Origin of the sequence: Sphingobacterium corticibacter, from assembly GCF_003076635.1 — a bacterium.
GTDB classification, from domain to species: domain Bacteria; phylum Bacteroidota; class Bacteroidia; order Sphingobacteriales; family Sphingobacteriaceae; genus Sphingobacterium; species Sphingobacterium corticibacter.
The window spans coordinates 57,672-115,342 of record NZ_QDKG01000006.1 but is presented as its reverse complement, the minus strand read 5'-3'; the positions used below and the strand labels follow the sequence as shown (position 1 = coordinate 115,342).

At 39.5% G+C, this 57,671-nt stretch carries 56 protein-coding genes (1 of these 56 only partly in view); 28 read left to right on the top strand and 28 right to left on the bottom strand.

Translation table 11 applies throughout. The annotated features are described in order from the left end of the window. The 6 genes from DC487_RS14660 to DC487_RS14635 form a co-directional block, all read left to right on the top strand. Nucleotides 1–201, top strand: partial view of an RNA polymerase sigma factor gene (locus DC487_RS14660; protein ID WP_116776718.1) — the 3' end only. It extends 444 nt beyond the left edge of the window; only the last 201 of its 645 coding nucleotides appear in the window; its start codon lies beyond the left edge, outside the window; its stop codon occupies nt 199–201. A 64-nt stretch (nt 202–265) separates the two neighbouring features. Beyond that, nucleotides 266–1,240: a FecR family protein gene (locus DC487_RS14655; protein ID WP_116776717.1), complete on the top strand. Its 975-nt coding sequence runs from the start codon at nt 266–268 to the stop codon at nt 1,238–1,240. A gap of 120 nt (nt 1,241–1,360) precedes the next feature. After that, complete coding sequence (locus DC487_RS14650; protein WP_116776716.1) at nt 1,361–5,023, top strand: SusC/RagA family TonB-linked outer membrane protein; 3,663 nt, start codon at nt 1,361–1,363, stop codon at nt 5,021–5,023. An 18-nt stretch (nt 5,024–5,041) separates the two neighbouring features. After that, nucleotides 5,042–6,694 carry a SusD/RagB family nutrient-binding outer membrane lipoprotein gene (locus DC487_RS14645; protein ID WP_116776715.1) on the top strand — a complete coding sequence of 551 codons (1,653 nt, stop codon included), beginning with the start codon at nt 5,042–5,044 and terminating at the stop codon, nt 6,692–6,694. A gap of 114 nt (nt 6,695–6,808) precedes the next feature. After that, nucleotides 6,809–8,005 (top strand): purple acid phosphatase family protein, encoded by a 1,197-nt coding sequence (locus tag DC487_RS14640; protein ID WP_116776714.1) that lies wholly within the window; start codon nt 6,809–6,811, stop codon nt 8,003–8,005. 5 nt (nt 8,006–8,010) lie between these two features. Further along, nucleotides 8,011–8,853 carry a glycerophosphodiester phosphodiesterase family protein gene (locus DC487_RS14635; protein WP_116776713.1) on the top strand — a complete coding sequence of 281 codons (843 nt, stop codon included), beginning with the start codon at nt 8,011–8,013 and terminating at the stop codon, nt 8,851–8,853. Between the two features lie 204 nt (nt 8,854–9,057). On the opposite strand, the gene DC487_RS14630 is transcribed toward DC487_RS14635, so the two are convergent. Continuing rightward, the gene (locus DC487_RS14630) at nt 9,058–10,167 is read right to left on the bottom strand and encodes a hypothetical protein (RefSeq protein WP_116776712.1); all 1,110 of its coding nucleotides are present in this window, start codon (nt 10,165–10,167) and stop codon (nt 9,058–9,060) included. Between the two features lie 225 nt (nt 10,168–10,392). Here DC487_RS14630 and DC487_RS14625 point away from each other — a divergent pair, with 225 nt between their 5' ends. Further along, on the top strand, nt 10,393–10,659 hold the full coding sequence (locus tag DC487_RS14625) for a hypothetical protein (protein WP_116776711.1): 267 nt from the start codon (nt 10,393–10,395) through the stop codon (nt 10,657–10,659). Nucleotides 10,660–10,920: 261 nt separating this feature from the next. On the opposite strand, the gene DC487_RS17375 is transcribed toward DC487_RS14625, so the two are convergent. The 8 genes from DC487_RS17375 to DC487_RS14590 all read right to left on the bottom strand — a co-directional run bounded on the left by DC487_RS17375 (nt 10,921) and on the right by DC487_RS14590 (nt 17,407). Continuing rightward, nucleotides 10,921–11,046 (bottom strand): hypothetical protein, encoded by a 126-nt coding sequence (locus DC487_RS17375; protein ID WP_262508162.1) that lies wholly within the window; start codon nt 11,044–11,046, stop codon nt 10,921–10,923. Between the two features lie 29 nt (nt 11,047–11,075). Next, nucleotides 11,076–11,228, bottom strand: coding sequence for a class IIb bacteriocin, lactobin A/cerein 7B family (locus DC487_RS14620; RefSeq protein WP_116776710.1), 153 nt, complete (start codon nt 11,226–11,228; stop codon nt 11,076–11,078). A 177-nt stretch (nt 11,229–11,405) separates the two neighbouring features. Beyond that, on the bottom strand, nt 11,406–11,768 hold the full coding sequence (locus DC487_RS17440; RefSeq protein WP_165799102.1) for a CPBP family glutamic-type intramembrane protease: 363 nt from the start codon (nt 11,766–11,768) through the stop codon (nt 11,406–11,408). A 176-nt stretch (nt 11,769–11,944) separates the two neighbouring features. Then, entirely contained in the window at nt 11,945–12,124 is a 180-nt protein-coding gene (locus DC487_RS14610; RefSeq protein ID WP_116776708.1) for a hypothetical protein, read from the bottom strand. A gap of 23 nt (nt 12,125–12,147) precedes the next feature. Then, complete coding sequence (locus DC487_RS17280) at nt 12,148–12,315, bottom strand: hypothetical protein (RefSeq protein ID WP_165799101.1); 168 nt, start codon at nt 12,313–12,315, stop codon at nt 12,148–12,150. 435 nt (nt 12,316–12,750) lie between these two features. Beyond that, nucleotides 12,751–14,100, bottom strand: coding sequence for a TolC family protein (locus DC487_RS14600; protein ID WP_165799100.1), 1,350 nt, complete (start codon nt 14,098–14,100; stop codon nt 12,751–12,753). Nucleotides 14,101–14,114: 14 nt separating this feature from the next. Beyond that, a complete protein-coding gene (locus DC487_RS14595; RefSeq protein WP_116776705.1) occupies nt 14,115–16,280 on the bottom strand; it encodes a peptidase domain-containing ABC transporter in 2,166 nt (721 codons plus the stop codon). Between the two features lie 32 nt (nt 16,281–16,312). Beyond that, nucleotides 16,313–17,407: an HlyD family secretion protein gene (locus DC487_RS14590; RefSeq protein ID WP_116776704.1), complete on the bottom strand. Its 1,095-nt coding sequence runs from the start codon at nt 17,405–17,407 to the stop codon at nt 16,313–16,315. A 211-nt stretch (nt 17,408–17,618) separates the two neighbouring features. On the opposite strand from DC487_RS14590, the gene DC487_RS14585 reads away from it, so the two are divergent. The 5 genes from DC487_RS14585 (at nt 17,619) to DC487_RS14565 (ending at nt 23,729) form a co-directional block, all read left to right on the top strand. Beyond that, nucleotides 17,619–18,401, top strand: coding sequence for an N-formylglutamate amidohydrolase (locus DC487_RS14585; protein ID WP_116776703.1), 783 nt, complete (start codon nt 17,619–17,621; stop codon nt 18,399–18,401). Then, nucleotides 18,385–20,214: a flavohemoglobin expression-modulating QEGLA motif protein gene (locus DC487_RS14580; RefSeq protein ID WP_116776702.1), complete on the top strand. Its 1,830-nt coding sequence runs from the start codon at nt 18,385–18,387 to the stop codon at nt 20,212–20,214. The genes DC487_RS14585 and DC487_RS14580 overlap by 17 nt, the downstream gene beginning before the upstream one ends. 79 nt (nt 20,215–20,293) lie before the next feature. Beyond that, nucleotides 20,294–21,298 carry an ATP-grasp domain-containing protein gene (locus DC487_RS14575; protein WP_116776824.1) on the top strand — a complete coding sequence of 335 codons (1,005 nt, stop codon included), beginning with the start codon at nt 20,294–20,296 and terminating at the stop codon, nt 21,296–21,298. 2 nt (nt 21,299–21,300) lie between these two features. Continuing rightward, a complete protein-coding gene (locus tag DC487_RS14570; protein ID WP_116776701.1) occupies nt 21,301–22,245 on the top strand; it encodes a hypothetical protein in 945 nt (314 codons plus the stop codon). Between the two features lie 38 nt (nt 22,246–22,283). Next, a complete protein-coding gene (locus DC487_RS14565; RefSeq protein WP_116776700.1) occupies nt 22,284–23,729 on the top strand; it encodes a serine hydrolase in 1,446 nt (481 codons plus the stop codon). Nucleotides 23,730–23,758: 29 nt separating this feature from the next. On the opposite strand, the gene DC487_RS14560 is transcribed toward DC487_RS14565, so the two are convergent. Next, nucleotides 23,759–24,412 carry a peroxiredoxin family protein gene (locus DC487_RS14560; RefSeq protein WP_116776699.1) on the bottom strand — a complete coding sequence of 218 codons (654 nt, stop codon included), beginning with the start codon at nt 24,410–24,412 and terminating at the stop codon, nt 23,759–23,761. Nucleotides 24,413–24,664: 252 nt separating this feature from the next. Here DC487_RS14560 and DC487_RS14555 point away from each other — a divergent pair, with 252 nt between their 5' ends. Continuing rightward, nucleotides 24,665–26,248 carry a hypothetical protein gene (locus DC487_RS14555; RefSeq protein ID WP_133228630.1) on the top strand — a complete coding sequence of 528 codons (1,584 nt, stop codon included), beginning with the start codon at nt 24,665–24,667 and terminating at the stop codon, nt 26,246–26,248. A gap of 93 nt (nt 26,249–26,341) precedes the next feature. On the opposite strand, the gene DC487_RS14550 is transcribed toward DC487_RS14555, so the two are convergent. Then, complete coding sequence (locus DC487_RS14550; RefSeq protein ID WP_239016397.1) at nt 26,342–27,370, bottom strand: YihY/virulence factor BrkB family protein; 1,029 nt, start codon at nt 27,368–27,370, stop codon at nt 26,342–26,344. A gap of 703 nt (nt 27,371–28,073) precedes the next feature. Between DC487_RS14550 and DC487_RS14545 the strand changes: the two genes are divergently transcribed. From DC487_RS14545 to DC487_RS14535, 3 genes are all read left to right on the top strand, one after another. Next, nucleotides 28,074–29,705, top strand: coding sequence for a hypothetical protein (locus DC487_RS14545; RefSeq protein ID WP_116776696.1), 1,632 nt, complete (start codon nt 28,074–28,076; stop codon nt 29,703–29,705). Nucleotides 29,706–30,078: 373 nt separating this feature from the next. Then, nucleotides 30,079–31,662: a hypothetical protein gene (locus tag DC487_RS14540; RefSeq protein ID WP_116776695.1), complete on the top strand. Its 1,584-nt coding sequence runs from the start codon at nt 30,079–30,081 to the stop codon at nt 31,660–31,662. 372 nt (nt 31,663–32,034) lie between these two features. Then, nucleotides 32,035–33,630, top strand: coding sequence for a fibrobacter succinogenes major paralogous domain-containing protein (locus DC487_RS14535; RefSeq protein ID WP_116776694.1), 1,596 nt, complete (start codon nt 32,035–32,037; stop codon nt 33,628–33,630). A gap of 125 nt (nt 33,631–33,755) precedes the next feature. On the opposite strand, the gene DC487_RS17165 is transcribed toward DC487_RS14535, so the two are convergent. After that, complete coding sequence (locus tag DC487_RS17165; RefSeq protein WP_165799099.1) at nt 33,756–33,920, bottom strand: hypothetical protein; 165 nt, start codon at nt 33,918–33,920, stop codon at nt 33,756–33,758. A 19-nt stretch (nt 33,921–33,939) separates the two neighbouring features. Between DC487_RS17165 and DC487_RS17275 the strand changes: the two genes are divergently transcribed. The 3 genes from DC487_RS17275 to DC487_RS14520 all read left to right on the top strand — a co-directional run bounded on the left by DC487_RS17275 (nt 33,940) and on the right by DC487_RS14520 (nt 35,192). Continuing rightward, nucleotides 33,940–34,122: a hypothetical protein gene (locus DC487_RS17275; RefSeq protein ID WP_116776693.1), complete on the top strand. Its 183-nt coding sequence runs from the start codon at nt 33,940–33,942 to the stop codon at nt 34,120–34,122. A gap of 396 nt (nt 34,123–34,518) precedes the next feature. Then, nucleotides 34,519–34,719 (top strand): hypothetical protein, encoded by a 201-nt coding sequence (locus DC487_RS14525; protein WP_116776692.1) that lies wholly within the window; start codon nt 34,519–34,521, stop codon nt 34,717–34,719. 107 nt (nt 34,720–34,826) lie between these two features. Next, nucleotides 34,827–35,192, top strand: coding sequence for a group III truncated hemoglobin (locus DC487_RS14520; RefSeq protein WP_116776823.1), 366 nt, complete (start codon nt 34,827–34,829; stop codon nt 35,190–35,192). A gap of 211 nt (nt 35,193–35,403) precedes the next feature. Here the strand turns inward: DC487_RS14520 and DC487_RS14515 are convergent, their stop codons facing one another. The 3 genes from DC487_RS14515 to DC487_RS14505 form a co-directional block, all read right to left on the bottom strand. Continuing rightward, nucleotides 35,404–36,048 carry a formylglycine-generating enzyme family protein gene (locus tag DC487_RS14515; RefSeq protein ID WP_116776822.1) on the bottom strand — a complete coding sequence of 215 codons (645 nt, stop codon included), beginning with the start codon at nt 36,046–36,048 and terminating at the stop codon, nt 35,404–35,406. A gap of 44 nt (nt 36,049–36,092) precedes the next feature. Continuing rightward, on the bottom strand, nt 36,093–36,449 hold the full coding sequence (locus DC487_RS14510; protein ID WP_116776691.1) for a DUF4180 domain-containing protein: 357 nt from the start codon (nt 36,447–36,449) through the stop codon (nt 36,093–36,095). 257 nt (nt 36,450–36,706) lie between these two features. After that, nucleotides 36,707–37,030, bottom strand: coding sequence for a winged helix-turn-helix transcriptional regulator (locus DC487_RS14505; RefSeq protein WP_116776690.1), 324 nt, complete (start codon nt 37,028–37,030; stop codon nt 36,707–36,709). A 117-nt stretch (nt 37,031–37,147) separates the two neighbouring features. Between DC487_RS14505 and DC487_RS14500 the strand changes: the two genes are divergently transcribed. Beyond that, nucleotides 37,148–37,924: an SDR family oxidoreductase gene (locus DC487_RS14500; protein ID WP_116776689.1), complete on the top strand. Its 777-nt coding sequence runs from the start codon at nt 37,148–37,150 to the stop codon at nt 37,922–37,924. A gap of 307 nt (nt 37,925–38,231) precedes the next feature. Here the strand turns inward: DC487_RS14500 and DC487_RS14495 are convergent, their stop codons facing one another. Then, nucleotides 38,232–38,642, bottom strand: coding sequence for a winged helix-turn-helix transcriptional regulator (locus DC487_RS14495; protein WP_116776688.1), 411 nt, complete (start codon nt 38,640–38,642; stop codon nt 38,232–38,234). A 96-nt stretch (nt 38,643–38,738) separates the two neighbouring features. On the opposite strand from DC487_RS14495, the gene DC487_RS14490 reads away from it, so the two are divergent. From DC487_RS14490 to DC487_RS14465, 6 genes are all read left to right on the top strand, one after another. After that, nucleotides 38,739–39,833, top strand: coding sequence for an alkene reductase (locus DC487_RS14490; RefSeq protein ID WP_116776687.1), 1,095 nt, complete (start codon nt 38,739–38,741; stop codon nt 39,831–39,833). Between the two features lie 64 nt (nt 39,834–39,897). Further along, nucleotides 39,898–40,626, top strand: coding sequence for an SDR family NAD(P)-dependent oxidoreductase (locus DC487_RS14485; RefSeq protein WP_116776686.1), 729 nt, complete (start codon nt 39,898–39,900; stop codon nt 40,624–40,626). Nucleotides 40,627–40,637: 11 nt separating this feature from the next. Further along, nucleotides 40,638–41,414: an SDR family oxidoreductase gene (locus tag DC487_RS14480; protein ID WP_116776685.1), complete on the top strand. Its 777-nt coding sequence runs from the start codon at nt 40,638–40,640 to the stop codon at nt 41,412–41,414. An 11-nt stretch (nt 41,415–41,425) separates the two neighbouring features. Further along, nucleotides 41,426–42,427: an NADP-dependent oxidoreductase gene (locus tag DC487_RS14475; protein WP_116776684.1), complete on the top strand. Its 1,002-nt coding sequence runs from the start codon at nt 41,426–41,428 to the stop codon at nt 42,425–42,427. 501 nt (nt 42,428–42,928) lie between these two features. Further along, nucleotides 42,929–44,047 (top strand): leucine-rich repeat domain-containing protein, encoded by a 1,119-nt coding sequence (locus DC487_RS14470; RefSeq protein WP_116776683.1) that lies wholly within the window; start codon nt 42,929–42,931, stop codon nt 44,045–44,047. Between the two features lie 199 nt (nt 44,048–44,246). Next, nucleotides 44,247–45,062, top strand: a complete 816-nt coding sequence (locus DC487_RS14465) for an abortive infection family protein (protein ID WP_116776682.1) — start codon at nt 44,247–44,249, stop codon at nt 45,060–45,062. A gap of 88 nt (nt 45,063–45,150) precedes the next feature. Here DC487_RS14465 and DC487_RS14460 read toward each other — a convergent pair whose 3' ends face one another. From DC487_RS14460 to DC487_RS14440, 5 genes are all read right to left on the bottom strand, one after another. Beyond that, nucleotides 45,151–45,708, bottom strand: coding sequence for a hypothetical protein (locus DC487_RS14460; RefSeq protein ID WP_116776681.1), 558 nt, complete (start codon nt 45,706–45,708; stop codon nt 45,151–45,153). Between the two features lie 4 nt (nt 45,709–45,712). Then, nucleotides 45,713–46,222: a Panacea domain-containing protein gene (locus tag DC487_RS14455; RefSeq protein ID WP_116776680.1), complete on the bottom strand. Its 510-nt coding sequence runs from the start codon at nt 46,220–46,222 to the stop codon at nt 45,713–45,715. A 278-nt stretch (nt 46,223–46,500) separates the two neighbouring features. Continuing rightward, nucleotides 46,501–47,409 (bottom strand): abortive infection family protein, encoded by a 909-nt coding sequence (locus tag DC487_RS14450; RefSeq protein WP_116776679.1) that lies wholly within the window; start codon nt 47,407–47,409, stop codon nt 46,501–46,503. 36 nt (nt 47,410–47,445) lie between these two features. Continuing rightward, on the bottom strand, nt 47,446–48,027 hold the full coding sequence (locus DC487_RS14445; protein WP_116776678.1) for a recombinase family protein: 582 nt from the start codon (nt 48,025–48,027) through the stop codon (nt 47,446–47,448). Between the two features lie 385 nt (nt 48,028–48,412). Continuing rightward, the gene (locus tag DC487_RS14440) at nt 48,413–48,790 is read right to left on the bottom strand and encodes a hypothetical protein (protein ID WP_133228623.1); all 378 of its coding nucleotides are present in this window, start codon (nt 48,788–48,790) and stop codon (nt 48,413–48,415) included. A 45-nt stretch (nt 48,791–48,835) separates the two neighbouring features. Here DC487_RS14440 and DC487_RS14435 point away from each other — a divergent pair, with 45 nt between their 5' ends. Then, nucleotides 48,836–49,231, top strand: a complete 396-nt coding sequence (locus DC487_RS14435) for a hypothetical protein (protein WP_116776676.1) — start codon at nt 48,836–48,838, stop codon at nt 49,229–49,231. Nucleotides 49,232–49,341: 110 nt separating this feature from the next. On the opposite strand, the gene DC487_RS14430 is transcribed toward DC487_RS14435, so the two are convergent. The 5 genes from DC487_RS14430 to DC487_RS14410 all read right to left on the bottom strand — a co-directional run bounded on the left by DC487_RS14430 (nt 49,342) and on the right by DC487_RS14410 (nt 54,871). Continuing rightward, the gene (locus DC487_RS14430; RefSeq protein ID WP_116776675.1) at nt 49,342–49,701 is read right to left on the bottom strand and encodes a hypothetical protein; all 360 of its coding nucleotides are present in this window, start codon (nt 49,699–49,701) and stop codon (nt 49,342–49,344) included. Between the two features lie 223 nt (nt 49,702–49,924). Beyond that, the gene (locus DC487_RS14425; protein WP_116776674.1) at nt 49,925–52,024 is read right to left on the bottom strand and encodes a PAS domain S-box protein; all 2,100 of its coding nucleotides are present in this window, start codon (nt 52,022–52,024) and stop codon (nt 49,925–49,927) included. 499 nt (nt 52,025–52,523) lie between these two features. After that, a complete protein-coding gene (locus tag DC487_RS14420; RefSeq protein WP_116776673.1) occupies nt 52,524–53,285 on the bottom strand; it encodes an SDR family NAD(P)-dependent oxidoreductase in 762 nt (253 codons plus the stop codon). Nucleotides 53,286–53,373: 88 nt separating this feature from the next. After that, nucleotides 53,374–54,303 carry a helix-turn-helix domain-containing protein gene (locus DC487_RS14415; protein ID WP_116776672.1) on the bottom strand — a complete coding sequence of 310 codons (930 nt, stop codon included), beginning with the start codon at nt 54,301–54,303 and terminating at the stop codon, nt 53,374–53,376. A 97-nt stretch (nt 54,304–54,400) separates the two neighbouring features. Continuing rightward, the gene (locus DC487_RS14410; RefSeq protein WP_116776671.1) at nt 54,401–54,871 is read right to left on the bottom strand and encodes a hypothetical protein; all 471 of its coding nucleotides are present in this window, start codon (nt 54,869–54,871) and stop codon (nt 54,401–54,403) included. Between the two features lie 288 nt (nt 54,872–55,159). Between DC487_RS14410 and DC487_RS14405 the strand changes: the two genes are divergently transcribed. Beyond that, nucleotides 55,160–55,717, top strand: coding sequence for a Crp/Fnr family transcriptional regulator (locus DC487_RS14405; RefSeq protein WP_116776670.1), 558 nt, complete (start codon nt 55,160–55,162; stop codon nt 55,715–55,717). Between the two features lie 56 nt (nt 55,718–55,773). Here DC487_RS14405 and DC487_RS14400 read toward each other — a convergent pair whose 3' ends face one another. Together DC487_RS14400 and DC487_RS14395 are read right to left on the bottom strand one after the other, a co-directional pair. Then, the gene (locus DC487_RS14400) at nt 55,774–56,088 is read right to left on the bottom strand and encodes a DMT family transporter (protein ID WP_116776669.1); all 315 of its coding nucleotides are present in this window, start codon (nt 56,086–56,088) and stop codon (nt 55,774–55,776) included. Between the two features lie 526 nt (nt 56,089–56,614). After that, nucleotides 56,615–57,400, bottom strand: coding sequence for a PhzF family phenazine biosynthesis protein (locus DC487_RS14395; RefSeq protein WP_116776668.1), 786 nt, complete (start codon nt 57,398–57,400; stop codon nt 56,615–56,617). Nucleotides 57,401–57,671 lie beyond the last annotated feature (271 nt).

Below are 57,671 nucleotides of genomic sequence, written 5' to 3'. Positions count from 1 at the left end.
GCAGTGTACCTCATGCGCCTAGACGATTGCTCCATCAGTCAGATCGCGCAAACCTTGAATATTGCCGAACAAACGGTCAAAAACTACCTTTCCGACGCAAAAAGAATTTTGGAGAAAGATATCACTAAGCGTTTTGCAGATCACGACGTCATTCTCTTCTTTCTTACCAACTCTTTCCTTCTTCATAATTACTTAACGTAAACAAAATGTTTTATTAAAGTACTTTCGGTCGTATCGCCTGTAATAGCAGTATAAAATAGCACAGGTGAATTTAGAACGATTTAAGCGTATACTGAAAAATTACCTCGACGGAAAATTATCCGAAGAGGAAGAGCAACATGTTGATGGTTGGTTCGACTCGATAAGCAATGACAATATTGCACCCTTCAGAGATACACATCACAAAGAACAGATAAAAGCAGATCTTCTTGCTCGCATGCCATATGGCACACCGCTGATAAAGCCAACACCTTTGATCAGACGTCCGGTTTTCATATCTATCGCCGCATCCATCGTACTGATTTGTACCATTAGCTTTTTGTTTTTAGACCGCAATTCTTTGTCTATAACTGCGCTAACTAGTCACTTGACCAACAATTTCGAAGAGGTATCTACACCGGCTGGAGAAATGCAAGAATACATACTACCCGATCATTCTTCGATCTGGCTAAGTGGCAACTCCAAAATACGTTTTGATAAAAAAAGCTATTCCGCGGAGCGCAAAATTTACCTGGATCAGGGCGAAGCTTTCTTTGATGTGCAGCGAGATACCTTACATCCTTTTGCGATAGAAACAGGGAACTTATCCATACAGGTTTTAGGCACATCCTTCAATGTGAAGCACTCGACACAACGGAAGCGGGTTACCATTGATGTGAAGACCGGAAAAGTGCTGGTCAAAGATCGACAAAGCCAGGAGCAGCAGCTCCTCACCAAAGGAAAAAGCCTACGCTACGACGCACAAAATGGCTTTCAGCTATTCAATAGCGATCCCACAAATGCCGATTTATGGACTAGAAATGGAATATTTCTACACAACACGACTTTTGGCGAATTGCAAGAAGTCATGCACAGCAGATATGGTTTGACATTGCGCAGCGATAGCTTGAATACCGAAACATTTAGGTACTCGATCTTGATGCCACAGGTACGATCGGTCGATGACCTACTCACCATGATCTGCACCATACACCAAATAAATTACAGGAGGAAAAATGATGAAATAATACTTTACCGATAAGAGATGAATCACTTTGAAAAGCTGGGGGGCTTTTCAAAGAAAAAGTGCTCAACTGTCAAACCGCAAAATCTATCAGTGAGCACCTTAATCAATCATGTTTAAAAACATTTTCACAAATATATGTATAATATAGGAAAGCTTACCAAACTAGCGACGAAGGCTCTTTTCTGCACAGCTGTGTTTTTTGCAGAATTGCCTGACGCTTCGGCAAGCGCACGCGTAAATCAGGAATTAAACGGCAATATCACCATCCAGCTCAAGTACAGCACTGCCGCACAAGCCCTAGTACAATTGTCACAACAGACGGGACTGGCCATAGGCTATGATCTACCGGCATTGAGACTGGACAAGATCCAGATCAAAGAGAAGAAGTTCCAAAATGTCACATTTGATGACGTATTGGATTATATCCTCTCCGATACGAATATCGGATACAAAAAAGTCGCAGGTGGTGTGGTATTAGTAACTAAGAAAGGTAAGCAAGCTAATTTTCCGTTGCGACTGCAAGTCAGCAACGACAGTCAGCAAGCTGTGGCAGGCGCTACGATAAAGATATTATCTATCGGACAAACGATACTTACCGATGCGAATGGGCGGGCAGAAGTACGACTTCCAGAAGGCAATTATACTATCCAGATCACGCATGTGGCGTATAGCAGCAAGGAAGTACAAAACCTAAGGCTGGATGCGCAAAACACCAATATCCGCCAAATCACCATACAAGAAGGTAGCAATGAAATCGGTGAAGTAGTGGTGACTGCGTTAGGTATCAAACGGCAAGATCGTTCACTGGGCTATGCAGTCGGTAGTATCAAAGGAGAAGATTTGAACCGTGTAAACAACGACAATTTTATGATCGGTATGGCTGGCAAAGTTCCCGGCGTATCCATCAGTTCTACTGGCCCTGCTGGTTCTTCTGTCAATATGGTGATCCGTGGCGCTTCATCACTAAGCACCGACAATCAACCTTTGTTTGTGGTAGACGGTGTTCCGTTGATGAATAGTGTGAATAATATTGGTCAGATTGGCGACGACAACAAAGTAGATTATGGCAATGCTATCTCCAACATCAATTCAGACGATATCGAAAACATCTCTATTCTGAAAGGTCCAAGTGCGGCAGCATTGTATGGATCACGCGCCGGAAATGGTGTCGTTTTGATTACGACAAAAAGTGGTAAAAATGCTCAGAAGATGACTATTTCTGTCACGAGCAATACGGTATTCGACATCCCGTATAAGTTTATCAATCTGCACAATAAATTTGCTAGCGGTACTACCCCACTAACACCGAGTGATGTGACCGGTGATCTTATAATTGAGGAAGGATCTAGCTATATGGTGGGGCCAGCATTGGATAAAGGCTACCACGCTATTCAATGGAATAGCCCGAGAGATGCGAATGGAAACCTGATTCCCACAGAGCTAAAATCGTACCCGAACAATATCAAGAACTTCGTGCAAACGGGCATTACCAGTACCAATGGAATCTCTATAGCGAATCGTAGTGAGCGAGTAGATTACCGATTCTCGTATTCTAACATGGTGAATAAAGGAACCATACCCAACTCCGATTTATTTCGCAATAGCCTGAACTTGAATTCGACGATGCATTTGCGGAAAAACCTTTCGTTAGGTCTGTCATTCGACGCCAGTCGCAATAATTCGAACAATCGACCGGCAGGTAATCGAGGCACCAACCCCATGCAAGCTGCGTACGAAGTATCTTCGCATATAAACATCTTGGATTTGGAGAATTATTGGGTTCCCGGTCAGGAAGGCATTCAGCAACTATCCCAATCTCCCGGAAATAAAAACAATCCATACTTCCTTGCTTATGGCGTGAACAATGCATTTGTGCGCGACCGTGTTTTTGGAAACTTGCGTTTGGATTGGAATATCAAAGACAATTGGAGCGCGATGGTACGCTATGCAGTAGATATCTATTGGGAAAACAGGGAAACCAAAATCCCATACAGCTATACCAACGAACCGCGCGGAGCTTATGGCGTCGTGAACTTGATGAATATGGAGCAGAACATCGACTTCTTGACCACTTACAAGGAGGAAATTGGTGACTTTCATGTATCCGGTTCATTGGGCGGAAATCTCCGTTATAACAAAGGAACAGCCGTGAGCAACTCCTCCAAACCGGGATCTGGACTTACTACTCCGGGCTTGTATAGTCTTTCCAATATCAGTCCGTTGGATCTAAACTTTAGCAGTTCGATGTCGGAAAGAGCGGTAAACTCGGTGTACGGATTGATCAACATGGGTTATCGTGATATGGTCTATCTAGATGTTACTGGTCGTAATGATTGGTCGAGTACCTTACCGGTCAACAACCGCTCTTATTTTTATCCATCCGCATCATTAAGCTTGTTGGCTGATCGTATCTTTTCTTTACCGAAACCAATCGGTCTGTTTAAACTTCGCGGTGGCTTGGCTCGTGTAGGTAACGATACGTATCCGTATAATTTAACCAACGTGTTGGGTAATCCGGGAAGTTGGGGCGAATTGCTGCGATTGACCCGTTCGGGCTCCTTATTGGTGCCAGATCTCAAACCAGAAATAGCCACTTCGTATGAAATTGGAGCCGACATCGGTTTTTGGAATAACCGATTGAAGCTGGAAGGAACATATTATAAATTAGACAACAAAAACCAAATTATCCCGACGACGCTACCGGGATCCAGCGGATTCAATGCGAAGAATATCAATGCTGGATTATTGAGCAGTAGAGGTATCGAATTAGCGGTTTCTGGTCGCCCAATTGCCAACGAAAACTGGACTTGGGATATCGGTGCCAACTGGCACCGCAACCGTACTCGTATCGAAGAGCTGTCGGAAGGAGTGAACTTCTACACATTGTGGACAGAAGGCCGAGGCGGAGCACGCACCTACGTTGGCGACGAGATCGGCGACTTATATGATTCGGAGCTCGTCACCGTCAATGATCCTTCATCTCCGTACCATGGTTATCCTATTTTAGATAGAAATGGTTCATGGCAAGCAATACGGATCAACAATACCAAAAATAAGATCGGCAATTTTAATCCTGATTTCAGCATGGGAATACAATCATCCCTACGCTATAAAAAATGGAGCATGAACATCGCTGCCGATATGCGCTTCGGAGGGAAATTCATGTCGCAGACCTATCGTTACTTCGAATCCAATCTTACCACACAACGTTTCTTGGATCAGTTGATTAATCCTAATGGATTGACTGGCGAAGCTTTACGCGATTATTTGGTAGCGAATGATTTGGTACGTGTACAAGGCAATCGCTATCCGATCGTGGGTGGGCCGGGTGAACAATATGGTGGCTATCCGATCAACTCCGGCGGCGTGGTCGGCAACTACGGCGTGTTCAATCCTGGCGTTATCGCGCAATATGATGCCAATAATAATATTATTGGATACACGGAAAACTTGGGCGGGGAAGGCACACAATACATCTCCTACTCCGACAATTATCCATGGGATTTCATGAATGCAGCCACGTTCGATGCATCTTTTATCAAATTACGTGAACTAGGCATCAGTTATGACCTGACCAGCAAATGGTTGCAAGATTTAGGTATCAGCGGTGGTAGCGTTAGTTTATATACGCGCAACTTGATCTTGTGGACCAAAGCGAAAGTGGGTGTCGATCCAGAATTGGCTTTCCAACCGGAAACCAGCTCGCATGGTGGTATCCAATTCAAGCAAGGAATAGAACGCTACAATGTAGCGCCTTGGTCCCTACCTATAGGTTTCAAAGTAAATGTGACATTTTAATCTGACATCGTACCAAACATGAATCATTTCAATAAAATAACAAAAGTAGCGCTAATCTTCTTAGTCGGCCTGGGACTATCGGGCTGTAAAGATTTGACAGAGCTCAATATCAATCCTAACGGCGTAAGTGAAGAAAATGCCAACCCTAACTTATTACTCACGACTATCCTAACCGGAATGGGGAGTAAATACAATGAGTTAAGCTTCGTGAACCTTGGCGGTGTCGTACAGCATACGCAATACGATGCGTGGTTCGATTCGCACAACGATTACGAATGGACAGGCGGAATCTTAAGCTGGGATCCGTACTATGGTTATCTGCGCGACAATGAGCTCTTGCGCCGGCATGCCGAAGAGCAAGGTTTGGAGTTTCATCATGGCGTTTCTTTGGTCGTACGCGCTTACCTGTTTGGCTTGATTACCGACTTGTGGGGCGATGCGCCCTATACCGATGCGGTCAAAGCAGAACTGGGCGATGTGAAATACAATTTCCCCAAATTTGATAGTCAAGAAGTTATCTACAAAGGAATAATTGAAGAGTTGGCACAAGCCAATGAGCTATTGTCTAAACCAGATGGCGCTTACACGTCCATCTTGCCAGCGGCAGATGTATTTTTCAATGGGCAAGCTTCTAAATGGCGCCGCTTCGCGAATGCATTAGCATTGCGGTATTACATGCGCTTATCCGAAAAAGAAACGGCCTTTGCGCGTCAAGGCATTGAGCAGATCATGGCCGATCCAAATAAATTCCCGATCATCTCTTCTGTGGAAGAGGAAGTGTTGATGAGCTTTGCTGGTAATAATGCGGCAGACTCTTGGCCATCCAATACCGTATATGACGCCAGCGGAAGTAGCTACAGACGGGTGAAAATGGCTTCAACTTTGGTCAATCGCTTGCAAGCGATCAACGATCCACGATTAGCCATTTGGGCGAAGAAAGTCGAAATCCCACTGCAAGTAAGTGCCACCGAACCACCTAAAACCAGTAAAATTGTGAATGGTGTGCGCATACTTTCTCCAGATATGGTGCAGGGAATAGCGATCGATACAGATCCAGAATATGTAGGCTTACCACCGAGTGGTTCGAAGAATCCATCAGCGTACAATCTTAATCCTACGCCTGGGCAGACGTCGATGAATCCGCATGTATCCTATATTAACGATATCTACAGAGAGGCTAAAGGCGATTTGCTCAAAGCGCGTTTACTTTCTGCTGCCGAAGTGGATTTTATATTAGCAGAAGCTGCTTGGAAAGGTTGGAATTTGCCAGCATCGGCCAAAACGTATTACGAACGGGGTATCCTGCATTCCTTAGAAAGCTGGGGTAGCGCCAACGCCTATGCTACATACATACAGCAGAATGGTGTTGCTTTTCAAAATACCCAAGCACAGATATTGGAGCAAAAATGGATCGCGAGCTGGACTACCGCAGCACAATCTTGGTTTGATTACCGTAGAACCGGATTGCCTGCGCTAAAAGCTGGACCATCAGCCATTCGTACGCAACTGCCGGTACGTATTCCTTACATGCCCAACGAAATGAGTGTAAACCAGAAAAATGCTGAAGAAGCACTAACGCGTATCGAGAAAACAACGTATTCTCAAGCGGATAACGAAAACAGCGCTTGGTCAAAACCTTGGTTGCTACAAGGCACCAATAAGCCTTGGTAATCCCGAGCGTGTAAACATTGATAAGGAAGCGATCGAGAGCAGTCTTAAACAGGACTGCACTCGATCGCTTTATTCACTTACTAAATCTAGTTCCTTAATATATAATAGATTCCTATGAAAATTAAAAACATACTGCTCAGCCTAAGCTTATCTGGTTGCCTATTGACCAGTCAAGCGCAGACATCCCCTCAAAGCCAACTTCCCGATCGCATCATGCTGACTTGGTCTGCTGATCCATCGACCACACAAACGGTATCTTGGCGTAGTTTTAATCCTTCGGATAAAATCATTGGTCAGATCGTAGAAGAGCAAAGTAATCCAGAATTAGAAACAGCTGCGCTAACAGTGACCGGCACGCAAGATCTTTTGAAACGCGAAACCGGTGCATCAGACGTTTACCGTCAGGTCACATTCACCGATCTAAAACCAGGTACGATCTATGCCTACCGTGTAGGAGATGGTGAAAACTGGAGTTCGTGGAATCAATTTCGCACGGCCGATCAAAAAGGTGACTTCTCCTTCATCTACCTAGGCGACGCGCAGAATGACCTTCGTTCCCGTTGGTCGCGTTCCATTCGCAAAGCATTTCAACAAGAGCCCAATGCACGTTTTATCGTACATGCAGGCGATCTCATCAATCGCACCAATACCGACAGCGAATGGGGCGAATGGTATGAAGGCGCAGGCTTTATCCACCAAATGATTCCGGCCGTACCCACACCCGGAAATCACGAATACAGAAGAGATTCTTTGCGAAATCTAGTGTTAGATCCGCATTGGAAAGTACAATTCCCCATGCCGAAGAATGGCCCAGAAGGTTTTCAAGATGCCGTTTATTACTTAGATTATCAGGATCTACGGGTGATTTCGCTCAACTCCCAACTCATCATGCTCGATTCATTGGCCGCTATCACACAAAGAGATTGGTTAGAGAAAACCTTGGCATCTTCTAAAAAGACATGGAACATCGTCGTGATGCACCATCCCGTATATTCTACCGCCAAAAACAGAGAAAACACCATTCTGATGGAACAGTTCAAGCCGATTTTTGACAAATATGGCGTTGATCTTGTATTACAAGGCCACGACCATACCTATGCACGCGGCGCTGTTGGCAGCCAACGTCCAGTTTATCTGCTTTCTGTAGCCGGTCCAAAAATGTACGATTCCGATTCAGAACGCTGGATGGAGAAATATACTTCTAACACACAACTGTATCAAGTTATTCGTATTACGAATGATAAAATACATTTTTCTAGTTATAAATTAACAGGCGAATTATTCGACTCCTTCGAACTTCCTAAGAAATAAAAGCGATGAACTTCTTTACATATATATTGTTACTTTTCACGCTTAGTTGTACGACACATTTTTCGGCCTTCGCACAATCCAAATTTATCGCAAAGAAGCTTGCGGCAAAAGATCTGCATATCGTTGCCCATCGGGGTGCACATCAACAGCATCCGGAGAATTCTATTGCTTCTATCAAAGCAGCGATCAAACTCGGCGTTACCGTCGTAGAGCTCGATGTACGCAGTACTAAGGACGGCGTATTGATCTTGATGCACGACAAAACCCTTGATCGCACCACGACGGGAACTGGAGAAGTGTACAACTACACCTATGCGGAAATTCAAACCTTGCGTTTACGAGAATCCCCACATGGAGCACCGACTTCGATTCGTATTCCGACGCTATCAGAAGCTTTGAAAGCGAGTAAAAACAAGATTATCGTAGACATTGATTTCAAAGAAGAACGTAAAGAATACATCCGTACCGCTGTGGCAGATATTCAGCAGCAAGGTATGGAAGAGCAAGTTCTATTTTTTCTCTACGATCATACCGATATGTCTTCCCTAAATCAGCTTGATCCTAAAATTACGCCGTTCCCACGTGCGCGCACTATCGCCGATGTATCACAAATTGTAGAAAGTGGGTTAACATCTATTATTCATATCGACGATACGTTCATGGATGTTGCTTACTTGAATTCGCTAAAAGATCAAGGCGTCTTTTTGTGGCAAAATACCTTAGGCGAAATCGATGATCTAGCAGAGTTAGAAGGAACTTCAATTTATAAGTCGTTTTTGAAATCCTACCCATATGTAAAGCTCATACAAACGGATCATCCTGATTTGTGGAGTAAGGTAGCTCATTAAAAAATAGTAAAGATGCGCACCGCACTTAATTGGTCAGTCGGTGTGTATTTTTCAAAGTAAGCAGGTTGAAAACTGCTTACTTGAGACATTGGTCGTGATGTGGACATGGCCAATGTCTCTCTAAAAGGTTTCTCAAAAACCTCATGTTTATATGGCATCTAACATTTATCGAGGCCGAATCCTATTAAAGATAAACATGATCTTTTATTGAAATAATAGTTCCATTTTGCTGTCCAATTGCAGCTGTTGAGGGACTTCTGGGATACCTTGCATTGCAAAATTTTCCCAATATTTATTTTTAAAATCGCTCGTCTCTGGTAGTCTTCGTATATTTTTAAATAACTTCTTCTGGAATGTTTTATATTCCTTTTGGGTTATCATCTTCCGGTTGAGCACATACAATTGAGTACTCACCTCATAGGGCATTAATTCCATTTTACCACGTTTTATTTTGCTAATAAGTGTCTCACTGATTCGTTCTAAATCGTATACATTTATTGCCTCGAGCTGTTGCTTTATCCCATAGACTTCATATACCTTTTCTTCGAATATTTGAAGTTCAAAACCAAAAAGTTTACTACGTAATACCGAATCAGGTTTTACCTTATCCAAGTACAGTTCAATGTTATCTGTTTGTTCTTTAAGATGCCCAACTATTGCATCTTCTTTCCTGATGTATCGATATGATGCCCCGTCATCGACATCTAGTTTACTTAATCTTGTCCCCAAATTTTCTATCGATATTTCTGGCAAAAAACTGAATGACAAAAAATTACCCGTCACCTTTTTGAAATCATGATGAACACTATCATTCAAGAAAATACGGTAATCTATCAGTTCGTATTTGGGAGCGGTGCCCGAAAGAGGGATATAACAATCAATGATTCCATCAAAATAGTATCGATTATTCTGATCATAGTTATCAAAACTCCTATAATAGCAGCTAAGTTTAATGACATCATCTTTGGATAAAGAAGGTCTTTGAATCACCACTTCCGATATATTTTTCGTCATCGGAATCACTTTGTACACTTGCGTATTCTCAAAGTCGTCTACAAAAATGCGAACAGGTTTATAGGCAATGTGATCAGTAACGACATAATTGCTAAAATTCTTCTCGAAAGAATTAGTAGTTAATAATCCAACATGTCCATTGACAGTAGTTGTTCCAATAAGCATTCCGTCTAGATTAAAGACATTCATTGCTGCAATAGGCTGACCACTTAAGCTATCGATAAATTGGATTTGAGCATATGAGTTATCTCCGAGAAAAAGAATATAAGTCAGCAATATGCTAAAAAGTCTAATCATCATGTCATCATAATAATCTGATCCTTACCGCAATAAATATAAATAAAATATCTTTTAAAGTAAAAATATTTACAAAACAACTTTCCGAGGCAAAGACCAGTAAAAAAGAGCCGGATATTTGTCACAAATACAAACCATCAATCCACCACCCAAAAAAAAACTTTTTACGGCTTTAAGAGTTAATAAAGCAAGTTAGCATCGGATGCTGCTTACTAAAAATATATACGGATGGAATACATACACCTGATCGAAAAAACAAACAGCCCATTCTGGGCTTTTGCCATACACGATGGGCATCAGATAGATGATGCGCTGCTACCCTATCTAGTAGCAGACGATGATACGCGATTGCGCGAAGAAGATCCGCAGACAGGCACATTAGCAGAATTACCTTTCAATCGATTTATATCTGCTACATCGCGGTTTCAGCTAGATCTTAATCGCATCCGCAAAGATGCCGTTTACCTGCGGCCTGAGCAAGCTTGGGGCATCTAATCGCCTGAATGGTTTTCGACTTATAAATATTTAAGTTATTATGTTATCACTGTGAAACGATATTTTGAGAGATGTTGTAATATATAGACCCTAATGATTTTCCAATGATATAAAAGAATATCGTTATAATAAGAGCTATTGCAATTACAATAATCAATTTATTTTCAGACCCATTTTTCCCCATACTATAAATATAAAAACTCTCCATAATTAAAAATAAGCAACATTTCAATATTAAAAATCAAAATGTTGCCCAAAATATTATTTATTTGCAAATTCAGTTTCTTTGTAACCGATATAGAAACCAAGCGCAAATGCAATAACTATTAATCCGCCTCCGTTAGTTTCGGAGTATTCTTCCATCGATAATTCATGAATATTTTCCATGCAAAATTTGTTTAATTAGTTAAATAATATTACGCTTTACCTGCAGCCTCGCCTGCTAAATAAGCTCCTCCTACTAGGCTAAGACCTAAGGCAATTAAGCCTATGTAACCGCCATCGATGCTGTTCATCTCATTTGAGTCCAACTCCTGAACACCAAATTTTGTTACATCTAAATTATTCATCTTATCAAATTTTAATAATTTCTACCTACTCTTTTCCAGCTTTTCGGATTCCGCTGTGTTGATCAACAACACTAAAAATGTATCAAAAAACTAGGAGAATAACGGTAACGACCTGAAAATTTGGCAGGGACGGTCTCCCTTAATTGCTCAAATATTACATCATAAGAATTATCATTCTCATGATGTAATATTTATTATAAAAGCAATAAAATTATTTAAAGCGTGAAGAAGCGATACAAACAAAAATGATGTAAAGTTACTTGACTTCTTTTCGATATAGAAGAAAGTGCAAGCATAATACGCTCCTGCAACAACTGTAACAAAAAAATAGATCAAATTATATTGATGTGCTAGAGCGAAAAATAGAGTGGATAAAAGAATAGTTGTGATTTTTTTCTGCCTAAACATTCTTCCGAAATAAAAAACTAGATATTGAAAAATAAATGTTTCAAAGAAAGGGGCTATAAGAAGGGTAATAAAAAAAATGACACATTTAGCATTGTCTTCAATTGGATTTCGCAACAAGCTCTCATCAAACATCGATACTAGAAAAGACAAAAAACCTGTCATTAGAAGCTTGATACTTGCAAATAACAGGAACAACTTTTTTAAATCGTGTTTTTTATTAATTATTTTCTTTATTGACAAATCCGTCAAATATTTGAATAAGATTATTAGTATATGGCAAAATGCCATATACTAATAACAAAACATGATTAATAACGAGCTGAGGGGCCACCGATATTACCATTCATACCACTACCCTGGGCATCCCAAAAAGTGCCAAAAGCATATCCTATAGCATACCCAATGTCTTCAAAAATTCCTCCACCATCAATATCCAAAATTTCAGATTCTGATAGTATTTCTAAATTTAGTTTACTAATATCTTCCATGTTATATAAAATTTATATACTTATTATCGCGTTGCATCGGCAAATCCTTGTTTAAAACCAGATCCAAAATCCATAACGGCATCATAAATTGCAGCAAATTCGAAAGCATATTTCCAAAAATTTCCTCCTGTTACATCACTCATTTCGGCAAAACTTAAGTCTTCAATATTATTGATTTCCAAATGATTCATATAAAATTACTAAAAATTACTTCCTACTCTCTTCCAGCTTTTCGGATTCCGCTGTGTTGATCAACAATACTAAATTAGCCGCACTCACTACACAAAAAAAGTAGTGGCAAAATTATTTCGAAAAAAGGCACAACCACCTGTTATTTCTCGAAATGCGGATCTTTCCAATTTCTCAAATTCCACAGTAATTGAGACCGAGAAAAAACCTTCGTAATAATAAGTATGCCGTTCTCTACAATAACGTATTGGAGCTCCCTGATCTTTGAGCTGATCCAGGATCACAAATAAACGGGAAACAGAAATCCCTAATCTACATGCTAGTTCTGCGGGCTTACCTGTACGTTGTTCTTGTATCAATTTATTCATTAAATTAATACGATCGATATATCTAAACAAATGCATAAATCACTGTTTTATTTAAAAAATTAATCAACTTTAAAATACCATATACGTATCGTTAATCTGATACAGCAACATCTTGTAGCTAAAAAGCGTGCTGTATCTCGCTTTCAGTAATTCACTCTCCGCCTCAATAAAATTTTGTCTACTTGTATTTAGTTCATATATACTGATCTGACCAGTTTTAAAACTAGCTTCTGCAAAGTCTAGCGCTTTACGCGTATCATCTCTTGCCTCCTCTGCATAGTTCATATTCTGATTGTTGACATTATAATTCAAGTATATTTCCTCCGTTTGCTGGCGTATCCAAAGAAGCTCCAAATCATTATCAATACGCAATTGGCTTTCTTTGACATTTAACTGTGGTAATTGGTTTCGCGACCTGCCCCGATCAAAAATTGGTATACTAAGATTCAATACCACTTGTTGAGCGAAATTATTTCGGCTTTGCGTAAGAAAAGGATCCGTAAAAGATTGCCGAAATGCGTTGAAATAGGTCGTAGCTACTGTAGTCGAACCTGAAATGGTCGGATATAGCTGTGATTTTGTGATTTGCTCCTGCAGCTTCAAATCTAGCAAAGACAAAGCATATCTTCGTGCCGTTGGCTGCTTTTGATAGGACTGTAACACGAGGTCTTCCAAAGGCAAGATTTCTTGCTCCATTTTTAAATCCAATTCATCCAGAAGAAACAGTACATCTTTGTAATTTTCCATCTGTATTAACTGTGCTAACTTTAAGCGAGCAAGTTCACGATCCATAATCACCTTCTGTAATTGTTGCATCTCTCGTGTTAAATTTGCTTTAGCCTCATGCAATTCACTCTTAGAGGTCGTTCCAATTTGCGTAGTTTTTTCAGTACGTTCATACAAATGCCTGGAAAACATAACTGCCGAATCCCTAGCTTCCACTATAGCTACTTGCATCAGAACAGAAAGATACGCTTCTACTACTCTCGTGATCAGTTCCCTATCCATAATTTCTTTTTCCAATACCTCCTTATCTATATTAATCGAGGCCTGCCTAGCTTGATTACGAAGTCTATGAAAATTATACAACATGATTTCCGCCGTAATGCCCATGTTGCTATTCAGGTTATCATTTCGTTGTATAGTTCCAAAAATATCCTGAGAACGTCCAAAATTTGTATAAACATTGCTATAGCCTTGCACTGCGGGTAAACGTTCTCGCTTAGCTATAGTATAATCGTACTTTCTAATTTGAATTTCTTTTTCTTGTTTCGATATCTCATAATTTCTGACTAGTGCAGAGTCAATACATCTTTGCAAACTCCACCGCTCTTGCGAGCAGGACACTTTTACGGAAGAGACAATTAAGATGATAGATAATATGTATCTATTAACCCCAATTGTCTTAAAATAACTCATCTTATCGATTAACATTACCGTAGTACCAGACTTTGTCTATTCCAAAGTTTTCCATAGTAGGAATTTTCGTGATCCACTAATTGCTGATGTGTACCCTGTTCAATGATTTGTCCTTCCTTCAGTACTATAATCTTATCAGCGTGTGCTATACTACTCAGTCGGTGTGCGATGATAATTAACGTTTTCCCCATTCCTTTTAGCAGATTGAAGGCCTTTTGAATGACGAGCTCCGATTCAGAATCAAGCGCTGATGTAGCTTCATCTAAAATTAAGATCTCCGGATTCCGATAAAAAGCACGAGCGATCGCAATTCGCTGCTTCTGTCCACCGGACAGTAATGTGCCATTTTCGCCTAGATAAGTTTGAAAACCGTCAGGGAGTTGATCTATAAATTTTAGTATATCGAGTTGCTTCGCTATCGTGATTATTCTTTGCATATCTGGAAACTCCTCACCAAGTGCAATATTATCAATTACATTCCCAGAAAATAATTCAATTTGTTGAGGCACTACCGAAATAAGATGACGTAAAGAATAATTAGATACATAGCTAATGTCGTATTCGCCAATCAGTATCTTACCACTTTTCAAAGGGTATAGGTTTTGTATCAAGCCGACCAATGTTGTTTTTCCAGAACCACTCTCACCTACAACCGCCGTTGTTTTACCAATCTCAAATACACAACTAAAGTTGACAAAGATATTTGACCGAGAACCATAACTAAATGAGACCTGATCAAAGTGAATATTACCAATAAATTCCGTTTTGAGATCAATTTTATCTGTTAATTCCTCACGTTCTAAGTCCATAATCTCAAATAAACGATCTGAAGCAATCAGTGCATTCTGCACACTTTTGTTCATGCCAATCAACTGAGAAACTGGCCCTGTAAAATAACCGATTAGTGCGTAGAAAGATAGAAGTTCACCTGGCGTTATTAAACGATCAATAACATATTTTGACCCCACCCACAAAAGAACAATGGTAAACATGCGCGACAAAAACTCCGACGCATTACTAGACAGAAGGCCATTCATAACCGATCGATAAACAGTTTTTAACAAAACACTAAATCTCTGATCCGTTTTATTATTTGCAAAGGATTCCACACCAAAGAGTTTGATCGTTTTCGCTGCTGTTAGCGACTCGACCAAGTGCGATTCCAAGTCAGCACCTTCTTCCATCAACCTTCGTTCTACCTTTTTATTTAAACGATTGCTTATTAAATATACACCGAGATAAAACGGGATAATCATAGCAACAACTAGAGCAAGTTTCCAATAATAGGTGAACATTAATGTAAAGGAGAAGATAACAATTAGGACATTAACCACAATCTGTATGGATACGTCATTTATAAAGGTCCTTATTTTTACCGCATCATTAACCCTTGATATAATCTCTCCCACTTTCATGGTGTCGAAAAACCGCTGCGGAAGACTAAACAAGTGTTTGTAATAACCTAAGATTAGATGCTTATCAATTCTCTGTCCTGTTTGCAATACTAAAACGCTCTTCATGGCTCCAAGGAAAATCTGAAAAATCAGTATAACGATCATCCCTACTGAAAGTAGATTTAACAGACGAATATTACCATCTATCAGCACATAGTCTGTTATTTTTTCGATATAAATAGCTGAAGACAAACCGAGCAACGTGTATACCATAGCTCCTATTAGCGCTTGAAAAGCCACAGAACGATGTGGTTGTATCAGTTCCCAAAAGCGCAACATGTTGTTGGTCCGTTCATTTCGCTTTTCGAAATATTCATTAGGTTCTAACAAAACCAACACACCAGTCCAAATTTTTTTAAAAGCTTCAAAGTTGTATTTTTCCAGCTTGCCAATTCCTGGGTCCATCACAGTAATATGTTGCTTATCTACTTTATAAATAACTACATAATGTTGCAGCTGTTTCTTAACAATAATATGTGCAATTGCTGGCAAAGGAATTTGGGGCAAGGCTTCTTCATTACCCCGAACACCTTTCGAATTAAAGCCCATTTTTGATAAACCTTGTATAAGCCCAAGTAAATTAGTTCCCCGAGTATCAGTGTGACAATATTGTCTTATTTTCGCAATAGGCAGATGCAAACCGTGGTACCCCCCAATGGAAGCTAAACAGGCTGCTCCACAATCTTTAATGTCATGCTGTTTTACACGTATTTTTGATTCACTCATTTTATCAAGCCTTATTAACTTAGCATATCTTTTTATAAAAAACTAGGGTTAAACCAGTCATCAGCCTTATCAAAGAGCAATTGCCAAAGCGTGCGATCTGTTAAATGAAATCTGGCTGTGTAGGTATTTCCCTTTGTAATTTTACCCTGATAACCATTTTTCAAGGCTAAAAAATCGTCGTCAATACTACAACGAACTATAAAAAATGATTCACCGGTCTGTTCATTGACTCGAATTTGCTGGTCAACATCAATCACTCTGCCCGATGCTAAACCCCATTGATTATAGTTATAGGTATCCATCTGAAAGCGAACAACCTGATTGTTACGTATAAATCCAATAGCATTGGGCGGAACCATGCATTCTGCTAACAGATCCTCTTCTGGTGATATTATAGCAACTTGTTGACCTTGCACAATGAAGTTACCCGGTTTGACGCCTGAAAAGTCTATTATTCTACCGTCTATAGGTGCCGTAATGATATTGTTAGACGACTCAATATTAAGCTGATACACATCATTCGATATCGTTCGTATTTGCCGTTCCACATCTCGCATTTGTGCTTGCCAAGTAGCGATTTGTTGCTCTCTGGCGACTTTTTTCTGAACGGCCAATTGCTCATGATGATGAAAGCTTTTGTCGTACTCTGCCAGTGGCAAAATGCCCATCTCATACAATTGACTGTTACGTTTTAATTCTTTGTCAGCTAACACTAGCTGCACTTGTATTTCACTTAACTTTTCATTCCATGCAGATAGTTCCATCTGATACTGTCCTGTCTTCAAGTCTCCATTCAAACCACTCGTCAATATCTTTAAATCATATAACTGGTCAGTAAAGTCTTGTTGTTGTCGTTGCTGATATTGACGCTTACTATGGAGCGCATCCGCCGTGATAACTAACAATGTATCTCCTTTTCGTACAAGCTGATTATTCCTATCAATATTTGAATCAGTGACTCGCCCGTTAACCAAAGAGATAAGCGAAGTACTCTCTTGCTGTGGTCTTACCACTCCTCTAGCCGATACCGAGATGGGGATACGAATAATTGGCAATGCCAATAGAATTATTATTAGCAATGCAAGTATTGTGAAGTAAATTACACTTGTTGTCCGCGGAAATTTCATACTTATGTTAAATCAATAAATATAAATAAAATATCTTTTAAATTAAAAATATTTACAAAACAACTTTCCGAAGCAAAGACCAGTAAAAAAGAGCCGGATATTTGTCACAAATACAAACCATCAATCCACCACCCAAAAACAAACTTTTTACGGCTTTAAGAGTTAATAAAGCAAGTTAGCATCGGATGCTGCTTACTAAAAATATATACGGATGGAATACATACACCTGATCGAAAAAACAAACAGCCCATTCTGGGCTTTTGCCATACACGATGGGCATCAGATAGATGATGCGCTGCTACCCTATCTAGTAGCAGACGATGATACGCGATTGCGCGAAGAAGATCCGCAGACAGGCACATTAGCAGAATTACCTTTCAATCGATTTATATCTGCTACATCGCGGTTTCAGCTAGATCTTAATCGCATCCGTAAAGATGCCGTTTACCTGCGGCCTGAGCAAGCTTGGGGCATCTCCGTGTGGGATGAGGATTTGCCGACCGACTTGGTCAATACCTTGTACGAGACACATGACAAAATGTATAAGCAGATTGATGCCTTAATTCAAGATACCATTCAGCAATATGGCTATTTTGTGATCTACGATATTCACAGTTACAATGCCAAAAGAAACGATCAGTTTGAAGAAATCGACACAGAGAAAAACCCTGAAATAAATCTGGGCACTGCGCATAACAATCCCAAATGGCACGAACTGATTAAATCCTTTATCACCTCGGTACGCAAGCAAGAAGTAGGCTTACCAGCGGTCGATATTCGAGAGAATGTCAAATTCAACGGCGGCTACCTTGCCAAATACATTACCGATCACTACGGTGCATATGGCTGCGTACTTTCCATAGAATTTCGTAAAGATTTTATGGATGAATGGACAGGCCAATTGTACCCAGAGAAGCTTCAAAGCTACAAACAGCTGTTGTTACACACAACAGATATGTTAAACGAATACTTTGCTAATGAAGAACGAAAATAGTATTCTCGAAGGCATATTGCAGAATATTCACATGAAAACGCCTTTTCATGTGCAATTGCCAACGAAAAATAAATTGGTTTTCAATAAGATTGTCCCCTACATATTTGTTTACCGCATCGGCGAGAAGGAAGATCCGATGTTGGCCGAATTGGTGAAGACGGAATATGCTTATTTGGCGATTCGCGATGCTGATTTCCCGGTACAAAAATGGTTAGAGCCTATTGCTCAGAAATTAGTAGAAGAATTTGGCGGATGCCTCATTGTCGAAGCTTGGGTGGCTTCCGCCCCACAGCGCAACGACATCGATCTGCTGATTACCCGAAAAAACATTCAATCAGTCGCACAGTACCTGCTAAAACATATCCATGCAGAGCGTACCGCTTTATCAGCCGAAGTAATCACTAGTACTAAACCTACAGGACCAGAAGACGCCACACCACTGATTGATCTTAAGGAAAAGAAAAATAGTCAAGTGCAATACATCGGATTACGGGTCAAGAACACCTATCTACATGGTAAGCACGAAATATTACCGATCCTTATGCGACAGTTTCGGGAAACACTTTCAAAAAGTTTGTCTAGCACCTTTTTTGAGTTTATCCGAATTCACACCACTGCAAAGCCAACCGAGTTTAAGATCACACATCAAAACGAGATCGCTCCGCTGGTCTGGGAGATCGACCAGCAATTGGCGAAAGAAAGTCAGCGCTTTGATTTCCTCTTACTGATCACACCCGTCAACGCACACGAAGCTTGGTTACAGTTCAAGAAGGATAATTTCCGCAAAGCACCTGTTTTTCAATATCGGCCCATGCCGATTGATCCAGACATCATCAAACGTAATTTGTACAATCTGCGTATCGAAGATTTATACGATCCTACGATTGCTTATCTGTTTCGCGACAAACGTAGGGAACTCGATGCTATGATGACGATGCTAAGCGAACGCGGCAAAGAAGGTTTCATGTTGGGTAGTTTGCAGATTTTTGGCAATGTCGCTGAAAGCTTACTCGACAAAGCTAAAGCCATCCTGACTATTACCGAAGAAGACACCATTGTGCAGACCAATTCGAAAGATATCATCTATGCAAAGGAATTTGCCGCGATGGCCGAGCAAGAGATTCAATACCTCAAGGCACAACATCCAGAATTTAATACGACGGTGCGCTTGCGCGATGATATTTCGGGCGTGATGGTCAACCAAGGCATGCTCAACATTAGTAAGCAATACAGCTTGCCGCGCAATCGGGCGCAGGCGCTCATACAACATGAAGTAGGCACCCATATCGTGACGTATTTTAACGGGAAGCAACAGCCTTTCAATCTCTTCAAATTAGGCGTACCGGGCTACGAAAAACTACAAGAAGGATTGGCGGTATTATCGGAATATATGGTGGGCGAGCTGACAAATGAACGTCTTCGCATCTTAGCCGGTCGTGTCGTGGCAGTATACCACATGATTGCTGGCAACAAATTCGTAGACACCTTTTCTATGCTGGTAGAAAGATACAATTTCAGCCACGAAACAGCCTTTCAGATGACCATGCGTGTGTACCGCAGTGGCGGATTGACCAAAGATGCCTTATACCTACAGGGATTGATCGAACTGGTTAAGTATATCAAGGAAGGAAATGATATCACCTTGTTGATGATGGGTAAGATACGCAAAGAGTATATCCCCATTATACAAGAACTAATGCTGAAGGGCATTATAAAACCGCCATCCTTGCATCCACGCTATCTGGAAGAACCCTACATACAAGAGCTGGAAGCGCTCCGAAAGAGTTCAGGAATATTTAAAATGATTCAATAAACAAGACAATTTACCCCATTTCGTATCGTGTCACATCGCTTCGACCGAAATGCCATGTATCAAATATTATAATTTCCATATGAAAATAGCATTTGTAATCAATCAGACCCATAAAGAAGAGGCTTATTACACCACGACCTCCTTGGCATTGAAAGCGCTAGAGCGCGGACATGAAGTATTCTACATCGGCTTGGCCGATTTCTACTACGACCCCGAAGTAGTTGTTGGCGCACATGCACGGCAAGTATCGCCACACGAAAGTATACAGACCGAGTCAGACTTTATACACGTGGTTCGGGAAACCGAAAAGAGCCTTGTCAATCTCAAGCAGATCGATGTACTTTGGCTACGTTTTGATGCGGCCGACGAAATGATTTCGCGCCCGTGGGCCGCCGCAGCTGGTTTGCAGTTTGCCGAATTGGCACAGCAGCAAGGAGTTTTCGTAATCAACAATCCAGAGGCGCTCACGCGTGCTAGCAACAAATTGTATCTGGAAAACTTCGACGAAAGCATCCGCCCAAAAACCATCGTAACGCGCAACTATGCCGATGTACAAAATTTCTTTGACAAGAATGAAGAGAAAATCATCCTGAAACCACTGAAAGGCTCGGGAGGTAAAAACGTATTTCTCATCAACAAAGAAAGCGCTCAAAATCTGAAGCAAACGGTAGAAGCCATCGCTCGGGATGGTTATATTATTGCACAGGAATATCTACCAGAAGCCAGCAAAGGCGATCTTCGCTTTTTCCTATTGGATGGTAAGCCGATCGAAATCAATGGCCAATACGCTGCGGTTCGTAGAGTGCAACCAGAGAATGAAATCCGAAGCAATGTGCATCAGGGAGCGACCATGCATGCGGCCGAAATCGATGAAAATACACTCAAGGTCGTTAAACTTGTCGCCGATCAATTAGTCAAAGACGGCATGTACTTGGTAGGCTTAGACATTGTAGGCAGCAAGATTATGGAAATTAATGTATTCAGCCCAGGTGCTTTGCAGCAAGCGTCTGAACTGACAGGTCAAGATTTTATCTCCGTAATCATCAAAGACATCGAGCACAAAATTCACGATCGCAAAAAATAAACATGACTAAAATTGGACTGGTATTTCTGTTGGCTTGTGGCCTACTGATGAACACCTTGAATGCGCTTGCGCAAAACTTGATCATCAATGAAGAAACACCACGACATGAGATAATCGCTGGTACCAAGGTGAGTCTTGCCGCTTCGGCAGGGTACGAACCGGCTACCAGTTTTACCGGTCTTCAAAATTTGGAAACGCAAAGTACCATTATGGTACTCGAAGTTACTACACCATACCAACAATATATTGCGCAGGCTATTCCGATGGTGATCAGCAATGACAAATCTACCATGGTAGAACAGGCGCAATATATGATTAATGATCTGCCTGCCCGATTATATGTAGGCACGCAAAAGGGAGATACCGACACCGCGCTTTTTCAACGCATTTTTCTGGTGTTGGGCAATGATAAAGAAACCATTGCCTTCAATTGTCATTATCCCTATCAAGAAGGTGCTGCTTTAGATAGTGCCATTATGCAGACCATTTTATCGGTTCGCTATCATCCTGATGTAGTAGTAGATCCTTTAAAGAATATGGGCTTCACGATCAATACAGCAGGTACTTCCTTTCGTTTCAGTCGGAAAACCGGCACAGCCTTGCAGTACATGCAAGATGGAAAGAATAACTGGACACCGGCTGCATTTTTCATAGACCGCAAATTCCTCACTACCGAAGTGACTGATAAAACAACCTTTATCCTCCAACAAGTACAAGCTATTTTTGAGGTAGATTCCGTTTTATTCTCTCGCTCTTTGCAGTCAGGAGACTCACCTGCCGAAGAAGTGATGGCCAATCTGCGCAGCAAGCGCAGTGGAGAGATTACTCAGGCCTATTTCATTACCCGATTTGATACCAATAGAGCCTATTCTATGATCGGCTATAACATCAGTGCTCGAGCCATGGAAGAGATGAAAACTATTTTTCGTAGCTTGGAAGTACAGTAATGTTACTGCATCAAAAATTCTTTCCCTAATTTTGGCATATGTATAAGATTTTTCTATTTCTGGGCTTTCTGCTATGTGTGCAGTTTTCGTCTGCGCAGTCTGCAGACGAAAAGGTAAACCGTGCGTTATATAATCAGATTGAGTATTTGTTTAATACGCAGCAAGCTGATTCCATCTATCAGCTAGCCAACACGACTTTCAAAGCGCAGATCTCTGAAGAGCAGTTGAGCACGATGTTGCAACAGCTGTACGCGCTAGGTAATATCAAGAATGCAGAACGGCTAAAATTTGAGCGTGGTATTGCCAGTTACCGACTGGACTTCGATACCGAGCATCTTTTGTTGGTATTGGGAGTGGATAGCACCAATCGCTACCATATGATTTCGTTCCAGCAGTACCAAGAAGATCCCAAAGTGGCGGCTGCCAAAGAAGCTGCGCTGGCCGATACGTCCGCGCCTATGGTTGCCAAAGACCCATTTGAGTTTAGATTAGAAAATATTGCGAAAAGTTATACGCAGAAAGCGAATGCGCGTTCATTGGCTATTGGTATTATTCATCGCGGCAAGGTGCAGAAGTTCTTTTTTGGAGAAACGGAAAAAGGGAACAAAACCTTACCAACTGAGGAAAGTATCTACGAAATCGCATCGGTAACTAAGACATTCACTGCGACGCTTTTGGCTGATCTAGTCGAGCGTCAGGTAATTAGCTTAGACGATAGCATCGTAAAATTCCTACCAGATTCAGTGGCCAAAAATCCAGCTTTGCAGAAAATCACTTTCCGCAGCTTGGCCAACCATACCTCGGGACTACCTCGTTTGCCAGACAACTGGAATACAGCGGGATCATTTGTAGAAGCAGATCCCTATGCGCACTACAATCGTAAATCACTTTTCTCGTATTTGCGCCACGCAAAGCTGGATCATGAGCCCGAAACACAATATGCTTACAGCAATGTAGGTTATGGTTTGTTAGGCGAATTGATAGCCATTATCTCAAAGAAACCGTTTGACACGTACCTGAAAGAAACGCTTACTACGCCATTGTTCATGCGTGCCACCGAACTAAAAGCTGATCCTAAAAACCCTAACTTGCTTAAGGTATATCAAGATGGTGCAGCAGTGCCGATGTGGAATTGGCAAGCTATGGCAGGCACTGGAGCGATTAAATCTACTATAAATGATATGCTGCGTTATGCCATTACGCAGGTAGCCGCACCTGAAAATGCGATCCAACGCGCGATGGCTGCTACTAAACTATTTACCTTTTATATACCCGAAGACAATATGGATATTGGGCTAGGCTGGCATACAAATTTGTTAGAGGATCAAAACCTATTCTGGCATAATGGTGGTACCGCTGGAAGCAGCTCTTTTATGGCCATCATCCCCGACGAGCGCTCCGCTGTGGTTGTTTTATCCAACAGCAATGTATCGGTAGATGAGACCGCTATGGCGATTGTTCGAGAAGTCATTAGAAAGAAATAAGATTCTGTACAACACCTTAGCACATGGTATCACTTGCTGAGGTGTTGTTGCATATCTTTGGTCGTATTCACGCCGTCGTAGAATTGAATTAGAGATCTATCCTTAGCAGAATAGATATACGTGGAAGGAAAGTTCTGTGGATCGAAAAGTGTAATAAATTCACCGGTGGGATCGTGCAAAAAGGTCACATTCGATTTCTGATCCAAACCTTTGGCATATTGCGCGGTATAACGATCTACCCCCTCCTTCTCTCCCATCGAGATAAAGTAGAAGGAAATATTAGGGCTCCAGATTTCCCAATTCTTAGCAATATCATAGCCCAACTCTTGACAATGCCCACAGCCAGGATCGTAAAAAATCAATACATTCACCCCTTCCGTGGATAAAGAATCTACTGTAAATTGATTTCCATTATCATAACGAGCAAACTGCTGAAATGCGGGCATCTGCTGAATGCTCTGTGCAACTCCGGTACTACTCCACAGAAAAAAGATCAGCATCGGCAGAAATAAGTATTTGTAAAACATACGCGCTTTTAGTTGGTGTGTATGCATTAAAATTACGAGTAATTCGGGAGTTTTACATTCTTTTAGCGAATTATGCCCCGAAGATCCTGCTTCCAATTTCTCTTCAAAAAATGGCAAAAGAGCAGCGACAAATACATCTGCTCTTAGTAACGACATTTGTTACCGTTTGTTGAAAGATAGTTATCACTGCATAATCTAAGCCACACTCCAATAACCAAAAGTAACGTAGATACGTCACTACAAAAAAATAAATATAAAGATGATAATAAATATATTTCAAAACAAAAAAAATAACTTAACATCGTTATTTATTAAATTATTGATAAAAAAAGTATAAATAATATAACTATGAAGCACATTTCGATTTTCTTTTACTATTTTATTTTACTGGCAATAACAACTAGCCTCGTGATAACAGCTTGTAACAAATCATCCGATTCAAGAATATCACAAGGACAGGGATTAATTAACGTTAGTGTAAGCGATGCTATTTTCGAATCCGAACAATCAATTGGCAATAGAGCAGTAACAACTTATGAACCTACCATACAACGCAACACCATTGAACTCAACAAAGACTTCTTGATGGTAGCCGAGTTGAGACCCGAAGACACCACATCCCCTTCATCGCTAAAGGATGGCTCTAGAGCTGAGTCAGACACCGCGGCGCTTGGTAATAACATACAGTATCGCGTCTTGGTTTACGATCAAGCAGGCGCATTTGTGACCGAACGCGATTACGTCCGCGGTCAAGAGGCTAGCACCGAAACGTTGTTTCTAGAAAACGGCACGACCTATTCCTTTGTCGCCATTTCTCTGGGTCTAACTAGCGCCATACCTGCCACCACTCCTGCAGCAGCTACTCGAACTTTAACCAATTCTCAAATTGTCGTAACGGGGGGAATATCTGCACTGATGTATTATCAGCAAACTATGACGGTGAGTGATAATGCGATCAATCGATTGGATATCATTTTTAAACATAGAAAACCACTTATCGCCGTTACTATCAACTCTCAACAAACTGGCTATAATGTCACCGCAGCCTCTGGACTTTTTGCACCGCATAACAATGGTATGACGGTGAATCTTACTGACGGATCACATACTCAAAGTGGAACTGCGCAACCAGCTGCTGTTGAATTTAATACTGTCGGCAGTCAGATTATAACCAATACATCTAACAACTACATTAATTCGGTTAGCAATAGCGCAACCTCCTTCACCCTCAACTCCATTACCATTGGTCCACTTACCTTAAGCAACTTAACACCGTTTACTACTCTAACCGTAGCACCAGGAGTTCGGTACAATCTAATCTTAAACATTGTACCTCGAGATGAATATCTAACACATGAGGGTGTTCCATCAGCACGTATTAATGGGAGAATATGGGCTTTGCACAATATGGGTGTCACCAACACGCTTGATCACAACCCAACGACCATCACATCAGCTCTACATGGTAATTATTACCAGTTTGGCAGAAACATCAATGTTGCCGTAGGCACAAGCACTACGACAAATTCTAATTATAACGGCAATAATGCTAGTATTACTAATTGGAATCGAGGAACCGAGGCCGCACCAGTTAAGGGAGTAAACGATGTGTGCCCCGCAGGCTTTCGTATACCTACAAGAGCCAATTTGCAAGAACTATTAGACGGAGTTGTTGTAACTAGGAGAGGAAACTGGAGTGAGTCAAACACGAATTACAGCGCCGCTGCAGTACTCACAAGCCGGCGCAACGCTAATGTAGTACTTACATTGCCTGCTCAAGGTTATTTTTTAACGAATAATGTATCAAACAGAGGAAATGAGGCAGCCCTTTACGCTAGTAATGCTCTATCGACGTCAGCTCCTTATCGACTGCTAATTACCTCCACAAATGCTTCCGTAGGCACGCCAGACGCTTCTAATACAGCTTTTTTGCAATCTAGACCTCTTAGATGCACTGCCATCCCGCTGACCGAAAATATTCCGCGATCTTAGATGCGATTCTTCACTAAAGTTAATTTCAGTTGCATCGGATTAATATCATTACTGAAGATTGTATCTGCCAATTACTTATTTATAGCGCCTCTCTTATTCCGCAGTTTCTCGATTATCCCCCGGTTTTTCCGGCTTATTAAGATCCTTTTCTTCTTCGGTCAATGGTGCTTGTGGTAATTCATTTACTTCTTTTTCCGTCTCGGTGAGCTCAACATGCACAGCAAATTCCGATGGTTCGATTGGCACATTGTGGAATGTAGCGTATTCACGCGTGTAAACCGCGCCAAAATACAGAATAGCTGCTGTATAGTACACCCAAAGCAGAATAAGCACAATCGCACTGGCTGCTCCATAGGTAGATTCGGTGTCCGAACTGTCAATATAAAAGCCAATTCCGAATCGACCTAATACAAATAGCAAAGCCGTAAAAAATGCACCGGAGGCAACGGTTTTCCAAGAAATCACCACATCAGGAAGTAACTTGAAGATGACCGCAAAAAGGATAAAGACGATACCAAAAGAGATAAAGAAATTAATACCATTCACGAGGAAGACCGTACTATCAGGCAAGAAACGTTGCAATCGCTCGGTAAATGCCAATACCGCACCATTGATCACCAAGGAAACGACCAATAGGAAACCTAAACCTATCACTAAAGAAGATGATAGCAATCGATCTTTCAGCATCTTCAACCAACCTTTTTTTACTTTAGGGCGCACATGCCAGATTTTATTGATGGTATTTTGTATATCACCAAACACAGTGGTAGCACCGATCAGCAAGGTGACAGCACTGATGACCAGCGTGATGCTTGATTTTCCCGATAGAGAAAGATTTTTGATCACTTCTTGCACCTGCAATGCAGCACTTGCCCCTACCAAACCACGCAATTCTTCAAAGACTTTACCTTCGATAGCATCTTGACCAAGGAATATTCCTGCTAAAGATATCATCAAGACTAAGATGGGGCCTAGCGAGAAAACGGTGTAATATGCTAAGGAGGCGCTATATTTCAGACAGTCTTCTTCACCAAAACCCATAGCTGAATTTTTTAGAATAGAAAAGTGTTCTTTAAATACATTGCGTTTAGGTTGAGTTTCTTCCGCCATAATAGTGTACATGTAGTGATAAAATGTTTTTAAAATAGATGTTATTGTTAATAACCTACTTTTTAGTATAAAGGTTCATAATACTTCCAAAATTTTATAAATTGACACAAAATCAGTGTTACAATCACAACTGATTTATGAAATATTGATGAAATTAATTATGTAATTTTTCGGTTCCAAAAAAGCGGAACTATCCTACCTGTTACATTTATTTTTCCCACTTTTTTATCCTGTAAAGCTTCTAGTGAATAAGAACAACTTTTGCGGTTTTATTAACATTTTAGCCCTTGACGAGCAACAAAATCGCCAAGAAAAACCAATCGGAAGCACTATTTCTTAAAAAAAAATTTTTAACAAAAAAACAACCATTCGCTTATGATAAAGCTGACGCTACTTTTGATCAGAAGAAGCAGTAGGAAACAGAGCAGTAATAGCTGCGGAATGGCCATATAACGCAACACTATTGAACTCAACAAATAATTCTTAATGTTAATCAAATTCAGACCCAAAGATCCTGCTGCAGATGTTACATAGAGCTTTAAAACATTAACATATTCCCATGCTAATAAGCCTTCCCCCAACTGAAAACCCATTAATCGGTAGCGATTATACTACATCTGGTAAAATACATCTTGGCAAACAAATCAGTAAGATTACCTTTGCGGTAAAATAAATAAGTTTTCCATTTGCGTAATTAACTCGTAATTTAATTAAAATGAATTATTTGTCTACAAAGTTGACGCATTATGCATTACTGCTACTAGCCAGCGTCTCTATACTAGTATCCTGCAATAAATCATCTGATGCCACAGGATCGCAAGGACAGGGATTAATTCAGGTTAGTGTAGGGGAGGCTACTTTTGAGGCAGAAGAAACCTTTGGCAACAGAGCCGCGACACCTACTGAACCGATCATACAACGCAACACCATTGAGCTCAACAAAGATTTCTTGATGGTAGCCGAATTAAGACCCGAAGATCCTGCTTCTGATTCCTCTTTAAAAGATGGTACAAGAGCAGCGACGGATACATCTGCTCTTGGTATCAACATTCGTTACCGTTTGTTGGTATACAATCAAGCAGGAGCATTTGTAGCCGAGCGTGATTATATCCGCGGGCAGGAGGCCAGCACCGAAGCACTAGAATTAGATGGCGGCACGTATACTTTCGTGGCCGTTTCATTAAATACTACGACAGATTTACCTGCCACCACTCCTGCAGTAGCGACCAGAACACTCGCAAACTCTAGAATAGCCACTACAACAGGGGTAAATGCACTGATGTATTATAAACAAACATTGACGGTGAGCGGTAATTCTATCAATCGATTGGATATCGTGTTCAAACATCGAAAACCTCTTATTGGCGTCACTATCAACTCTCAACAAACTGGCTATAACATCACAGCGGCGGAAGGACGTATCAACCCGCATAACGACGGAATGACAGTGAATCTTGCTGACGGATCACATACCCTAAGCGGCAACGAGACCGGTGTCAATATCGCTTTCAATAACGTCGGAAGCCAGATCATCACCAATACGAATACCTCTTTCGTTAATTCAATTAGTAATAGTGTAACTAGCTTCAGGCTACTAAGCCTTACCATTGGTCCACTTACCTTATCTGGTCTGGTGCCATTTACTAACCTGACCGTCTCACCTGGCGTGCGTTATAATCTCATTTTAAACATTGTACCTACGGATGAATATCTAACGCATGAGGGTGTCCCATCAGCACGTATTAATGGGAGAATATGGGCTTTACATAATTTGGGGGTCACAAATACACTTGATCACAATCCGACGACCATCACATCAGCTCTGCATGGCAACTATTATCAGTTTGGTAGAAACATTAATACTGCCATAGGTACTAGCACCACGACAAATTCTAATTATACTAGTGCATTTGCTAGTATTACTAACTGGAATCGAGGAACCGAGGCAGCACCATTGAAAGGTGTGAACGACCGATGCCCTACCGGGTTTCGTATACCTACAGGAACTAATATGCAAGAACTATTAGACGGAGTTGTTGTGACCAGGAGAGGAAATTGGAATGAATCAAATACGAATTACAGCGCCGCTGCAGTACTCACAAGCCGGCGCAACGCTAATGTAGTACTTACATTGCCTGCTCAAGGTTTTATGAACGTTAATACCAATAACAACGCATCATTAGGGTTAGCAGACAGAGGCAGTGAAGTAAATTACTGGACCAGCACGGCCACATCACAAAATAGACCAACTCGTCTCCGAATACAAGCTTCTGAAGTGACGTTAGGGGTCAACAATAACGCTGCTGCTTTTTTGCATTCTCGAAACATCAGATGTACTGCTCTGTAGTTGAGGGCAACTAATCCGTAATCATCGTGAATTTGAAGTAATGAACTAGCGGAAGGTGGATAGTAAAATTATGCATAGACGATTCTTAACAACGAACAACATACTGAAATGCGATCATCTACCGATTGATTGCCTTGTGCTTACTACGCGCAAGGCAATCAATGTCAATTCAGATTCGACAAGTATTCATTCTTTAAGACAAGTACGAGATCAGATAGTCTTACTCTTCTTATGCAGCTCGTATTCATTACCTTTTCAAACGTAGCGTATAATCTACAATTATACATTTCGAATTTATTGTATCAATAGGAAAAATAGACATTTGTTTAATTACTAATGTAATAGAAAAATATTTACTGTAAAGTTTCACAATATGAAAAACTATTTACCTATACTGATATGTGCGCTCTTACTATCTTGCAAGTCGGAAAACATTACTGATCAATCCACTGGTCTCGTTCAGGTTGCATTATCAGACGTTGTTTTCGAATCCGAACAATCAATTGGCAATAGAGCGGCAACACCTGATGAACCTACCACACAACGCAACACCATTGAACTCAACAAAGACTTCTTGATGGTAGCCGAGTTGAGACCCGAAGACACCACATCCCCTTCATCGCTAAAGGATGGCTCTAGAGCTGAGTCAGACACCGCGACGCTTGGTAATAACATACAGTATCGCGTCTTGGTTTACGATCAAGCAGGCGCATTTGTGACCGAACGCGATTACATCCGCGGTCAAGAGGCTAGCACACAAGCATTAGAATTAGATAACGCTACTACCTATACATTTGTCGCCGTTTCTCTGGGTCTAACTAGCGCCATACCTGCCACCACTCCTGCGGTAGCTACTCGAACTTTAATCAATTCAAGAATTGTCGTAACAGGGGGAACATCTGCACTGATGTATTATCAGCAAACTATGACGGTGAGCGATAATGCGATCAATCGATTGGATATCATTTTTAAACATAGAAAACCACTTATTGCCGTTACTATCAACTCTCAACAAACTGGCTATAACATCACCGCAGCCTCTGGAGATTTTGCACCACATAACAATGGTATGACGGTGAATCTTGCTGACGGATCACATACTCAAAGCGGAACTGCGCAACCAGTTGCTGTTGAATTTAATACTGTCGGCAGTCAGATTATAACTAATACATCTAACAACTACATTAATTCGGTTAGCAATAGCGCGACCTCCTTCATCCTCAACTCCATTACCATTGGTCCACTTACCTTAAGCAACTTAACACCGTTTACTACTCTAACCGTAGCACCAGGAGTTCGGTACAATCTAATCTTAAACATTGTACCTACGGATGAATATCTAACACATGAGGGTGTCCCATCAGCACGTATTAATGGGAGAATATGGGCTTTGCACAATATGGGTGTCACCAACACGCTTGATCACAACCCAACGACCATCACATCAGCTCTACATGGTAATTATTACCAATTTGGCAGAAACATTAATGTTGCCGTAGGCACAAGCACCAGGACAAACTCTAATTATAACGGCAATAATGCTAGTATTACTAATTGGAATCGAGGAACCGAGGCCGCACCAATTAAGGGAGTAAACGATGTGTGCCCTGATGGTTTTCGTATACCTACAAGAGCCAATTTGCAAGAACTATTAAACGGAGTTGTTGTAACTAGGAGAGGAAACTGGAGTGAGTCAAACACGAATTACAATGCCGCTGCAGTACTCACAAGCAGGCGAAATGCTAATGTATTACTCACGCTGCCCGCTCAAGGTTATTTTTTAACAAATGATGTATCGGATAGAGGACATGAGGCAGCCATTTACGCTAGTAATGCTCTATCGACGTCAGATCCTTATCGACTGCTAATTACCTTCACAAATGCTTCAGTGGGCTCGCCAGGCACTTCTAGTACAGCTTTTTTGCAATCTAGACCTCTTAGATGCACTGCTCAATAGTTGACAGTAATTATTTCGTAATCATGGAAGTGAATTTGAAGTAATGAATTACTGTATGGTGAATAGTAAGATCGTACATAGACTATTCTTAACAACGAACAACATACTGAAATGCGATCATCTACCGATTGCCTTGTGCTTACTACGCACAAGGCAATCAATGTCAATTCAGCTTCAACAAGTAATCATTCTTTAAGACAAGTACGAGATCAGATAGTCTTACTCTTCTTGTGACGCTCGTATTCATCACTTTTCAAACGTAGCGTATAATCTACAATTATACATATCGAATTTATTCCATTAATAGGAAAAATAGATATTGGTTTAATTACTACTGTAATAGGAAAAATATTTACTATAAAGTTTCACAATATGAAAAACTATTTACCTATACTGATATGTGCGCTCTTATTATCTTGCAAGTCGGAAAACATTACTGATCAATCCACTGGTCTCGTTCAGGTTGCATTAGCAGACGTTGTTTTCGAATCCGAACAATCAATTGGCAATAGAGCGGCAATACCTGATAAACCTACCAGACAACGCAATACCATTGAACTCAACAAAGACTTCTTGATGGTAGCCGAGTTGAGACCCGAAGAGACAGCTGCTACCTCCTCACTAAAAGATGGCTCTAGGGCTGAGTCAGACACCACTACTCTTGCTACTAATATGCGTTACCGCGTATTGGTCTACGATCAGGCAGGCGCATTTGTGACCGAACGTGATTACATCCGCGGACAAGAAGCTAGCACACAAGCATTAGAATTAGATAACGCTACTACCTATACATTTGTCGCCGTTTCTCTGGGTCTAACTAGCGCCATGCCTGCCACCACTCCTGCGGTAGCTACTCGAACGCTCACAAATTCTCAAATTGTTGTAACGGGAGGAACATCTGCACTGATGTATTACCAGCAAACTATGACAGTCAACAGCGGTGTAACCAATCGATTAGACATCGTATTTAAACACAAAAAACCACTTATTACCGTTACTATCAACTCCCAACAAACTGGATATAACATCACCTCTGCGGCAGGAAATTTTCGACCTCATAATAGCGGCATGACAGTGAATCTTGCTGACGGATCACATACTCCAAGCGGAACGAATCAAAATGTTACCGTTGCATTTAATACTGTCGGCAGTCGGAATATAACCAATACATCTACCAACTTTATTAATTCGGTTAGCAATAGCGCGACTATATTCACTATATCCTCTATAACGATTGGATCAATTACTGCAACTAATCTGGTGCCATTTACCGACCTGACTGTCTCACCGGGCATTCGATACAACCTCATCGTAAACATCGTGCCAAACGATCAATACATAACACACATGAACGTACCATCAGCACGTATCAATGGTGAGATTTGGGCCTTACACAATCTAGGTGTTACCAACACGCTTCCGCACAACCCAACAACCATCACATCGGCACTACACGGCAACTATTACCAGTTTGGCAGAAACATTCATACTGCCACTGGCACTGCTACCACTACAAATTCTAATTTTAACAGCAATGCTGCTAGTAGTACGAACTGGAATGCAGGAACAGAGTCATCACCAGTGAAAGGTGTAAACGATATATGCCCGGCAGGTTTTCGTATTCCTACAAGAACGGAGATGCAAGACCTATTAGACGATACTATCCTGACGAGGAAAGGATCCTTTAATGCGAGTAATACAAATTATGGCTCCGCTGCAGTATTCACAAGCAGGCGCAACGCCAATGTCGCACTCGCGCTGCCTGCCCAAGGTTTTATGAACGTTACTACCGAGGGCGCATCAACCGGGATAGATAATAGAGGTAGTAGGCTAAACTACTGGACCAGCACCGTCCCACAATCACGCGGCCCCGTTCGTCTATTGATAACCAATACTACCGTAGAATTAAGTGCTCCTGATGATGCTATCTTTTTAGCATCTAGAACCATCAGATGTATCGCTATGTAGTCGATCTATCCTTGGCAGCAATCTTAAAAGGTTAGCGAATCTTAATGAATATATTACATCGTAAAAGGGTGTCCGATCTGGGCACCTTTTAGTTGTATAACCTCTACACTCTCCCCTTGCCCTTCTTAATTAACCCAAAACTGCTCCAGCATCAATTGACGCTGAAAACGTCGCATCACGCGTCTCATTATGGTTGGCGTATATTGTACTTGTGCGACAACAGCAGGTCCTTCTAGCACATACGTAACCTGATAATTGGAACCTAATCCATCATCTTTTGAACAACTCAACACTAGCAAACCAAATAGTATGCCTGCACAAAATACCTTCACCGCTTTAGAAAACGCATTTATGGAGATCGAAATCATGGTAGAATTTGAAATAGTTACCCCTAAAATAGCAGAAACTTCACAATTGGTCAACGTTCAGAATGATATTTCGGTTGGCTTTAATATCGCCTATCTACTCTATTTTTTTACTGCGATTAGCTAATTAGTATCCGTTGAAGCTTTATAAGGTCTCTACTTTTTCAGACAAAATGGTGTGTGCAAATAAAAAATGTGATGGCACGATTGGACACGAAATGGTATTAAATGACACAATATGACACTAGCAAAAAGGATCATTGATTGCCTACTACTTCACGGGGAGTTGTCGGGTAGTAGGCTGGGAGTTCACCAGTTATTTACCATGAATGTACATAAATAAAAATTAAATTTTGAATTAATATATTTACCCACACAAGTTAATATTGCTCGTAGAAACTGCGAAAGACTGACTAAAATATGATTGTAGAGCCATATTATAATTGTCATGCTGAAACATTCTTTAACACGCACCTAGTGCATCTTTTTTGGAGATAGCACTCGGTCTTTTAGACGACAGCTTATGAATACAACACCTCCTCGCTTTATCATACATCCACAGGATATCGCGCTTATACTAGGTGTAAGCATTCGGCAAGCCTACCGCTATTTCCGTCTAGTACGTGCTGCTCACAGAAAGTCGGATCATCATTTGCTCACTGCGGACGAATTTGCCGCCTACTACGATATTTCGGTAGAGGAAGTCCGCAAACACCTTGAATGATAGAACCGATCCGCAGCGAAAAGTTACCTAATCTTGTATTAATATATTCCTATATTAGTCCTATTATCTATGGCAAATCGATAGTGATACTGTTAGACATCTTGCTCATGAAAACCGATATTCTTAGTCTTATCGATATAAAACTTTTGGTCGATTCATTTTATGGTGAAGTACAAAAAGATGCGGTAATAGGTCCTATTTTTCAGAAGGCTATCCACGAATGGCCAGTACATTTGGAAAAAATGTACGCCTTTTGGCAAACGCTTCTTTTGGAAGAACACACCTACAATGGTAATCCATTTCCGCCGCATGCTCAGCTCTCGATCAATAGTACGCATTTCGAGCGCTGGTTGTCGATCTGGTGCCGCACAGTCGATACTCATTTTGAAGGAAAGTTGGCTGATGAAGCAAAATGGAGAGCGGAAAAAATGGCGACGATCTTTACCTCGAAACTAAAGTTTATGAGGGGGTGATGTAGGCTTAGGCACCGTTGATTATGCTGTATAATACATTTAAGACTTTTTTATTAAAACGTTCGTTTTATGAGACGGGTGCCCCAATCTATGTTGAAACTTTTATCTAGTTTAGATCTGTAGATTTTTGGGATAATTACATACATCCAGAACATAGCATCAATTTTTAAAACAACTTTTATGGTCCTTATTTACGCGAATTTTCTGTCTATTATAACCCATTTTTAGCTATCCTGAATCCGAGATCATCAATTTTAAACTTCATAGGATGACTTCTCCTTCGTGTTGTAGCCATTACGCTTCTTTGATCATCGCAGAAGCCACCACCACGGAACACGCGATATGATCCATATATTTCCGTATCGTATAAGTCCGAACACCATTCCCAGACATTACCTAGCATATCGTAAAGCCCCCATTTGTTTGGCTCCTTTTGCCCCACGATGTGTGTTCTATTATCAGAATTACCTTTATACCAAGCTATAGATTCCAATTCGCCGTACCTAATGCCAATTACACCTGCCTTACAGGCATATTCCCACTCTGCTTCTGATGGTAAACGAAACCCATTGGATGACTTATTCTCCAAAATATCTTTACCATCAACATTGTAATACGGTTGCAGATCATTTACTTCGGAAAGTTTATTGCAAAATATTAGCGTGTCTAAAAATGATACCGTTTCTACAGGTAGTAGGTTGCCAATATGGATGCTAGGATTTTCACTCGTTACAGCCCTATACAGTTCCTGTGTTACTGGAAATTTCGAAAGTAAGAAAGGTTCTATTTCCACATGCCACGTCTCTTTAATTCTGTCATCTCGCAATTGAATTTGACCTTCCGGTATTTCAACCATGTGATCGTTAATATTGTAACGGAAATCTGAACTGATTAAATTCATCAAATCGAAAAGGTTTTCAAAGCTTCTGAGGTTGAGTCAACAAAATTAATGTGTCTTCCTTTATTGCTTTCGTATATAAAATCTGTTAAACTGTTACTTGAAAGATCAGTGAATTTGCCGACTATTGTTAATCGAATGTTATAATTTGAAAATTTTTGAAGAACCTCTCCGGCTATTTTCGATCTCAAATCGAAAAAAGATGGCGCTATACTTCGTTCATTTATTATGACCCCGTGAAATCCTTGATAGTATAAATTACCTATTATGTCAAGCCATTCATCTATATTGAATAGAACTTTATCAGGGACAATCTCAGCAATTTTTAGTTTACTAAAAATATGTACATCTATTACCATTTCCTTTGCTATTCGAATTGTTCAAGCATTTTTGCAATCTTACAAATTAATTTTGGAAGTGAGTCTTCTCGCAGCTTATGTAAATAGTCATCATTGCGACCCCCCGGATAATCAATAGCCAACTACCTTTAAGCTGCACCTGCTATCTAGTCTATTAGTTCGTTTTTTGAGACAGAAATGGAAATGTCTTTGCCTATTTTGATGGGACTGCCATAGATCTAATAAAGCTTTACAGCATGAAATCCGCATTTTAAAGATCACATATTTACTTTGCCCCATTCATAGATATCATCAATTATAGGCTTCAACATCTTTCCTTTTTCTGTTAAGGTATATTCTACCGTTGGAGGAACCGTAGCATAAACTTTTCTGGAAACGATATCAAAGCTGGCCAGTGTTTTTAACTCCTTGATAAGCATTCTGGTATTTATATGTGGGATGGATTTTTCAAGTTGACTAAATCTATGAGTACCTGAAAATAAGATATACACAATTGACATAGACCATTTGCCGCCAATAACTTTCAAGATTTCTTGTAGAACACATGCATTATCAGATGTGACGATATTTTTACTTTCCATAACTTATTCAATACTAATAAGACATACAAATGTGTAAGTACTATACATAATTGTACCTACTTGCAAAAATACTGTAACGAATGTTAATTTGAAACATTAAACTGAAAACATTTGACGATGAAAAAATCACTATCAAACAAGGTTGCGCTAGTAACCGGTGGCACTAAAGGAATTGGACGTGCAATTGCAGATAAGCTGTCTCGAGAAGGTATTAATGTAATAATTACAGCACGCTCAGAACCCCAAGACAACGATCTTAACCATTATTTTATCAAAGCTGATCACTCAAAAGCTGATGTTGGACAAATTCTTCTTAAGGAAATTGAAGAAAAGTTTGGTAAAATAGACATAATTGTAAATAATGCGGGAGCCAACCTTACACCCGGCGGTGGGTTCAATTTTATTAATGATGAGGATTGGGAAAATGAAATACAATTAAACTTAATGTCAGCCGTAAGAGTCAACAAAGCCCTAATACCCCTCATGTTAAAACAAAAAAAAGGGACAATAGTAAATATTTCCATGAACCCCGCTATACAGCCTATCTGGGAAATGACAATGGCATATTCTGCATCTAAGGCAGCACTTAATTCATACAGCAAATCATTGGCTTCCGAATTGGGACCTTCAGGTATTAGAGTAAATACTGTTTCCCCAGGATTAGTAAAAACACCTCAAATGCAATCATACGTCGATTCAATAAGCAAAGATTCGGGCGTATTGCCTGAGGAAATCATAAAAAATATATTGGATAAACTTGGAAATGTACCATTAGGAAGACCTGCCGAACCTAGTGAAATTGCTGACTTAGTAAGATTTCTTTGCTCGGATGAATCTACATACATTACAGGGTCAATCTATCAAATTGATGGAGGATCACTAGCTGTAGTTTGATAACAAAAAGAATGGCATCACCTTTGCAAATATGTACGTAGGTTAATAATTGCATAATTAGATAAAAACGCTTGAAGTTCCCAACTTCAGGCATTTTTTATGCTGTATATATCTGTCGTTTTGTGGTACTATAAAAGCACTTCCAACAAGATAAATTTTTCATTCAAATTGATCGTTTTGTGAGACAATTCTCATTTAGGAGAGGCAGCTGGATTATAACTTCTATACTATCTTGATATTTTTCGTAAATATCAACCATTTTGGGCAAGTTAATTGTACAGCTACCAGAATAGCAAAGTGCCTTCTTCTAGGTACGTAGCAGCTCAGCTGTTTTGTGCGTAATAAAGCCTTCCTTATTCCTTTTCACTTCTGCAATTTCTTCTTTCCTCTCTGCTGGAAGACTAAAATATTTATTGGCCCATAAATTTATTTCAACCATTAGAGGAAGCAAATCCACCCCTTTTTTGGTTAGTTTATATAAAACTTTGGCCTTACTTACCGGATGATCCTGTTTGGTAATTAACCCATTTATTTCCAACGTTTGTAACCGGGAAGCGAGGATGTTAGTCGCTATTTTTTCCTCTGATTTTAGGAAATCGCCATACGTACATTGTGTATTGAACATCAGATCCCGAACGATAAGTAATGACCATTTATCGCCCCATATATCTAAGGATCTGCTAATAGGGCAATCAGACCGTTTTTTTTTATCAATCATAAATATACTTAAAAAAATCACTTGCAAATTGAAAGTTGTTTATATATTTGCACTTGCAAAACGCAAGCAAATTTACTTATTTATATTTTACAGGCAATGGAAAAAGAATTGATTTTTGAACCTTACCACATAAATGGACTGGAATTGTGCAACCGCATGGTAATGGCTCCAATGACAAGAAGCCGTTCTGCAAATCCGGAAAATGTGGCTACGGCACTCACAGCGTTATATTATCAACAAAGGGCAAGCGCAGGATTGATTGTCGCAGAAGGAATTTTTATCAGTAAAGAAGCCGTAGGTGTGATCAATGTACCTGGGATATACAGCAAAACACAGATCGATGCTTGGAAGCTTACAACAGATGCCGTTCATCAACATGAAGGAAAAATATTTGCACAACTTTGGCACACTGGAGCTTTTTCTCATCCCGATTTTCATGAAGGAAAGAAACCGCTGGCTCCTTCATATGTAAATCCTTTGCAACAGGTTTTTACGCCAGAAGGCTTTAAACCGACCGAAGAACCACAGGCGATGAGCACCGAAGATATCAAAAGAACCATTGACGATTTTAAACACGCTGCCATCAATGCTTTTGAGGCGGGATTTGATGGCGTTGAATTACATGGTGCAAATGGCTATCTGCTTCAACAATTCTTTAGTAAAAATAGTAATCATAGAACAGACGAATATGGAGGTTCCGTTGAAAATCGTGCTCGCATTTTGTTTGATATTTTAGATGAACTGAAAGAAGTTGTTGACTTAAACCGAGTAGGCGTACGTTTAAACCCGTCATTAAATGGCATTATGGGTATTTTGGTTGATGATGAGACCATTGCTTTATATGATTACATCGTAACTAAACTGAACAGCTACGGCTTGGCTTATTTGCATTTGATAGAACCATTTACAGATGTATCATCAATTTCAGAAGCGGTACAGGAAGTAGCCAAACATTACCGAAAAATTTACGAAGGCACCATCATTATCAACAGAGCCTTCAATAAAGAAACTGCTGAAAAAGTATTGCAAGATGGCGATGCTGATTTGGTATCTTTTGGTGTTCCGTTTATCGCCAATCCAGATTTAGTGGAACGATTTAAGAAAAATGCACCACTAAATCAGCCAGATCAATCTACCTTTTATACACCAGGAGAACTTGGGTATACAGATTACCCAGCCTTAAATAAATAACATATTTGTGAAACTGGCCGGTTTTTTTGCCAGCAGAATGCAAAACATAACATTATAAAGAAAAATGAAAACTACAGGAAATACAATCTTCATCTCTGGCGGTAGTGCCGGGATTGGTCTAGCAATTGCCAAGAAATTGAGTGCTGCCGGCAATAAAATTATTATCAACGGACGTAGCGAAGAGCGCATTCAAAGTGCTTTAAAAGAATTGCACAATACGGTAGCTATCCAAGGTGATTTATCCATAGCGGCAGAACGTGTACGAATTACGGAGGAATTGAAAAATAACTATCCGGATGTAAACATCATCATCAATAATGCGGGTGCTGCTATTATGAACGATTTGGGCGATAGCAACAATAATGCTGCAGACAAGGCTTACCAGGAAATCAACACTAATTACATCAGTATCATCGATTTTACAGCGTTAGCACTACCATTGCTTTTGCAACAGGAAGAAGCTGCAATCGTAAATGTTTCGTCCATTGCAGTTTTTAGATCAAACAAATACCTGCCAACGTATTCGGCGAGTAAAGCGGCTTTGCACAGTTACACGCAAGGTTTGAGAGATACCTTTGCAGAAAATGATAAGCTTGGTGTATACGAACTTTATCCACCATTGGTGAATACAGCGTTTTCTGCGGAAATTGGTGGGGCAAATGGTATTGCGGCATCAGAAGTAGCCGATGAATTGTTTGCTGCCTTAGCAGATAATCAATTCGAAGTTCCTGTGGGAGATACTAAGAAAATTCATCAATTGGTTGTTCCAATTACAGAAAATGTTCCTCATTAATTTAGGGATCGATGAATTTAAAAGGAAAAACTATCCTTATCACCGGCGGTGGGTCGGGTATTGGACTTGAAGCGGCGAGACAATTTTTGCAGATTGGTGCTACAGTGCTAATTACAGGTAGAAACCAAGGTAAATTGGATGCCGCAAAAAAAGCATATCCAAACTTAATTACCATACAGAGTGATGCAGGAAATGCGGACGATGCTGATGAACTTTTCGACAGGGTAACCCAACTCGGAGGTATCGACATTCTTTACCATAATGCGGGTGTCGGTGTGCCACCCAAAAGCTTAGGTATTGCAGATGCTGCACACGTGAAAGGTGCGGTTTACGAGATGGAGGTGAATTATTTTGCTGTGATCCGCTTAAACAATCTTTTTATGGACATGCTGACATCAAGAAGCGAAAGTGCCATTATTACTACTACTTCCATTCTAAGCATAGTACCTTCGCTGATTGAGGCTACCTATTCGGCATCAAAAAGCGCATTGGCTTTTTATACCAGATCGTTAAGGGCACATTTAGAGATTTTAAAATCAAATGTAAAAATATTTGAACTTTTGCCACCGTTGGTTGATACTGATATGGTTGCCGACAGGGACGATAAAAAGATAAGTCCAGCGCACTTAGTAAAAGTATTAATCAAAGGTTTGCAGCAAGACACCTATACCATAAGGGTGGGCGACTCAAAACTGATTTATTTCATAAATCGTTTGTTTCCAAAACTTGCATTTGGATTAATTAATCCACGTAAGGATAATGCCGCTTTAAATCCTATCATTAAATAAATCATTAGAAAATGAAAGCATTTGCAATACAAAAATATGATAAGAAGGCAGGTCTTCAGATGATTGATGTTGCCACTCCTTTTGTAAAAGACAATCAGGTTTTGGTTGAGGTTTATGCGGCAGGCTTAAACGTTTTGGATTCGAAGATCAAGTCTGGTGAATTTAAGTTGATTTTACCCTACAAATTGCCACTCATTTTAGGGCATGATGTTGCCGGTGTAATTACTAAAATCGGTAAAAGTGTATCGCAGTTTAAGGTAGGAGACGAAATTTATTCACGCCCAGCAGATTTCCATATCGGAACGTTTGCAGAATACATTGCAATTGATGAAAAAGATGTCTCGCTCAAACCTAAAAATTTATCCATGGAAGAAGCGGCCTCGATTCCACTCGTTGCACTTACAGCGTGGCAGGCATTGGTTGAGAATGCAAACTTGAAGAAAGGACAAAAGGTTTTTGTCCAGGCAGGTTCTGGAGGTGTAGGTACTATTGCTATTCAGCTCGCAAAATATCTTGGCGCATCAGTTGCCACAACTGCCGGCTCAAAAAGTTTTGGATTAGTCAAAGAACTGGGCGCCGATGTATTGATTGATTACAAAACGCAAGATTTTGAGGATCTACTTAAGGATTACGATGTCGTTCTTAATAGCCAAGATACTAAAACCCTGAAAAAATCAATTACTATCCTTAAACCGGGAGGTCAGGTCATTTCCATATCAGGTCCTCCAACTCCATCTTTTGCCAAAGACAAAGGACTTCCATGGTATCTAAGGCTGATATTTTCACTGATCAGTTTTAGTATCAGAAACAAAGCAAAAAAACATCATGTCGATTATCATTTTCTGTTTATGAAAGCCAGCGGTAGCCAGCTGGAACAAGTCACGCAGTTAATTGAAGCTAACATTATTAAACCTGTAATTGACAAGGTATATACTTTCACACACACAGATGATGCTTTAAAGTATATAGAAAGTGGCCGCGCAAAAGGTAAGGTGGTAATAAAAATTAAATAGATTGGGTAGCCGAAATGGTAAGACTTCAAAATTGCCGGAATCAATGGTTCGTTTTGTGAGACACATTTTGGAACTAGCAAATGTTGCACTTGCAATAAGTTTCATGGAAGGACATTGTATAAAAATTAGATACATGAAGCAACAATCCTGCAAAAGAATTTAGTACATCATTATTTGCTCAAAACAACTATGTTCTAATTGAATAAAAAACCCTCTAAGTGATTGTATCGGCTTAGAGGGCGGCCTTTTAAGTGAGGGTGCCGTAGCTTTTCAAGTCTAACCGCGATTAGTAATAACTGTGTTTTGGCCGTAAGCGCAACCCTTTGCGCTTACCACAGAGACTTTCTCCCCCCATTTTTACCAAGCTAGTCCTAAGCGTTCATCCTTGAAGTATTTTTCTCATCCTCGCATTGGCAAAACCAAGCGTAGATTTTATGACCTATCCTCCTTAGGTTTACAAATATACCAATTTTAAGTATATTTGATTACATTCAGTAAGCCATGAAAATCCCTTTAAATGCGACTAAACTAGATCTTTCTAACATGGATCTCAAAAGGATTCCAAGTGATATATTTAATTGTAAAAATTTGAGAAGTTTAAATTTGAGGAACAATCAAATATCGCATATCCCCTCTGAAATATGTCATTTAAGATTTTTAAAGTCCATAGACTTGTCGATGAACAAAATAACCGTTCTGATGGCTAAATTTTTTGATCTTATCCATTTGGAAACCTTAATACTAAATAGAAATGAGATAAAAAGCCTTCCAAGGCAGGTTGGAGGTCTAACAAAACTAAAGAAGTTGTCATTAGCTAGAAATCAGTTATCAATATTACCAGATAGTTTATCCAGTTTAACGAATCTTCGCTCGTTAGATGTGTCTCATAATAAGTTAACCAAATTTCCAGAATTTATTGAGTTAAGAAATCTGAAAAAGCTTTGGCTAAATGGAAATCCTCTAGAAATTTTTGATGTAAATGCATCCATTTATACTCAAACCGCCATACAATCTGTATATTGTTTTAGTGCTATGTATAATGAAAATAAGGATGTTGATAACTTTTATAAGTCCTTACGAAAAATAAGAGGTAATTGTTTAAGTAAGATTAAGCAGCAACAAAGACAGATAGAAAAACAGTCAGAAATAAGTGATCCCATGACACGTAGTGAAGAAAAATCTATATTTATAAGTTACAGCCACGATGATAAAAAATGGTTAGACTTTGTTATTAAAGAACTAAGAGTACTTCAATATGAAAATTTGAAGATCAATCCATGGGTAGACACTCAATTAAAAGCTGGAGATGATTGGGACCAAAAAATTAAATTGCAACTCAATGATGCTGACATTGTGATTATACTTGTATCAAGTAGCTTTCTCGCGTCGGAATATGTGATGAATGACGAGTTACCTCAAATAATTCAAGGTATCCAATCTAAAGGTACTCAAATAATTCCTATCATAGTTAGAAAGTGCAGATATAAACAAAGTGCCCTGGGTAAATTCCAGGCTTTAAACGATCCTGAAAGCCCCCTTAATAAACTTCAAGATTATCAAGTAGACAAGCTTCTTCATGACTTAAGTTCACAAGTAGAATCTTTGGTGAAAAACAGATGATCTTGAAAGGAATTTTTTAAAAAAATCGAAATAAAAGCCTATATCATTTGTTATAAAAAAGGATTGAGGACTAGTTCAAGCCTATATAATTTTTTAAAAAGCATCAAGAATGCGTTCGCTTTTTGAGACAATATGATAGCTGAATAGTATTTTAAATCAATTATATAGTTACTTCAATATCCAAATATTACTTTAGTGAATGGCAAATTTGTCTTACCAAGAAAATAAAATTATTAAAGATAATCTTGTTCAGGCGGGTTATGTTCTTAATTTTTCAAATCCTAGTTTTAACGATTTCATATACGATGTAACCGGATTGAATGCTGATGACCCGAAATACTCCGAAAATAACTCAGGATCAAAAGGTCAACGTTTACTTAAGTTTGTAGAACTTGAATCAGATTATACAGTTGGACTATTGCTAAAGGCTCTATTTGAAGAATTAGTAAATTTTAACAATCAACAAGGTAGAGCAAGAGATGCTAATTATTACAGCTTGTATACTAAAATCTTCAACCGTCTGATAACTGGTGCAAGTGTCGTTGAACACATTGATGCTATTCAAGCCATAAATGACGACAAAGACTTCCATTCCCTAGCGAAACTCATACGTGAAAGCATAGAAAAAAACCAGCCCGAAGCTGCGCTTGACAGGTTACATACCTATACTATAAAGTTTTTAAAGGAGCTTTGTGAGCTTCATAAAATCACTTTAATTAAGGATGAAACTGTTAATGGGCTGTTTGGAAAATATATAAAAGCCATTAGAGAAAAGGGCTTTTTAGAATCCTCAATGGCTGAGAAAATAGTTCAATTTAGTTTTCAAATTATGGATGCTTTCAATGACATTCGTAATAATCGAAGCTATGCACATGATAATCAAATATTAAATTATGATGAAAGCGTTCTGATATTCAGTAACATTTCATCCATGGTCAAGTTTATTCAAGCAGTTGAAGCCAAGAATAAGAGTAAGGCCGTAGAAGAGGTAGATACAGATTGGGGACAATTTTAATTTCTTCGTTTTGTGAGATAGACTATCTGATTTACATGGAGTTTTTACTCATACTTTATAGGCAGATTTTTGGGTGCACTTAAAATTCCTATTTAGGATCAGATTCTTCGTTATTAAGTTGCTCCATGACAACGTCGCAATACCAATTGAAAAAGGACTTTGCCTCATCTGCATTCGGGTTAGTCTTGTTGTGCAAATAAAATGTGTTTAACTGCATATATCCATAATAACTACAATCATCTGTAAAATTTGGATAATAATACTCTAGAAAAGTAACATATGAAGACATCCTTTTATTAAAAGGTGTGTGATCTCCAATGTCGTTAGCAGCATTAAAAACCAAGGTATGATCACTCTTTATGTTTAATTGTAGAAAAATTTTTAAACACGCCTGAAATATTCTTAAAACTATTATGGGAGAGTAATTATGACGGACTTTATATCTTGTCTTATCTGTTCCTGTACCATCTGTGTAAAAAGACATCACTACGATATTGCAATCATAATACTCAAGCTCGATGATCGTGGCTACTTTAGGTTTACCCGTAAACTTATATTTGTATAATTGCTTTTTTAAGAAAGGATCGCCCTCTTTTAAAGGTACGTTCATTATAAATTTTGGCTCAATCTGATTGATCCAGTTCATTGAACTATGAGCTAAAATAGCCTAATGTCTTCGCGGAAGTTATATAAGGTATTTGACCATTTAGATCTAAGTTATAGTCTTTAATGGTTGCGGAATTTAGTACAATAATATTATCACTAGGCTGATTGTCCAAAAGGCCAATTCTGCTCATTTTCCAAGGTAACTCCGAATGCGTGAGATCTACCAATTGACTTCCAGTTAAGTGACCGTACGATGACCAAACATTGTCCAAATGGTCATTTACAACTTGTGGTAATAACGTGGGACAAGGGTAAAAATGATCAAATGGCGCAATAGTCTCATTCCTTCTCACAACCTTAAATTTACTCCAAATTGATGTTACTACAGGCCCAAAAACCCAAGCCTTAATATCATCTGAAAATAACCTTCTGTCAAATTTTTTTAGATACCAGACTTGTGAGTAATACAATAACTTCTGTAACTGCAAAGGAGACACGCCCTTCTTTACGAAGTATGTCGCTATGTCATTTGCTGTTAAATTGAAATTGTTCATTGCCTTCCTTGCTAATTTTAAGAGCGCCAATGCTCTTGATAGATAGAGAAAAATTTTAATAAAAACTGATTTTTTGTAATACAAAAATCTTTTCTACCTTTGCACCCCTTAATAGGGGTGTATTTATGCAAAAATAATATATATACTGTATATATCAATGATATAAAGTATTAATTTTAATCTTTGATTTGCATCGCTATATGGCGAAAAATATAAAGCCGTTAAATTTCATCACTGGTCATAATCCCCCTTTCTTTTCTAGTAGACTTTATAATATGTTATATTCTAAGTTCACTAGACTCAAATAGATAGATTGCTAATGTAGATGAAGCTCCAACAGCTAATTTGGCATGACGTGGTTGAAGTCCCTTAAACTTGTGATCTTTTCCATGCCCACTTCCAAATTGGTTTCTTATTTCTCCAATACCTTGCACTACAGATGTAAGACTTCTTAAAATTTGTTTTATCGATTCAGCTCCTTTTGTTTCGTTTGGTATATCTTCTGGAGTAAGCTTTAATAGTTTTGTAGTTTCCTTCATTAATTTTAGTAAATCCCATTTGTCATCATATGCTATATCATGCTGTTCAAAAATGGTTTTGCAACAAGTCTCTACCAGTTCTTTTGCCAACCCTATTGCAACATGAGGTGATTTCTCTATTGAAGATTCCATCAAGTTTATTTGCTGAGTTATATATTCTTCATTGAATTTTTGCTTGATTTCTTTGTTTTGCCGTACAATCGAATCTTTACCTAAAATAACTTGTCTACCAGCAAACACAGGTCTGCCGCCAAGTCTCGTTATTTCGGACAATTCAAAATTATCCTCTTTTAGTACGTCATTGAAAATTTGCAGAAGCTTCGTTACTTCTGTTGAATCAGGTCGAACAAGCGGATGTATCATTTCACATATAAAGTTCAGATAAATCGAATCGTCACAATCTAATAAATTGAACCTCTTATCTGAAAATATCCAATTATCATCCCAATCCATAGGATTATTAACTCTATGCTGCCAAATATCATCAGCAGCATTTTCGAATCTACTATCGTGTGATGGCAAAGTTTCCAAATCAAACAGCCTCGATAAAAAATCACTTTCTTTTAGTCTCCCTGGCCACCAAAAGCCTTCTGCTTGAATAAAATCAAATATGTTTCTACGAGTTACTGTAGATATCTTATTTGCCATAGTAGTAGATTCTCGGTGTATGTATTTGTAGAAAATTTATTTATTCACGATTTCATCATGTATCTTAAGATATCTATAACACGTAGCACGGCTGATTTTTAAACTATCAGCGATATCTTGTACAGAAGGACTATTGCTAGCATCATATAATGTTTTTACTGCCTTTATCTTCTTCAAGGTTTCAATACTATATCCAGCGGGTCTTCCCCCTTTTCTTCCACGCGCTCTAGCTGATGTTAAACCAGCCCTTGTTCTCTCAGATATAATCTCTCTTTCGAACTCTGCAAGCGAAGCAAATATGTTGAATGTAAATCGACCTGTAGCAGTGTTGGTGTTTATACCATCTTGTATACTCAAGAAGCTTACGTCAAGTTGCTGCATTTTTGTAATTAGATTGATCAGATCTTTTAGCGATCTACCAAGGCGATCCAATTTCCATACGACAACAGTGTCACCTTTCCTTAACTTTTCGAAAAGCTTTGTAAGCTCCGGGCGTTCTTTTGATTTTCCGGAAATCTTCTCTTTGAATATTATTTCGCAACCGGCATTTTTCAACGCATCGATCTGCAGGTCTAAGTTCTGATCTTGGGTGCTAACCCTGGCATATCCTATTTTCATAAAAACGTTTAATGTGCTAATTTATGAAACATAGATTAGTGAAACAACATTTTGAGACAGTGTATTCTTCGGAATAAGGGTAAGTGGTCAATCTATTATTTTTGTCGCATAAAACGACCGTTTGTTAAAACGATTATTAACCGAAACTTCGTGTCAACAGTTTTTGCGCTACCTACTTTCAGCGCGATACGTCAAATTCACTAAAGTTCAAGCTGCTTATAAATTGGTAGCTCCTGCTCTATTAAAGAATTGAAATGGATAGGTAGGATATTAATCTTCGTAGAACTACAGGCGGAAAAAGCTTAAATAAACTGTGTTAGCACACATATTCTTTGTACATTCTGTGATAAAACATATGTGATTAAAGCAATGAATGTTTACTCCACTAAATTTTAGGTCCCGAATACACCCCTTTGACTAAAGTATTAAATTCGCTTCTAAGCACTTTGAAAGGGTAATTATGCGTAGTCGACATCTGCTCAAGCTTATTTTTTACTAACTTCTTCTGCTTCACTAATGAAAAACCAATGAAGATTGTCCATGCGAGGAGGCTTAATATAGCAATGATAGATATAATATTTAATGCCGCCTTGGGTACAATCCCCTGCAAAGCCCTCGATATTCCTATCACACCTAACATCACAAATCCAGGGATTCTAATGGAATTACTAAGTTTCTGAAAGGTTGCGTACTCACTCAATACCATCTTCATATCCTCTTCTCCGAAGTTGGATAAATAGGTCCTGTTTTGCTTGATCTTCATATTTCCCATGATTGAACCAAATATAGGAATTTTGGTGGTGGACTAATGGCATCTGCCAATTTTGACCTACGTTTTAAAAAAGACAGCAGAGATGGATTTGGAGCACGATTGGGATATACAAATACTGGATTTGTGGGAGATGATAAATGGATCTCTGCCTTTCCACTCGGAATCAACTACGTACATGGAAAAGGCCGCTGTGGATTGCTTTTAGGTTTTACGACAACATTTGCTGTTATACCAAAAAACACAGATTCATGGGACTATAAAAGCACAGTTTTTGCTCCAGAAATTGGTTACCGCTTTCGTCCTATACAACAAGGACTTGGACTTCAGCTTACTTGGACGCGATTATTTAATACAGTTGATGCAACCAAACTAGCTTGGTTTGGCCTCCTATTTAAGGAGCAAACAGTTGGCACTAACTTTGCAATTGAGTAATAGGTTAATAATTGGTTTGGTAAAAACGCCTGAGGTTCCCAACTTCAGGCGTTTTTTACGCTTTAGATATTTATCTGCTCTTTCTGTGAGACATTCTAAAATACGGATATCTATACCTGATATAGCGTGATCGCTTTGATAAGATTGCTTCCCGCAGACTTAAACTCAAAAAAATAGGCGAAGTGAATAACACCTTTGGAAACTTCCAAACAGCCATTGCAAGCTCCAAATTTACCATGTGATAAAATCTGATCAATTGTCAGACTTGTAGGTTTACTTTGCTTTTTTAAGAGTTTTTTTAGATTTTCCTTATTATTTATAGCTGGTTTATCTATCCGCTGATATACAAAACTTTCATTGATATTCTTCAACAAGTCGTCGTAATCGCCGTTGTACAGGTCAATCAAAAGATCTTTCACAATCCTTCTTTTAGGTGAGTTGTCACAATCATTTGGAGCTGTAATCTTCATAGCACGCAATTTTCAATCTGCCTATAATATAACAAACTTAAAACATAAGAAATTAGGGAAACTTGCCTTATGACAGGTAATTACCTAATAGCTCATCCACTTCTCCGATAAAAGAATGGTCTTCATTTGGATTAAAATCTGTAAACGAAATTGGTATTTTTTCGTGGTTGAAGAAGGGAATGCTGACCTCATAACAAAAAATGATAGCAACAGAGTATTTTTTCTATAAGGGAAGTGTGAACCAAAAAGTGCTTCCCTTACCTTGTTCACTTTCGACACCAATATTTCCGCCGTGTAGTAGCACAATCTCTTTAGATACAAACAGTCCAATTCCGAAGCCAGCAACATCTTTTGACGAAGGATCAGAAATCCGGAAAAACTTATCAAATAATTTATCCTGATTCTCTTGGGAGATTCCTTCACCCTGATCTCTCACCCCGATCATCACCGTATCATTCTTGACTGAAGCGAAAAGTTTCACTAAACCGCCTTTAGAAGTGTACTTAATGGCATTGTTCAAAAAGTTGGTAACAACCTGTTCTAGCTTTCCTCGGTCAGCGAAAGCAATGACATTCTCAGTCGGTATATCCATACTAAACTGATGCGAATGAATGGTATCTTTGTACGTATGGTAGATATCGGATAGCATTTCTACTACATTTATATCGCTACGCGTGATACTCATTTTTCCTTCATCTATAATCGAAGCATCGAGAAATCCGTCAATTAAAGCTTTCATTCTATTAGTCTGCTGTTCCGCTTTTTTAACCGTATTGGCTAAATTTTCAGAACTCATACCATTCCCTTTATATCCCAATATATGGAGATAACCGGTGAGTGCCGTCAGTGGCGAGCGTAGTTCGTGACTGGCAATTCCTAAGAAGTCTGTTTTACGTTTTTCTTCCGCTTTTTGATCGGTAATGTCAATTATGACACCAAAAACCACATCTAGAGAAGGATCACTTTGACTGTTACCTACGGATCGTAACCACTTGATAGCACCAGACCGCTTATCTACAATTTGATAGCTGTAGTCATATGATCTGTTGTCTGCAATAGCGTTTTCCATAGCTGCTGTAGCCATTGGGATAAATTCAGCTACTGTTTGCTCTAAAGGAAAATCTTCAGTTATGAGTTCCTTTCTAGTAAATCCGAATAACTTTCTGGATTGCTCATTTAATTGGATCCTGCGTGTCTTTTTATTAAACGTGTAAGTACCTACCTTGGCAGCGTCTAAAATTAGCTGCAGCTTGCGCTCACGTTCGGCAATGAGCAAGTTAATAGCAGATTCGCGCTCTCTTGCCACCATAGTTTCGGTAATGTCTAATGCAATTCCAGAAAATAAGGTGGGGCCTCCATCCTGATCGAAATAGGCCTTTCCTTTGCAGTGTAGCCATCTCAACAACTCTCCCGAGTTACTTATTATCCGGAACTTAATGTCATATTCTTCATTTAACTCTGGTACGAGCGCCCGTTCTATAGCGGTTTGCACTGTTGGCCTATCTTGCGGATGCATGTGTTTCAGGACATCTTCATAAGGAACCACCTCATCGCTAGAAAAACCATAAAGTTCGCGTGTTCTGTTGTCCCAATGTACTTGTGATGCCGCAACATCCAATCGCCACGTACCGATATTAGCAGATTGAATAGCCAGATTCATGCGATCTTCGCTTTCCTGAACTTTTTCATACGCAACTTTTAGAGAGTCGTTGGCTTGTTGCAAATTTAGGTGCGTCTGATGCAGCATTTCATTGGTCGACTGGTACTCTTCATTTAGAGCGATAAGCTCTAGATTATTGGACGCTAACTCATCGTTGACTTTTTGCAACTCCTTGTCACGTTGTTCAAGCTCGGATAACACTAAATTCAGCTTTTCGTTGTTATCTCGAAGTTCTTCATTAATAGACGCCTCGCTTGCTTCTCGCTGAGCTACATTTTCCCAAGCCAACTTCCGATCAGTTACATCGGTAGCCGTATGTAACAGGGCGTAGGTCTCCCCGTTTTCGTCCTTTAATGCTTTATACTGAAAATCAAAAAATCTTGTTGTGGGTATACCGTCAATCGTGATGTCGGCTCTTGTTTCTAATGCATCGTATGTATGGCCTGTTTTCCAAACATTACGTAGTAAGGCATCAAAACCTTGCGCTACATGTTCTGGAAATACCTCGCCGAATTGACGACCTGTTAGATCATCTTTACGACTCCATATTGCTAACATTTTCGCATTTGCCACTGCGATATTTAGATCCTCACTATCGTAAACGGCAACGGCATGTGGCATGTCAGCTATGACATGTAAAAGGCCACGTAAAGTCAAATTCATACACAAACCTATAGTCTGCAAATATACTTATTGATTTAACAGTTCATACATTGGTTTTTTCTTATAGCAATTTAAGTATGAAATGCATCTTCGAGCAGTTGCTTTCCTTATTCATAATTTAATAAATTCATAACAGTTATTAGACTGGTTTATATCTTCGAAATGGTACTTTTTCCTCAAATTTTCAACAACCAAATGTAACTTATACTACGCTGGGAAACCTAACTGGGAGTGCCCTTTAAAAAGCCTTCAGAACTGCTTCATGATCGAAACAAATAGAAGAGTGTACACGACGTCCTGGTGAGATCTTTCGTCTTGTGTGATGGTTAACAATGCTAGTATGATCTTTGTTGGAGGTGGTAAGGCTTCACCAGTAGGATGCTGCAGTTTAAGAGACTACCACATATGTATTACAAATCAGATTTTCGTAGGCAAGCGGCGCTTGCCTACGAAAATCTAAAAGTTAATTTTCACTATTGGTTGGCCTTACAGCAAAGACCTAGATATAAAATCCACCAGATACTTCGATCCGTTGTGCATTGATCCATTTGGCATCATCACTACACAGGAAGGCAATAACACCGCCAATATCATCTGGCAAACCAGTTCTACCTAATGCGGTACGCGAAGCCAACATCTGATTGACTTCTTTGTTATCTCTTGTGGAGCCACCGCCAAAGTCAGTCTCGATGGCACCTGGAGCTACGGTATTCACGCGGATCTTACGAGATCCTAATTCTAATGCCTGATACCGGCTTAAGCTTTCGATACCCGCTTTCATAATGGCATACGCGGCATAGTTTGGAAAACTAAAGCGTGCTAAGCCTGATGAAATATTGACAATGCTACCTCCATCATTCAATATGGGAAGTAGTTTTTGGGTCAAGAAAAATGCCGCTTTGAGGTGTATATTCACCATCGTGTCAAACTGTTCTTCTGTGGTAGTTTCAAATGCTGCGTGAATACCTATTCCCGCATTGTTCACCAATGCTTGCAGATGATCTGTGCCAAACTCGGAGCCTAATTTTTCCGTGATTGTGCTTACAAAAGCATCATATGTGCCGCTTTTAGCAACATCCAATTGTAGTGCGATCGCATGTTGACCGATTGCTTTTATTTCAGCAACCGTGCTGTCGGCACCTTCTACATTGCCTTGATAGGTGACGATGACATCAAATCCTTTTTTGGCCAATTGTATAGCCATATCTTTGCCCAATCCACGGCTACTGCCGGTTACTAAAGCTACTTTGCGATTATCCATGTTATTTATCTTTTAAAGTATAGTACAAAGTTCTGATGAAAATAGCAATGCAGTTTGCAAACACCAATCGGATATTTACAAATTTCAATCAATTACGGAATTTCATCGGCGAAAGACCAGTATGTTTCTTGAAGAAATTTGAAAAATGAGCCACTTCATCAAAACCTAAAGCATAGGCTATTTCAGAAATATTCCATGGTGTCTGCTTCAGCAAGATCTTGGCTTCTTCGGCAATACGAGCATTAATGATTTCGGTAGTGCTTCTATTGGTGACTTCCTTGAGCACTTTATTTAAGTGATTGGTATGTATACCTAATGCATTGGCAAAATCAGCAGGTTTTTTCAGTTGTATATTTTGCACGTCACTTTCTATCGGGAACTGTCTTTCTAGCAATTCGATAAATAGGGTAGAAATTCTACTCGCGGCATTGCTAGTTGGGTTCGTATTTTGTATTGGTTTTAATTTTTGCCCAGTATGGATGAGCTCTAACACATAATTGCGCAACAAATCGTATTTGTATGCATAATCAGACGATAATTCTGCATCCATTTTCTTAAAAATAGCCTCGATTTCAACAAATTGCTGATCATCGAGTTGGTAAATAAAATCACTGCTTGGCTGGTAGATTGGAAGTTCTTCGATATTCAAACCTGTCTTAGACTTTGACAAAAACTCTTTCGTGAATACACAAAACATACCGGATTGATTCTGGTCTTGGGGTGTATATCGGTAGGGTATTTTGGGAGATGCAAATAAAATACCCTGTGTTTCTATCAGGACGGTCTTGTCGGCATATTCTATATAGTTTCTTCCCTTTATCAAGCTAATCTTATAGTACAATCGGCGATTGTAGCTCATTTCGCATTTTGGCTTGCTACCATAATAAAATTTAGCAATATCAAATACGTTGAAATGCCCGAAATCTGTATTGGTTTTGTTGTCGAAGAAATAATCGAGATGACAGCTCGTATCACCGACTATCTCTTTGTAAAAATCTTTGATTGCTATACTGTTCATCGTTTGCAAAATTCAAATAAAATTTTGATCACAAAAATACAGTTATTTGTTCTTATTCAACTTGCTTATATAAAGCACATCCTAAATGGTCTTCTACTTACCCTTCGCGACTCTTCTGAAGGTATTCTGCGAAGCTGTTCCAGCTCGTAGAGTAATCATCTTCTAAAAAACATGTTAATCGCAGCCTTGTAATTGTCTGGTTATTAAATGAACTTCGTGTAAACAGTGACATACTTTGATCACTCTGCGAAGACATAAACTCAACAAATTCTTCTTCGGATTGAAAAGTCGCGATCTTGGGATAGGGCCCCATGCCATCGTAAACCTCACCAATCGTATATTCCGAATCGATGAAATACAGCCCTACCCCACAATAATCCCGATGAGCATGATATAATCCTCGACTGGATACACCATTCCCAGCAGCTCTTTCTGCAGTTAGAAACAGTTTATCCGCTACCTTTTTTGCTAGCGAAACGCCAAATTTACTTGCATCAAGCTGCTTATAAATAGGTAGTTCCTGCTCTGTTAAGGAATTGACATCAATAGATTCGATACTTATTTTCATAGAATTACATGTGGAAAATGCATGAATAGACGCAGCTCTTACGCATGATCTTTCTATATTTTTTGTGATAAAATACATGTTCAGTACGAACACCGCGACTAAAGCAAGTAGTCTTAAAAATGACTTTACTCTAATCTACGGATTCAATCTTTAATTCCTATCGTCAAATCAAATGTTTGGCTTTTCTATAAGTACTATATCGGCGTATTGGACTAAAAATACAGTAGGAACAGGTCTAAGAAGCGAGAACCATTTGTATTTTTACAAGAAGAAACAAAAGTTATGTCCATGTCTTTCGAAGAAATTGTACAGCAGATTACCCTATTGCCCGAGCATTCGTTACGGGCTTTGCAGGACATTTCTTCTGAAATTAGTTTGCCGAGAGGGCATTTGTTATTTAGGCATGGAGTGACCAACAACAATATCTATCTGATTGCAAAAGGCATTGCACGCGGCTATGTAGATATGGAGAATACGCAAGCAACGTTTGGCTTTTTTGCAGAAGGGAAGACTTTGCTATCAATCAAAAGCTATGTACATAACAGCCCTGGCTACGAAAACATTGAATTGTTGGAAGATTGCGTTTTGTATCAACTTAGAAAAGACGATCTTGAAAACTTGTATGCTCAAGATATTGATCTGGCTAATTGGGGTAGAAAATTGGCTGATTACTCTTTTTTGGAGACGGAACAGCAGCTGATTGCTAGACAATTTAAAAACACAATAGAGAGATACGAAGATTTTCAACGCGATTTTCCCGAACTGATGAACCGTGTAAAGCTTAAACATATTGCCTCTTATCTTGGCATGACGCAGGTAACTTTAAGTCGTATTAGGGCAAAGTAGCATCCAGCGTATGCTGGATGCTCAATATCGCTCCTATCCTATTAAATAATTACTCGTTAAGAAACGGCTTTTAAGCCCACGACGGAGCCGATCAGCGTACAGATAAAAAATATGCGACCTGCGGATAGCGGTTCATTGAAAAAGTAGGCTCCAACCATGACCGTGCCTGCTGCGCCCAATCCTGTCCAGATGGCATAAGCAGTGCCCAAAGGAATAGTTCTAGTAGCTAGATTGATCAAATAAAAGCTAAGAACTATGCAGACCACGAATGTGGCGACCCACTTGAAATTAGTAAAGTTGTTGGACAACTTGAGTGCACTGGTGAACCCAATCTCGAGAACACCTGCCAGAATTAAATATACCCAGTTCATTTTAAATATTTGTTTGCACAAAACTACGGCAGCCAAAATTTCTAAAAATTATCCAATGTTAAATTCTGAAAATTGCAGGTTTCTAGTAAAAATCTAACTAAACGTGCATGGATGTCTCAGTGAAACATCTAAAATAGCGCTGAAAATAGTAGTTAATATTCTCTATGCATCCATCGTAGTCATTCTCTTAGAAATCGAGTCGCTGTGAGATTTGCTATATCATTGCGAATCAAATGTGCATTACCTCTTAGATGCTGGCATTCTTCATGCTACCTAAAAACTTTTTCGTTGGAATATCAGATATCCTTTGTTTTTGTGAGACAGCATACTAATATACTCCGCTATTATATCCTTGTACCGAAATGACTAAAGATCACAATATCTGCATTAAAATCAATTAGTTATAAAAACCAATCCGTGTACATCACAAAAGGTTGATCTGCTTGACCAAAGTAACCAGAAGATACCTTCTACCCTTTTACAACTCCGCTGTTTAAGCTTCGTAGTTGCTGTAACAAGTCATAATTTAAATATATATTTCTCCTTTGAGATAAAGTGCTGCTCTACCGGCCAGCTCAACGCGGTTACCTGATATTTGGCAAGTCAATTCCCCTCCTCTTTTCGATAGTTGCGCAGCACTAAGCTCGCTTTTGTTTAGTATGCCAGCCCAGTAAGGCGCAAGTGTAGTGTGGGCAGATCCAGTCACAGGATCTTCATCGACACCGACTGCCGGACCAAAAAACCTAGACACAAAGTCGTGTGAATCACCTTTGGCTGTAACGATGATGCCGCGCGCATTAAGATTAGAAATGGCACCAAGATTTGGTTGAAGGTGTTCAATATCAGATTGATCTTCGTAAACCAGCATATAATCGGTTTTACCTTTAAAGGCTAATAAAGGAACTCGGTCAGTAGTGGCAATAATCTCATCCGTAAGGTCCACCTCACAAAATTCATCCATCGGGAAGTTAAGTACAAAACGGTCTTGTTTGATAGTTACTGGTAACTTACCGCTTCGTGGTGAGTAAAAATGGATGTTATCCGAATGGTAATTCCCAAATTGACTAACTACATAGGCTGCTGCTAATGTAGCATGCCCACACAGATCTACCTCCGCCGATGGTGTAAACCACCTTATCTCAAATCCATCGTCCTTGGGGACGTAAAACGCGGTTTCAGACAGATTATTTTCGGCAGCTATTTGAAGTAGTTGGCTATCCGGAAGCCAATACAGCAAGGGACATACTGCTGCAGCATTGCCCTTAAACACTTTATCGGCAAACGCATCAACTTGGTAGATATAGATGATCATATTGCTTTGAGAGATTTATAATTATTTAACCAAAATTTGAGCTTATTCAATTAAATAGATTGCCCAATTGATAGGACCAAAATAGGACAAAAAAATTTGAACAAGCTAATACCTATGTAAGCTTTTTTTATTCCACTTTCAAGGGTGAGCGCAAAGTTGGGCAGTGGTTAGTTTATAGATGCAACTGTCACTAGACATGAAATAGTTTGTAGACTACGAAAACAGGAAAATCTCTCAGATTATCGGATAAATATACGGTCTATGGTATTTT

Bases quoted from the DNA above. Each gene is read 5' to 3' on its own strand.
- DC487_RS14650 (WP_116776716.1), top strand. From the start codon at position 1,361: ATGTATAATATAGGAAAGCTTACCAAACTAGCGACGAAGGCTCTTTTC.
- DC487_RS14645 (WP_116776715.1), top strand. From the start codon at position 5,042: ATGAATCATTTCAATAAAATAACAAAAGTAGCGCTAATCTTCTTAGTC.
- DC487_RS14640 (WP_116776714.1), top strand. From the start codon at position 6,809: ATGAAAATTAAAAACATACTGCTCAGCCTAAGCTTATCTGGTTGCCTA.
- DC487_RS14635 (WP_116776713.1), top strand. From the start codon at position 8,011: ATGAACTTCTTTACATATATATTGTTACTTTTCACGCTTAGTTGTACG.
- DC487_RS14630 (WP_116776712.1), bottom strand. From the start codon at position 10,167: ATGATGATTAGACTTTTTAGCATATTGCTGACTTATATTCTTTTTCTC.
- DC487_RS14625 (WP_116776711.1), top strand. From the start codon at position 10,393: ATGGAATACATACACCTGATCGAAAAAACAAACAGCCCATTCTGGGCT.
- DC487_RS17375 (WP_262508162.1), bottom strand. From the start codon at position 11,046: ATGGAAAATATTCATGAATTATCGATGGAAGAATACTCCGAAACTAAC.
- DC487_RS14620 (WP_116776710.1), bottom strand. From the start codon at position 11,228: ATGAATAATTTAGATGTAACAAAATTTGGTGTTCAGGAGTTGGACTCA.
- DC487_RS17440 (WP_165799102.1), bottom strand. From the start codon at position 11,768: ATGTTTGATGAGAGCTTGTTGCGAAATCCAATTGAAGACAATGCTAAA.
- DC487_RS14610 (WP_116776708.1), bottom strand. From the start codon at position 12,124: ATGGAAGATATTAGTAAACTAAATTTAGAAATACTATCAGAATCTGAA.
- DC487_RS17280 (WP_165799101.1), bottom strand. From the start codon at position 12,315: ATGAATCATTTGGAAATCAATAATATTGAAGACTTAAGTTTTGCCGAA.
- DC487_RS14600 (WP_165799100.1), bottom strand. From the start codon at position 14,100: ATGAGTTATTTTAAGACAATTGGGGTTAATAGATACATATTATCTATC.
- DC487_RS14595 (WP_116776705.1), bottom strand. From the start codon at position 16,280: ATGAGTGAATCAAAAATACGTGTAAAACAGCATGACATTAAAGATTGT.
- DC487_RS14590 (WP_116776704.1), bottom strand. From the start codon at position 17,407: ATGAAATTTCCGCGGACAACAAGTGTAATTTACTTCACAATACTTGCA.
- DC487_RS14585 (WP_116776703.1), top strand. From the start codon at position 17,619: ATGGAATACATACACCTGATCGAAAAAACAAACAGCCCATTCTGGGCT.
- DC487_RS14580 (WP_116776702.1), top strand. From the start codon at position 18,385: ATGAAGAACGAAAATAGTATTCTCGAAGGCATATTGCAGAATATTCAC.
- DC487_RS14575 (WP_116776824.1), top strand. From the start codon at position 20,294: ATGAAAATAGCATTTGTAATCAATCAGACCCATAAAGAAGAGGCTTAT.
- DC487_RS14570 (WP_116776701.1), top strand. From the start codon at position 21,301: ATGACTAAAATTGGACTGGTATTTCTGTTGGCTTGTGGCCTACTGATG.
- DC487_RS14565 (WP_116776700.1), top strand. From the start codon at position 22,284: ATGTATAAGATTTTTCTATTTCTGGGCTTTCTGCTATGTGTGCAGTTT.
- DC487_RS14560 (WP_116776699.1), bottom strand. From the start codon at position 24,412: ATGTCGTTACTAAGAGCAGATGTATTTGTCGCTGCTCTTTTGCCATTT.
- DC487_RS14550 (WP_239016397.1), bottom strand. From the start codon at position 27,370: ATGTACACTATTATGGCGGAAGAAACTCAACCTAAACGCAATGTATTT.
- DC487_RS14545 (WP_116776696.1), top strand. From the start codon at position 28,074: ATGAATTATTTGTCTACAAAGTTGACGCATTATGCATTACTGCTACTA.
- DC487_RS14540 (WP_116776695.1), top strand. From the start codon at position 30,079: ATGAAAAACTATTTACCTATACTGATATGTGCGCTCTTACTATCTTGC.
- DC487_RS14535 (WP_116776694.1), top strand. From the start codon at position 32,035: ATGAAAAACTATTTACCTATACTGATATGTGCGCTCTTATTATCTTGC.
- DC487_RS17275 (WP_116776693.1), top strand. From the start codon at position 33,940: ATGCCTGCACAAAATACCTTCACCGCTTTAGAAAACGCATTTATGGAG.
- DC487_RS14525 (WP_116776692.1), top strand. From the start codon at position 34,519: ATGAATACAACACCTCCTCGCTTTATCATACATCCACAGGATATCGCG.
- DC487_RS14520 (WP_116776823.1), top strand. From the start codon at position 34,827: ATGAAAACCGATATTCTTAGTCTTATCGATATAAAACTTTTGGTCGAT.
- DC487_RS14515 (WP_116776822.1), bottom strand. From the start codon at position 36,048: ATGGTTGAAATACCGGAAGGTCAAATTCAATTGCGAGATGACAGAATT.
- DC487_RS14510 (WP_116776691.1), bottom strand. From the start codon at position 36,449: ATGGTAATAGATGTACATATTTTTAGTAAACTAAAAATTGCTGAGATT.
- DC487_RS14505 (WP_116776690.1), bottom strand. From the start codon at position 37,030: ATGGAAAGTAAAAATATCGTCACATCTGATAATGCATGTGTTCTACAA.
- DC487_RS14500 (WP_116776689.1), top strand. From the start codon at position 37,148: ATGAAAAAATCACTATCAAACAAGGTTGCGCTAGTAACCGGTGGCACT.
- DC487_RS14495 (WP_116776688.1), bottom strand. From the start codon at position 38,642: ATGATTGATAAAAAAAAACGGTCTGATTGCCCTATTAGCAGATCCTTA.
- DC487_RS14490 (WP_116776687.1), top strand. From the start codon at position 38,739: ATGGAAAAAGAATTGATTTTTGAACCTTACCACATAAATGGACTGGAA.
- DC487_RS14485 (WP_116776686.1), top strand. From the start codon at position 39,898: ATGAAAACTACAGGAAATACAATCTTCATCTCTGGCGGTAGTGCCGGG.
- DC487_RS14480 (WP_116776685.1), top strand. From the start codon at position 40,638: ATGAATTTAAAAGGAAAAACTATCCTTATCACCGGCGGTGGGTCGGGT.
- DC487_RS14475 (WP_116776684.1), top strand. From the start codon at position 41,426: ATGAAAGCATTTGCAATACAAAAATATGATAAGAAGGCAGGTCTTCAG.
- DC487_RS14470 (WP_116776683.1), top strand. From the start codon at position 42,929: ATGAAAATCCCTTTAAATGCGACTAAACTAGATCTTTCTAACATGGAT.
- DC487_RS14465 (WP_116776682.1), top strand. From the start codon at position 44,247: ATGGCAAATTTGTCTTACCAAGAAAATAAAATTATTAAAGATAATCTT.
- DC487_RS14460 (WP_116776681.1), bottom strand. From the start codon at position 45,708: ATGAACTGGATCAATCAGATTGAGCCAAAATTTATAATGAACGTACCT.
- DC487_RS14455 (WP_116776680.1), bottom strand. From the start codon at position 46,222: ATGAACAATTTCAATTTAACAGCAAATGACATAGCGACATACTTCGTA.
- DC487_RS14450 (WP_116776679.1), bottom strand. From the start codon at position 47,409: ATGGCAAATAAGATATCTACAGTAACTCGTAGAAACATATTTGATTTT.
- DC487_RS14445 (WP_116776678.1), bottom strand. From the start codon at position 48,027: ATGAAAATAGGATATGCCAGGGTTAGCACCCAAGATCAGAACTTAGAC.
- DC487_RS14440 (WP_133228623.1), bottom strand. From the start codon at position 48,790: ATGAAGATCAAGCAAAACAGGACCTATTTATCCAACTTCGGAGAAGAG.
- DC487_RS14435 (WP_116776676.1), top strand. From the start codon at position 48,836: ATGGCATCTGCCAATTTTGACCTACGTTTTAAAAAAGACAGCAGAGAT.
- DC487_RS14430 (WP_116776675.1), bottom strand. From the start codon at position 49,701: ATGAAGATTACAGCTCCAAATGATTGTGACAACTCACCTAAAAGAAGG.
- DC487_RS14425 (WP_116776674.1), bottom strand. From the start codon at position 52,024: ATGAATTTGACTTTACGTGGCCTTTTACATGTCATAGCTGACATGCCA.
- DC487_RS14420 (WP_116776673.1), bottom strand. From the start codon at position 53,285: ATGGATAATCGCAAAGTAGCTTTAGTAACCGGCAGTAGCCGTGGATTG.
- DC487_RS14415 (WP_116776672.1), bottom strand. From the start codon at position 54,303: ATGAACAGTATAGCAATCAAAGATTTTTACAAAGAGATAGTCGGTGAT.
- DC487_RS14410 (WP_116776671.1), bottom strand. From the start codon at position 54,871: ATGAAAATAAGTATCGAATCTATTGATGTCAATTCCTTAACAGAGCAG.
- DC487_RS14405 (WP_116776670.1), top strand. From the start codon at position 55,160: ATGTCTTTCGAAGAAATTGTACAGCAGATTACCCTATTGCCCGAGCAT.
- DC487_RS14400 (WP_116776669.1), bottom strand. From the start codon at position 56,088: ATGAACTGGGTATATTTAATTCTGGCAGGTGTTCTCGAGATTGGGTTC.
- DC487_RS14395 (WP_116776668.1), bottom strand. From the start codon at position 57,400: ATGATCATCTATATCTACCAAGTTGATGCGTTTGCCGATAAAGTGTTT.